This is a genomic window from Algibacter agarivorans (genome assembly GCF_039543245.1).
Classification (GTDB): domain Bacteria; phylum Bacteroidota; class Bacteroidia; order Flavobacteriales; family Flavobacteriaceae; genus Algibacter_G; species Algibacter_G agarivorans.
In genome coordinates this window covers 57,672-115,342 of the sequence record NZ_BAABJJ010000037.1, presented here as the reverse complement: position 1 = coordinate 115,342, position 57,671 = coordinate 57,672, and the positions used below count along the sequence as shown (strand labels likewise).

Sequence of the window (57,671 nt, the reverse complement as noted above, 5' to 3'; positions counted from 1 at the left end):
TTAGTTATCATTTCAGTATCGTTAATGCCCTTGCCAAAGGCTCTGCTCAACTTTTTATTATCATGACCAAAACCATGAACCATATATACAGAATCCCAGCGTATACGTTCGGTAACTCTAACTTTTATTGAGAATGTTGAGGTAATTTTATCCTGATTTCTTAACCAAACGGATTGTCCCGTTTTTAAACCAATTATTCTAGCAACTTTAGGGTTTACCCATAGATTGTTTTCACTTTTTAAGTCATTTAAATTCGGGTTATTGGCAGTTCTGCTAAATGTATGCATGGGTGCTCTGCCATAATTCAACCTATAAAAACCTTGAGGCGGTTCGGGATGTTTAGTATATACTGGTAGAGGGTCAAATCCTAAATCTTTCAATTCTTTTGAATACAATTCAATTTTACCGCTTGCCGTAGGGAACTCATGATTTTCATTTTCTTTTAAGTATAATGGACCAGATTTACGAGGGAAATGTTTCACGCCAATCTTATTCATTTCTTCTAAAGAAGTCCCCATTTCTTGCAATTGCCATTCAATGACTTCTTTGTAATCATTATATTTAAAATACTCGCCTAAGCCGATGCGTTCACCAATTTGTTTGGCAATCCACCAACCTGGTTTAGAATCATATTTTGGTTTTACAGCAGGAACTCTAACAGCAATTGAAGGTGCTCTATTTGTAGCAGAACGAATACCATCATAGCGTTCTAAATAGGTGCATTCTGGAAGTACAACATCTGCATATCCAGTAACGTCCATTGGCATTGTATCCATTACTACCATGAACTCAAGATTGTCCATTGCTTCTTCCAATAATTTTTTATTAGGAATGGATTTCGTAATGTTTGTACCTGCAACCATCATAGCCTTTACAGGATATTTATTATCCTCACTAGGGATGGCACATTTAATAACTTCGGTTGTGATTCCCATTTGTGCTAACGGGAATTTTTCACCAATATCTTTCCAATCCCATTTAGGATGTGGATAATCGGGATGAGGGAATTTAGGAACACTAATTTTTTCTTTGAAGTAGAATCCACCGCGGCGTCCCCAAGAACCTAATAAGCCATTTAAAATTGCCATGGCTCTTGCGCGTTGGGTATCATCCCCATACCAACTTACATGACGTCCAGGATGGATGATCACAGAAGGAGCGGCATTTGCCATTTTTCTGGCTGTTTTTCTAATCTCTTCTGGTTTAATAGTTGTTATTCCATAAGCCCATTCTGGAGTAAAATTCAAGACATGGTCTTTTAATTCATCAAACCCATTGGTGTATTTTTTTATATACGCTTTATCGTATAATCCTTCTTCAATCAATACATTCATCCAAGCCAACATTAAAGCAATATCAGTAGCAGGTTTAATCGCTAACCAATGTTGCGATTTGCTTGCTGCTGTTGAGAATCTTGGGTCAACAGTAATGATTGTTGCACCATTATCTATAGCATCGGACATTTCCTGTACTTGCGAATTGTGCATGTTTTCGCCAATATGAGAACCTATTAATACCAAACATTTAGTATCACGAATATCAGTAGGTTCGGGAGAGCCAACCCATGAACCGTAAGTTAAAGCAAAACCAGCTTCTCTTGCGCCTCTACATTGCGCGTATGCAGGTTCAGCAATGGTGTCAGAGCCATAAGCTTTAAACAAATGCTCTAAGTGTTTTCCAGGAGAACCATGCTTTAATAAAGCAAAGGATTCTGCTCCATAAATTTCTTTAACATGTTTGAATTTTGAAGCAATTAAATCTAATGCTTCATCCCAACTAGCTTCTCTAAAGGTTTCTTCGCCATCAATAGTAGTTCTAATTAATGGTGTTTTTAATCTGTCCTCATCTGCATACATTCCAACTCCACCCGTTCCTCTTGGACATAGTCGTCCATAACAGTGAGGATCTGTTTCGTTTCCTATAATTTTTTTTATGTTATTGTTGTCATCTGTATAGGCCCAAGCAGCACATTTCCAGAAGCAGACTTCGCAATATGTAGCGGATCTAACAAATTTTTTTGTAATATTTTCTTTTATAGTGTCACCTAATATAGGGTTGGATGCAAATAGTTTATATGCTGTTGAAGTTGCTGCTAAACCTCCTAAGCCTAATGCGGAAATTTTTATAAATTTTCGTCGAGAAGAGACCATAAATCTGTATATTTTTCTGGTATAAATGTATTTGTAATTTTGCTTTGTAATTATGATAAATGTCATGTAATCAACGCTTTATGTGTAACAAATGTTACATAAGCTTTAATTTGTTATTAGGTGTTAAATAATATTTATTATTGTAAATTTGACCAATTGATTGGTAATGAGGAACAAGACGTTTTCGGTATGGGTTATTACAATAGCTGCTTTGCTTTTTGCACTACTATTTTTAATAAGAAATAATGCTTTTTTTAAATCTCCTGTTTATATTAATGCTGAGCATTCAAATATTGAATTAGCTACAGCAGAATCTTGTTTGCAATGCCATAAAAACACAAAAGGATATTCAAATTATCACAATCCAGAACTTATTGGCTGTGCTAGTTGTCATTTAGGAAATGCCGATTCGCTTAAGAAAGATGATGCACATGAGGGAATGATTTTAGTGCCAGGTAATTTATCTGATGCTAAGGAAACTTGTGGAACATGTCATGCCAGTGAGTTACATAAAATAGAAAACTCGTTAATGACCACCAATAGTGGTATTGTTGCGGTAGATAAATTTATTTTTGGTGAGGCTGATAGTTTGGACTATCATTATCATATTAAGGATATACAATATTCAGCCGCTGATAAACACTTAAGAGATTTATGTGCCAATTGTCATTTAGGAGCGGAAAAAACATCATATGGTGAGATAACTCAATTGAGTCGGGGTGGAGGATGTAATGCTTGTCATTTAAATTATTCTGGTGAAGCTAAAAATGATCTGAAACGTTATTTAGCTTCCAATAAAACGGAATTGCCTCAATTTCATCCTTCAACAGATATTTTTGTTAATGATACCCACTGTTTTGGCTGCCATAGTCGTTCTAGCAGAATTTCTACAAATTATATGGGTTTGCAAGAAACCTTATTAGATCAAGATGAGGTTATTCATATGGAAAACTATTCTGTATTAGAAGATAAAAGGGTTTATAAGCATTTGGAAGAAGATGTGCATCATGCAAGGGGCTTACTATGTATTGATTGTCATTCATCGCATGAAGTCATGGGAAATGGCAATCGTTATGCGCATGAAGAAGATGCAGTTACTTTACAATGTAGTGATTGTCATTTTAAAGAAAAACCAAATACGATGCCCTATGATGCTTTGGATAGAGAAAGTATGTTAGTATTCTTGCACAGAGATTATAAGCATACAGATAGGCAAATTATAGCAGTTGAAAAAGATGGCCATCCTTTGGTGAATACATTTGTTGACTCAGTTGGGAATGCTTTTTTAATTGGTAAAAAAGATGGTGCTTTACATCAATTAACGCCACAATCATCAGTCTGTTCTAGAGATCATGCGCATAAAAATGTGAGTTGTAGTGCTTGCCATTCGTCTTGGACTTCACGTTGTATTGGTTGCCATAATCAATATGACGGTAATGAGCCAAGCGCTTACGATTTGTTAGATAAAAAATATGTAAAAGGAGAGTGGAAAGAATATGTAGCTGAATTTTCATCATCACAACCAGCTTTGGGCGTAAGAGAACTTGATGATAAAAATGTAATTGAGCCTGCCATACCAGGTATGGTTTTAACCATTGATAAGGGTAGTTATGTTGGTAACCCAGAAAACGATATTTCCTTTCATAGATTGTATGCGCCAAATTCACCTCATACTACAACAAAAGCGGTGCGCGATTGTAAATCTTGTCATGCTAATGCTGCCACTTTAGGTTATGGAAATGGCACATTAGTTTATGATATTAATAACCATAAAGGAAAATGGATTTTTACTCCAGAATATGCCTTAAACGTTTATGATAACTTGCCTGAAGATGCTTGGATTCCGTTTCTAAAAAAGGTAGATAAAGGTGATGTTAGTTCTACAAGAGCGGATTTTAGACCGTTTAATGTGGAAGAACAAAAAAAGCTCCTTTTTGTTGGCGCATGCTTACAATGTCACGACGATAATTCTAACGTGATGCGACAAACCTTAGACTTGGGATTAAAATTTTTACTACAAAACCTAAGTGATTCTTGTGTATTGCCAGATTAAAAACGAAAAAATAATTCGTTAAGTGATCCAAATTTTCTTTTTAATAGATAATATTTTATAAAACAAATATATTATGAAAATCATAGTCAATACTGTTTTTAGTACTTGATAATCAGTTATTTGTGTGGTGTCTAGATACTTGTAGATTGTTAAGTCTATGCAGATGTAATAAAACTATTTTTTTAACAACATGACATTTGTTAGTTTATTTTATATATATTTCAGATATGTTTGTCTTTTTTAAAAACAAACCAATTTCCTATGCCAATAAAAAGTTATTTAGCACATCCTCATGATGGTAAAAAACAACATCTTATAGATGCTTTATCCGCAATAAAAGAATGTGAAGTTTTGCCAGCCAAGAATGAAGATATTTTGGTTGTAGTAACAGATACTTTAGACGACGCTTCTGAAGAGATACTCAAAGAGAAAATAGAAAAAATTGATAGCTTAAAACTATTAGCAATGGTTTCAGGTTTTAATAGTCCACAAAATTAGCAAGCTTATGTACAACTCATTATCAACCAGAAGAAGTTTTATAAAAAAAATGGCAAAGCTATCAGCTATAACAGCTGCTGCATCCATGTTTCCGGGAATATTATTCGCAAGTGAACAAGAAGAAGGGATACCCAATGGTGCAAACTTAGACTGGAAAAAAGGGCCGTGTAGATTCTGTGGCGTAGGCTGTGGTATCTTGGTAGGTACAGAAAATGGAAAAGCAGTTGCGGTAAAAGGCGACCCTAACAGTTCTGTAAACAAAGGATTGCTTTGTGTAAAAGGGTATCATCAAACCATGTGTATTCAATCTAAAGATAGATTAACACATGCCTTGGTGAAGAAAAACGGCAAATATGTTAAAACGCCCATTAGTGAGGCTTTAGACATTGTTGCCAATAAAATGAAAGATACTATTGCAGCGCATGGCAAAGATTCTGTAGCGATGTACACCTCAGGGCAATCTACAATTCCTGAAGGGTATGTGGCGTCAAAATTAATGAAGGGCGCTATTGGTACCAACAATTTAGATTGTAATGCCCGTTTGTGTATGGCAAGTGCGGTAACTGGTTTTTTAACCACGTTTGGCGCTGATGAACCTATGGGTTGTTATGAAGATATAGACCATGCAGATTATTTCATCACTTGGGGAAATAATATGGCAGAAATGCATCCTGTTTTATTTTCTAGAATGTTAGAGCAAAAAACAAGACGAGGTGCTAAAATTATTGATTTTGCTACACGTACAACACGTTCTAGTACAGCATCAAATAGGTCTATATTATTTGAACCCCAAACAGATTTAGCTGTTGCTAATGCCATTTGTTATGAGATTATTAATAATGGTTGGGTAAATAAATCTTTTGTTGAAAAGCATTGTAATTTCAGTAAAGGGTTAACTAATATTGGATATGGTGTTGAAGACAAATTTAAATTTACAGACAAACCTGAGAAAATAGATTTTGCTGCTTATAAAGAATTTTTAAAAGATTACACACCTGAAAAAGTTGCTAAATACTCCAAAGTATCAGCAAAGGATATTAAGTATTTGGCTTCTATATACGGAGATCCAAATAAAAAGGTCGTTTCATATTGGTGTATGGGCATGAACCAACACACAAGAGGAACATGGATGAATAACTTAATGTATAACATTCATTTACTAACAGGGAAAATTTCGCAACCTGGAAACGGACCATTTTCGTTAACGGGTCAACCATCGGCTTGTGGAACAGCAAGAGAAGTAGGGACATTTACCCATAAGCTCCCTAAGGGCGTGGTAATGAATGAAAAACATAGACGTTTAGCGGCGAAAATATGGAAAGTGCCTTATGAGCGTATTCCAGCAAAACCAACATACCATGCTACAGAAATGTTTAGAGCTGTAGACCGTGGTGATATTAAATTTATTTGGACACAGGCTGTAAACCCATTAGTATCGTTGCCTAAAACAAGCCGTTATCGTCCTGCAATGGAGAAAGAATCATGTTTCGTTGTTGTGTCTGATGTGTTTCCAACACCAACATCAGATGTTGCCGATGTTATTTTACCTGCATCATGGCATATTGAAAAAAGTGGATTATATGGAAATTCAGAACGCAGAACACAGCATTGGGATAAAATGGTAGAAGGACCAGGAGATACCACACCAGATGCGTGGATGTTTATTGAGGTTGCAAAACGCATGGGTTATGGTGATTTGTTCCCTTATAGTGAAGAAAATCACGTTGAAGAAATTTATAATGAATACCGACAGTTCCATGAAGGCGCAAAACACGGTATGGCCCCTTTAGAAGTTTTAAAGAAAGAATCAGGAGCTATATGGCCATATGTAAATGGGAAATCTACACAATGGCGTTTCAATGAAAAATATGACCCAGCTTGTAAAGAAGGTTCAGATTTTGATTTTTATGGAAAACCAGATGGGAAAGCGGTTATTTGGCAACGTCCTTATGAACCAGCAGCTGAGTCGCCTGACAAAGAATATCCATTTTGGTTGAATACAGGACGCGTTATAGAACACTGGCACACAGGGTCTATGACACGTAGAATCCCAGTATTACATAAAGCCATGCCGAATGCCTATGTAGAGTTTCATCCAGATGATGCCAAAGTATTAGGTATTAGAAATGGCGAAAATATAAAAGTAACATCACGAAGAGGGTCGTGTGTATTGCCAGCATCTATAAACGAAAGAGGCTTGCCTACTAAAGGTCAGGTTTTTGTGCCTTTCTTTGATGAAAACATGCTAATTAACGATGTTACCCTCGATGCTTTTTGTCCAATTTCTAAAGAGCCAGATTATAAAAAATGTGCTGTTAAAGTTGAAAAAGCATAGGTTATGAAAAAGAGACTCGGAATCATATCACTTTTTGTATTGTTATTTATAGCCTTTATTATTATCTGGAATTTCAGTTATCAAACAGGAAAAGAAGAAGCTTATATTCCTATAATAGAAGAAAGTCAGTATAAAACATACATTCCTTCGGAGCGTGGTGTTTTTGAACGTTCAGAATTTGCTTTAGAATATGCAAATATGCCTGTAGATAAAAACCATCAAAGAACACTGGATTCTTATTATGATAATAGAGCATATCACGGTGCGCCACCTAGTATCCCTCATGCTATTAAGGATGAGAAAAATTTAGGAGGTAATACCTGTTTGCAATGCCATCAAAATGGAGGGTTTGTAGAAAAATTTAATGCTTATGCGCCAGTTACGCCGCATCCCGAAATGATTAATTGTCGGCAATGTCATGTCGCTCAAAATAGTAATACACTTTTTAAGCCTTCTAATTTAGCTAAAGTTCATGCCCCAAAAGTGGGTGTAAATAATGCTTTAATTGGAACGCCACCAATGATTCCGCACCAAATACAAATGCGCGAGAATTGTTTGTCTTGTCATGCAGGACCAGCAGCACCAGAAGAAATTAGGGTAACACATCCTGAGCGTATTAATTGTCGCCAGTGTCATGTGCCTACAGATAGGGTGGTTAGAGAAATAAAGCCTTTTACAAGAACCAATAGCAGTAATGATGAATAGAAAGCACTATATATATATTCTAAGTTGTACACTTCTGGTTGTACTTTTTTCATGTAAACATGGAGAAGGTGAATATCATAGTTTACATGATAAAATAGAAGGTGAAAGTAAAAATTACCACGGTACTTCATTGTCTTCCGAAACATATATAGATGATATTAAAACTATAGAGGTTACAGAAGGGGGGCATACTTTTTTAATTCCTGAACGAAAGAGTCAGATTAAATCATTTGCATGTATCGAATGTCATACAAAACCTGTTGGTGAGTTAAAAAGTAAAGATGCTAAGAAAGCACATTGGGATATTAATTTGGCACACGCTGATGGCAATACCATGAATTGTGCAACTTGCCATAATGGTAATGATATGAATAACCTGAATACCCTTACAGGTAATACGGTGGATTTTAATTCAAGTTATAAATTATGTTCACAATGTCACTCCACACAATTTGAAGATTGGAAGGGTGGCGCACACGGAAAAAGAATTGGTGGATGGGCACCTCCAAGAGCGTCTTTTACCTGTGTAAATTGTCATAATCCACATAGTCCAAGCTTTGAGACGAGATGGCCTTCTCGATTTAACACAGAACAAATTGATGAGGCACACGAAGGTTTAGAGCATTAAAAATTAAGGTATGAGCGAAAATAAAAAATGGTATTCATTAGATTTAGGTTTCAATAAGAAAAAAGAAGCGTCAGGATCTTGTGGGTGTGGAAAAACATCTGGAGGTTGTGGTAGTCACAGTTCAGAAATGAGTGATGAAGCTTTTTTAGAAGCTGCAGTAGATGCCTCAATTGGAGGTGAAGTCAAAAAAGATGGTTTTGAACAAGTTTTTGATGTTAAGATGGATAGGCGGACAGCTTTTAAAAAGCTAACGGCTAGTTTATTAATAGGTGCAGGAGCAGTAACTACATCGTGTAGTGTGACTACAGGTGATGATACCAAAGAAAAAGCACAGATAGATTGGGAAGAACAGTTTAAAGGGAACTATAAACTGATGACCGATGAAGAAAAAAGTGGCACTGTTGAACGATTGATGCGTTCTTATGAGCTAAGAACTGGTAAAAATATTAGTATGACTGCCGAAAACGCCAAAGAAGATGTACTTTTTGGTTATGCTTTTAATATCTCGAAGTGTCAAGGATACATGGATTGTGTTAATGCTTGTATTGAGGAGAATAATCAAGATAGAGATTCTCAAATGCAGTATATCCGAATCCACGAAATGAAAGATGGTAATGGCTTTAAGTTTAATGAAGCTGATGATAATTACTATCATGAAGTACCGGCCGAAGGTCATTTTTATATGGGAACGCAGTGTTTCCATTGTGATAATCCGCCTTGTGTAGAAGTTTGTCCAGTACAAGCTACTTGGAGAGAAGATGATGGACTGGTGGTTATTGACTATGATTGGTGTGTAGGTTGTAGATATTGTATGGCAGCTTGCCCGTATGATGGTAGACGATTTAATTGGAGTAAACCAGAAGTTCCTGAAAACGAAATAAATAAAAATCAACATTATTTAGGGAATAGAATGCGTAAAAAAGGCGTGATGGAAAAATGTACGTTTTGTGTGCAACGCTCTAGAAAGGGACAGAACCCTGCATGCGTTGAAGCGTGCCCTACTGGTGCTAGAATATTCGGGAATTTATTAGACCCTAATAGTACGATTCGTTGGGTATTAGAAAATAAAAAAGTGTTTAGGCTTAAAGAAGATTTGGGTACAGAGCCTAAGTTCTGGTATTTTATGGACTAGATATATGTTTATGCGTTGAATTGTTGAGATGGTTAAACGAATAAACTAGGAAGAAAAGGAATTGGTGGATGCAACCGCGTTAGGCCTGCCTGCCGGCAGGTAGGGATTGCAGAAGAAGGCCCACGGCCCAACGAATGAGGTGCGAGGACTTGTAACGGAAAGCCCGACCTCCCGATAGCTATCGGGAGTGGGACGCCAAAAAAATAAAAACTAAGAGTTATAAAATAGTTAACATGCGACGATTAAAAGTTTTTAAAAGTTTAGTTAGAGATAGTTTCGATACTATTACTTCGGGTTCTCGTAAGTATAATCTTTGGATGGGATTTTTAACATTTGTCATGCTAGTTGGCATGTATTGTTATTCTGTGCAATTGGAACATGGTTTGAGTGTTACGGGCATGTCGGATCGTGTAAGTTGGGGGTTATATATTTCCAATTTCACTTTTTTAGTTGGTGTTGCAGCAGCGGCGGTTATGCTCGTTATGCCTACCTACGTACTTAAAGATATAGATTTTAAACAAGCCGTACTTATTGGTGAAGGGCTAGCTGTGGCTGCACTTATCATGTGTTTGGCATTTGTGGTAGCCGATATGGGAGGGCCTTCTGTACTTTGGCATATGATACCTGGTATAGGGGTGTTTAATTTCCCGAACTCTATGCTAACTTGGGATGTTATTGTTTTAAACGGCTATCTGTTTTTAAATATTAGTATTCCTTTTTATATTCTTTTTAGACGTTATCAGGGCAAAGTGCCAAATCCGAAAATATATGTACCTGGTGCTGTTCTTTCCGTGTTATGGGCTGTGGCTATTCATTTAGTAACTGCATTTTTATATCAGGGTTTACAAGCGCGTCCTTTTTGGAATAATGCCTTATTAGGGCCTCGTTTTTTAGCATCAGCATTTGCTGCAGGTCCTGCTTTAATAATTTTAGTTTTAGCGATTATAAGAACCTACACGGAATTTAAAATAAAAACTAAAACCATCAACAAGATAGCAATGATTGTTGCAGTTGCGGCGCAAATTAATATCATCATGCTAATTTCTGAATTATTCAAAGAGTTTTATGCACCAACACATCATAGTGAAAGTGCTTATTATTTATTCTTTGGGCTTGATGGTAAGTCTGCACTTTTGCCATGGATTTGGACAGCCATTTCAATGAATGTTATTGCTACTTTAATTCTAACTTTTAAGAAACTAAGGGAGAACATGAGAGTATTGTTCTTTGCATGTATATTGCTCTTTGTTGCGATATGGATAGAAAAAGGTTTTGGGCTCATTGTACCTGGGTTTATTCCAGGACCTTATGGTAAAATAGTTGAATATTTACCAACCAAGATAGAAGTTGGAGTTACCATAGGTATTTGGGCCATGGGAGCCTTTATATTTACCATTTTAGCAAAAACCGCAATTAGAATAGAATCAGGAAGACTACGCTATAAAAAATAGCAGTACTTTATAATTTTATTATTTAAAGCACAAAAAAACAGCAATCGATTAATTTCGGTTGCTGTTTTTTGTTAGACTCATAAAAATACCTAGAGAAGTTTATAAACTAAGTATTATTACTTAATTTTGAGTTTAATGTAACTCATAATGCACCAAACATCTACATCTAAAAATTTTGAAATCAAGCCATCTCCAGATGCGACTTGTAAGGTTTGTAGAAGTACAAATTGTCTCATTCATAATAACTCAGAAGCTCTTTTTAACTCAAAACTACCACAAAGTAATGCCATACTTAACTGTAAAAAGGGTCAGCAATTCATTATGGAAGGCGCTCCAGTAAACGGATTGTTTTTTATAAAAAGTGGTACCGTAAAGGTGTTTAGAACAGGCATTAACGGTCGTGAGCAAATTGTACGTTTTGCCAAACCTTGCGAAATTGTAGGACACCGTGGTTTTGGTACACAAGAGTATTATTCCATTGGAGCCATTGCACTGCAAGACACAGAGTTGCATTATTTTTCAAAGGAACATCTTCAAGAAGCGTTACTTAAAAACCCAAATTTTGCATACGAAATGATGTTGTTTTATGCCAACGAGCTCAACAAGAGCGAAAACAAAGTAAAATCCATTTCTCAAATGACGGTTCGCGAACGTGTCATCGATAGCTTATTGTATATACACCGGAAATTCGGCGACCTCCGAGGTTACATCAATTTACTTCTAAGTAGAAAAGAATATGCCGATTATGCTGGCACTACAGAAGAGCAAGTTATACGTGTTTTCTCTGTGCTTAAAAAAGAAGGGTTGATCACAACTCAAGGCAAAAAAATTGGCATTGTAAATGTGCAATTGCTAAAAAACGAAATTTCCGAACATCACTATTTCTTAGATGCTTAAATGCTTTAGCAATATTTTTTTTATTTCCTTGAAGAAGGAAATCTATTGTGGTTTGGGCGTTACCCCGAAAAGGGGTCGGGCTTTTCGCTATATCTTTTTGAACCGTCATTGCGAGGAGTAAGCGACGTGGCAATCTGCAATTTATAGTTCTACATTAAATTACACCTTCAAAGGTTTAAAAAGGATGTCGCTACAATCCCTAACGCACTTATTTGCTCGTTTATAGTTTTATCTTAATGTTGTTTTGTTTTCTTGAAAGTTCGTTTAACGTTTAGTTCTGTTTCGGATTTGTTTTGATTTATTAATATTACTTTTGTAGTCTCAAAATATTTTATCTTCAATCCTTAGTTTATGCCGTACCAAGATGTGTTTGTTCTTTTCTGGGAACAAGTAAAACAAAGTATCCAAGAAGGGCGTTTTGCCAAATTAACTATGGCAAAGACCATTGGTAAGCCAGACTTGAAAAACATATTTGTTAGACCATTGTCTTCTGAAGGTGGCTTTAAAGTCTTAGTGAAATTACGCTACCAATCAAGAGAGACCGAGGATGAGGAAAATGAGCTTACATTAGAAGAGGCTTTTGTGTTTTTGAAATCACATCTCAGAACATCGTTTACATCTGTGCTTTTATTTACCACAACAAAAGATGTTACCTTCAAAATCAATAAAAAGGGAGCAGGAAGAATTACCGAAAATTCGCCAACATTTCGTGACGTTATACAGCCTAAACCTGATTTAGAATAGCTGGAGCGAAGTCGAAGTATAGCAATCTGTTATTTTTAGTTTTAAATGATCGATGTTGTTGCAATGGTTTAAAAAAGGATGTCCTCTGCAATTCCTGCCTGCCAGCAGGCCAGACTAACGCGGGTGTTTGCTGGATTTCGTTTTTAAACCGAATGATGATTTATTTTTGGAGAGGTTTGTTTAAAGTTGTGGCAATAGTGTTTTATTTCACGTATGCAAATGATTGAGGTGGATGTAAATTAAAATCTGCTTTCAAACATTTAGGTTCTTTATATTTTTTCTTATTCTTAATTTGAATGGCGAAACCTTTTTCTCTCTCTGAAAAATATTCATAAAAAAAATCTTCTGTAATTCCCGAATGTTCTTTTGTTAAGTTCCAGAGTGTTTCGAGGTCATTATTGAAGATTTTACCGATTTCAAATTCGCCAATTACTTTTTGTACTGGCGATGAAGCATAAACAATTATAGATTTTACATCATTGTTTTTAAAAATAGCTTTTCTAAATTCAAATTTTTTAGTGCCATCAAATATTTTAAAAGCATATTCTGGTTTAATTGATAAAACTACTTTCATATCTTATTTTCGTTGGTAAGCAAATTTAACTAATTTATTGAACTGATTATTGTCTATTTCTATAAATCCACGAGGCATATTCATTATGTCAGGAATTACACCGATTTTATTTAAATCATTTAGTGTAGGCTTTGGTGTTGGAAAAGAGTGAGCGTATAGAAATTTTATAACAAAAGGTTTATATTTTTTCTTGTTCCACCAATTCTTTTCAAGTTCTTCTTTTTTTATCATAGTTCGTCTGTAACAAGCTTTGTAAAATTCGTCAAACGACTTAATATCTTTAATTACTTGCTCTACAATGCAAATTGAAGTTACGGTACTTGAATATTTTTTCGGTTTGGTTTCTCCCATTCTATAAATGATAATAATATCTCCAGGTTGAAGATGTCTGTCAAATGAATGTGAGATATATACTTTTCCTATTCTATTTCTATGAGGTTCGTTCTCTGTGTATTTTGATTTATCTTCTCTAGTATTAATACTGTCAGGAAATAATTCCGTGTGGTATTGTGGTTCGATTTTGATGATGTATTTTCTAGTTTTTCTAGAGAAAAAAGGAAAAGAGAGTTTAGGTTTATTAATGTCAATTGGCAAAGCTTTTCCAAAAGGTCTCGTTAAAACAATTTCATCTCCGTTTTTGGTCGATTTTATTCCGTGTTCTACAAAACCCCAACCTTTAAGCATATCTATTAATTGTCCTTGCTCTGGTCTTTTATCAAATACAGTAACATATATTTCATCAACTTTATATTGAATTGCGTTATCAAATACAATTTTTAAGAATCTTTCCCCAATTTTATATCCATTACTAATTACTTTTAGGGTTCCAATTTTTAGTCTTTTTTTCTTTTCGAATATTGGTTTTATTTCAGAGTAATTTTCCGTTTTTTCTTCAACTTTTATGTAAAGAAATGCTGTTAGGCAATTGTCGCTGTAGCATACATAACAAACCTTGTCGAATTTTGATTTAAACCAATTATCAAATTCATTATAGTCTTCTCGGAAACTATCAAAAAAGTTATCATTAATGTCAACTTCTGCAAAGTCAGCTTTTTTAACTGCAAGGATATTGTATTGAACTAATTCAGGGTTTTCAGATGTGACTTTTTCGAGAAATGATTGAATTTTAAATACTTTGTCCGAAAGTCCAAGTTTAGAGGCTTTAGTGTGTATTTTTTTGTCTTGTGTAATTAATAAATCTATTCGGCCTTCATAGATTTCGTTTAATAGATGAGTGTCATTAATATCATTATCATTTACATCAAATTCATCACTTACACTTTGTGTGTTTTCCGAAAAAGGAAGTTGATGTTTAATTTTATTATAACTATCTAATTTTATTGAAAAAGTGGCAACTACTTGTTTATTTTGATAAGAATCAATTTCAGAAATTGTAATTGGATGAATATATTTTTCGTAATGTAACTTATCTATCCAATTAAATAGTTGTCCAATGTCGTGCTCTACAACTCTGTTCGCTTCTCTGTGAATAATTATGTTAGTATCTAAAAGTACTTTCATTCAATGATTGTTCTTGGATTTATTCACATTATTGCCAACAGTTCTCTAATAAAAACTATTTTAATGTTTTTTATCAAGAATTAAACGAAGAACGATATTTTTTCTTACAATGCCAAGGAAAAGCACTTCATTATCTAGAGTTAATGTATTTCCTAAAACACATTATTAGGTATTCAATTTCAAAAATTAGATTAAAAAATTATATGCTACGTAGGCTTACTTAATTGTAAGTATAGGTTTTAATGTTTTGAAATTTAGTTGATTGGAATTTAAACCTGTTTTTTGGCAGGTTTTTTCATGTTTTAAAAAGAGGTTTTAACATGGGTATAACCATAAAATAGAAGTTAGTCTACGTATATATTTGCACCGAATAAGTATTAATACTTAGATTAATTTAAAAACATAAAAATGAAACCGACTGGATTAAAAGAATCTTTTAAACATAGTTTAAAAATGAGATTAATCCACAAAGGTTACATAAGACAATTAAAAATCAATAAAAACAAACTTATGAAATCTCTACTAAAACGTACAACTTGGATTTTACCCGTAGCAGCCTTACTGCTTGCTTGCGGTGGTAAAGAGAAGAAAACAACCTTAGCTGAAAACACAGCAACGGCAACTACAAAAACAAAAACATTAGACATTGAAAAGCCACAATTAACATTTGGTTTTATCAAATTAACAGATATGGCACCTTTAGCCATTGCTAAAGAAAAAGGTTTCTTCGAAGATGAAGGATTATTTGTGTCTGTTGAAGCACAATCAAATTGGAAAAACGTATTAGATCGTGTCATTGATGGTCAGTTAGATGGTTCGCATATGTTAGCGGGTCAGCCTATTGCTGCAGGTGCAGGGTTTGGACGTCAAGCAAAATTAGTAACAGCATTTTCAATGGATTTAAATGGTAACGGAATTACTGTTTCAAACGATGTTTGGTCTAAAATGAAACCAAATGTACCAAAAGGAGCGGATGGAAAACCAGTTCATCCCATTAAAGCAGAAGCTTTAAAGCCGGTAATTGATGAATACAAAACAAACGGTAAAGCTTTTAAAATGGGTATGGTATTCCCAGTGTCTACACATAACTACGAAATTAGATATTGGTTAGCAGCAGCAGGCATCCACCCAGGCATGTACACAGCAGATAACGTACAAGGACAAATTGATGCAGAGGTTTTATTATCTGTAACGCCTCCGCCACAAATGCCAGCTACTCTTGAAGCAGGAACAATTTATGGCTATTGTGTTGGCGAACCTTGGAATCAACAAGCGGTATTTAAAGGTATTGGTGTGCCAGTTGTAACAAATTATGATATCTGGAAAAACAACCCAGAAAAAGTATTTGTAATGACCGAGAAGTTTGTTGAAGACTATCCTAACACGGCCATTGCTGTAACTAAAGCATTAATTAGAGCAGGGAAGTGGTTAGATGAACCAGCAAACAGGCCAGAAGCTGTAAAAATATTATCAATGTCTCAATATGTTGGTGCGCCAGAGGCTGTATTAGCTAATTCAATGACGGGTACTTTTGAATTTGAAAAAGGAGACAAACGTGATATGCCAGATTTTAATGTATTCTATAAGTATAATGCAACATATCCTTTCTATTCTGATGGTATTTGGTTCTTAACGCAAATGCGTAGATGGGGACAAATTCCAGAGGCTAAACCAGCAGATTGGTATGCAAATACGATTAAAGATATATACAGACCAGGTATCTGGACAAAAGCAGCAAAACTTTTAGTTGAAGAAGGACATATTCCTGCAGTAGATATCCCAACAACAGATGGATACAAACCAGTAACAGCTGATTTTATAGATGGAACATCTTACGATGCTAAAGATCCAATTGCATACATAAACAGTTTTAAAATTGGTAACAAGGATAAGGCTGTACAGTAGAAAACAAGGTTTTCGTCATGCTGAACTTGTTTCAGCATGACGAACATCAATATTAAGTAAGAGTAACACTAAAACAAAGCACTGATGAAGCAAAGTTTAACATTAGGAAAAGTAACCAAATTTATGGGCTTAGGTTTTTTTAGCACATTAAAAGACCTATTTACTGGGAAGCTAGAAAAGGAAGATTTTAAAAATTTCCTACGTAAAGTTGTCGTACCGCTTGCTTCCATATTACTATTTATTGGACTGTGGCACTCGGGCGCAAAGTCTTTATATAACATAGAAGCAGAATTTAAAATAGAAAAAGCACTTAACGATCAAGGGCTAGAAGCTGCCGATGCATTACGTGCATGTATGGCTTCGGGAGAGTCTAGTTGTCAACCAAATACATTGCCATCACCTATTCAGGTTTGGGGATCTTATAAATCCTTACTAAGAGACCATAACATTATTAGCGCTGATAAAGCGGCATTTATAGAAAAAACAGCTGCTTTAAATGAAAAGCGGGTTGCAGATGGTTTGGACGCAATTACCTATACAGGACGACCATCATTTGTTGATCAAATATTTAGAAGTTTAAAAACAGTTTTTGCTGGATTTTTATTGGCCTTATTTATTGCTGTACCACTTGGAATATTTATAGGGTTAAGCCCAACTATAAAAAGTTCGTTTAACTGGTTTATTCAAATTTTTAAACCTGTATCTCCCGTAGTTTGGTATTTACTGGTTTTTATGATTGTTAAAACATTGCTTATAGATTCTAATGAAGATAGCTCGTTTACTATTTCATTTATTAGTGTTGGTTTATGTTCTATGTGGGCAACCTTGGTAAATACGGCAATGGGTGTTTCTAGTGTGGATAAAGACTATATCAACGTTGCAAAAGTATTAAAATTAGGGCCTTTTCAAAAAATATTTAAAGTGGTGTTGCCATCATCTTTACCATTAATATTTACAGGTTTGAAAATTACTTTATCTGTTGCGTGGATGGTTTTAATTGCCATTGAATTATTAGCACAGAGTCCTGGTTTAGGATTGTTTGTTTGGGAGGAATTCCAAAATGGTGCAAACGACTCGAATGCAAAAATAATTGTTGCCATGTTTGTTATTGGTATTATAGGGTTTTTATTAGACCGATTAATGTTAACGATACAAAACTGGGTGTCTTTTGATAAAACAGACGCGATTTAAAAAAGACGGAAGACGGTTGACGGAAGACGGAAGTTTGGCTTGTTCTCTGATAAAAGAATAAACCATATGAGTGAGAGTTCCCCTCCTTTGGAGGGGCTAGGGGTGGGTTTAAATTAAAGAAGTTAGAAGATAGTTTTCTGACTGCTTACTGAAAACTGACACCTGCGGACTAACCCGCGTTAGGGATTGCAGAGGAAAGCCCACAGCCCGACGTAGGAGGTGCGAGGACTTGGAACGGAAAGCCCGACCCTTGTGGTAACGCCCAAATAAAAAACAGAAAAAATGGCATACTTAGAATTAAATAATATTTATAAGTCTTACGGACAAGGCGAGAACGAAACGGAAGTGCTTTCGAACATTAATTTGTCGATTGAGGAAGGTGAGTTTGTTGCGATTGTTGGTTTTACTGGGAGTGGAAAAACGACTTTGGTTAATTTGATTAATGGTTTGATCGAGCCAACCAAAGGGGAGGTTTTGTTTAAAGGAGAACCTATACAAGGGACAAGTCATGAGCGTGGTGTGATTTTTCAGAATTACTCCTTGTTACCATGGTTAACGGTAGGACAAAATGTATATATGGCCGTTAAAGAAGCGTTTCCTAAGAAAAGTAAAAAGGAGTTAAACGATATTGTTGCGGATTACGTGGATATGGTGAGTTTAACACCAGCGATTAGTAAACGTCCGAATGAATTATCTGGTGGGATGAGACAGCGTGTTGCGGTTGCCAGAGCTTTAGCCATGAAACCAGAGATGATCATTATGGATGAACCTCTTGGTGCGTTGGATGCGCTAACTCGCGGAAATCTTCAAGATGAAATTTTGAACATCTGGGGGAAAGATAAGCGTACAGCTTTATTAATTACCAACGATGTAGACGAAGGGATTTATATGGCAGATCGTATTATTCCGTTACGTCCAGGACCAAATGCAACTTTGGGACCTGAGTTTAAAATTGATATTGACCGCCCTCGTGATAAGACTGAGATGAATGATAATGCTAATTTCAAGGAAACAAGAAATGCGATTATTGAATACTTGATGGATATAGGGGATGAGAGAAAATCGGAAGCAAATGAAGAATTTGTGCTGCCGGAATTGAGTCCGAAAGATTTTGTGAATCAGTTTAAATAAGGAATAATATGAGTACTATAATAGAAAATAAAACAACAAGTAGTTTTACTGATAATGGTCTTTTTCCTTCGAATGAAGTGATGTTGGATTTGAAAAACCTTAAGAAAGTATATCCAACACCAAAAGGAGATTACATAGTTCTGGAAGATTTAAATCTTCAAATACGAAAAGAGGAATTTGTGACCATTATTGGGCATTCCGGTTGTGGTAAAACGACCATGCTTTCAATGATTGCAGGATTAAATCCTATTTCAGGAGGAAATATTGCGGTTTTAGGAAAACATATTAAAGGCCCAGGCCCAGATAGGGGCGTTATTTTTCAATCACCAAGTTTAATGCCTTGGATGACTTCGTTACAGAATGTATTATTAGGTGTCAATCAGGTTTTTCCTCATGCAACAAAAGCACAACGCAATGATATTGCGAAATATTACTTGCAAAAAGTAGGTTTGGAAGATGCTTTTAATAAAAAAGCAAGTGATTTATCTCAAGGGATGCAACAACGTGTTGGGATTGCTAGAGCATTCGCTATAAAACCTAAGGTATTATTGTTGGATGAACCTTTCGGTATGTTAGATTCTTTAACAAGAGGCGAACTTCAAGATATACTTATAGAAATCTGGAATAAAGAAAAAATTACAGCGGTGATGATTACCCACGATGTCGATGAGGCTATCTTTTTAGCAGACAGAGTAGTGATGATGACTAGCGGGCCTAAAGCTAAAATAGGTGATATTTTAGATATTGATTTTGAAAGACCAAGAACTCGTAAATCAGTATTAGAACACGATGATTATTACAAATACCGAAAGCATTTAATAGACTTTCTAGAACATTAATTGAAGAAAATAATAAGTTGCAAAAGTAATTTAGACATTGGTAAACATGAGATATGTCATAATTAAGACTTTTATATCTTTTTATATTTGCGACGATTTAAATAAAAAAAAACAATAACTCAAAACAATCAGAAATTAAAAACAAGTAACAATGAAAAAACAATACGTAATTTTAGGATTATTGCTAGCGTGCATGCAATTTGCACAAGCGCAATTTACATTAGAAGGAGAATTTAGACCGCGTTCAGAATACTTCGGTAACGGTGGTAATTTCACAGGAGGAAGTTTTCCTGCACAAACCGCTACGGATGCTGATGAAGGTTTTATCAGAACAACAGTAAGAGCAGCAATTAAAGCGAAATATAAAGCCGAAACTTACACGGTATTTACTAGCTTTCAAGAAGTATTTGCATTTGGAGATAGAACACAAATTGCTACTAATGGCAATGGTAATTTTAGAGTTCAAGAAGCTTGGGCTGATTTAAAATTAGGTGCTAATTCAAGTTTGAAACTTGGTCGCCAGCCATTATCTTATGATGACCAAAGAATTCTTGGTGGACTAGGATGGGCGCAACAAGCAAGAACGCATGATGCTGCAGTTTACAAATTCAGTAAAAACGGATATAATTTAGACATTGGTGGTGCTTTGAATACAACAATGGATGAAATTTATAATAACTCAACACTATTTTCTTATAGAGATATGGCATTCGTAAGAGCGAATAAAAAATCTGGCGATTTTAATATATCTTTCTTAGGGTTAGTAAATACGTTTCAAAATTCTACTGTAGATGGCGCAAACAAGTCTAGTTTAATTACAGCTGGTTTACATGCCGATTATAAATTAGGTGATTTATCATTAACCTCAAACTTATTCATCCAAGATGGAGAAAGAATTGGAGGAGCAGATGTTAAAGGTGCTTTTTTAGCGAGTTTAGGTGGTACTTATAAGGTGGATGATAAAAACTCTCTTGGTTTAACATATGAAGTGATTTCAGGAAGAAACAGTGAATCGGCAGCATTCTTTCCACTATACGGGACAAACCATGCGTTTAATGGTTTAATCGATAGATTCTATGTTGGTAATCACGCAAATGCTGGCGGTTTAAAAGACTTACAGTTAACATACAAAACTAAAATTTCTGGAGTTGCCGTAACAGTAGCAGGACACTACTTTACTGAGCATTCTGATTTCAATGCCTTTGATAGTAAAGATTTAGGCACAGAAATAGACTTGATTTTGGCTAAAAAATTCAAAGAATTTAAGTTAGTAGGAGGTTATTCTCACTTCTTCGAGCCTGGAGATATATCAGATATACCGGGGGTAAAAGCTACTCAAAACTGGGCATGGGCTATGATAATTATCCAGCCTAAGTTTATCAATTAAAATATAAAAATTTTTCATCAGTGAATTGGATATAATTTTCATAATTTAAAGTGTTAATTAGTTTGATAGTCCAATTTATGAATCCCGCTTCGGCGGGATTTTTTTTATAGAATATTTTGAGAATTATAGAATTAGTAATTTGTTAAATGTTTTTACTGCTTTCATCAAAATTAAATTACATTTCTTACATTTAAGCGATAAATAAAAAATATGCTTAAAAAAGTTTTTGCAAGTGCCGTATTTGGTGTAGAAGCTTCAACAGTAGTAGTTGAGGTAAATGTAGATAAGGGGGTGGGTTATCACTTGGTTGGTTTGCCTGATAATGCCATTAAAGAGAGTAATTTTAGAATTGCGGCCGCACTTCAAAATAATGGATACAGAATTCCAGGAAAAAAGATTATTATTAATATGTCGCCTGCTGACTTACGAAAAGAGGGTTCTGCATATGATCTGACATTAGCTGTTGGTATTTTAGCATCAACAGACCAAATTAAAGCCGAAGATTTAGATAAATATGTAATAATGGGCGAGCTTTCTTTAGATGGCAGTTTGCAACCCATAAAAGGCGCTTTACCAATTGCCGTTAAAGCTAGGGAGGAAGGTTTTAAAGGGTTTATTCTTCCTTCGCAAAATGCAAAAGAAGCCGCCATAGTTGATAATCTTGAAGTTTATGGTGTAGATAATATTGAGCAAGTCATTAACTATTTTGATAAAGGAGAACCTTTAGAGCAAACCATAATTAATACACGGGAAGAGTTTGAAAAGAATCTAAACTTCCCTGAGTTTGATTTTTCAGATGTTAAAGGACAGGAAGGTATTAAACGTTGTATGGAAATAGCAGCAGCTGGTGGGCACAATATTATTTTAATAGGACCTCCAGGAGCTGGAAAAACAATGCTTGCAAAACGATTGCCCAGTATTTTACCGCCCATGACGCTTCATGAAGCTTTAGAAACAACTAAAATACATTCTGTAGTTGGGCGTGTAAAAGATACCGGGTTGATGGCGCAACGTCCGTTTAGAAGTCCACACCATACCATTTCAAACGTGGCATTAGTCGGCGGTGGTAGTTACCCGCAACCCGGAGAAATTTCCATGTCCCACAATGGTGTTTTGTTTTTGGATGAATTACCCGAATTTAAGCGTGAAGTATTGGAGGTTATGCGTCAGCCGTTAGAAGATAGAGAGGTTACAATTTCCAGAGCCAAGTTTACGGTAACGTATCCATCATCGTTTATGTTGGTGGCGAGTATGAACCCGAGCCCGAGTGGTTATTTTAATGATCCAGATTCCCCTGTAACATCAAGTCCTGCTGAAATGCAACGGTATTTAAGTAAAGTTTCTGGCCCATTGTTGGATAGAATTGATATTCATATTGAAGTAACACCCGTACCTTTTGAAAAATTATCGGATAATAGAAAAGGGGAGACCTCTGTAGAAATTAGAAAACGTGTTACTAAAGCCAGGCAAATTCAAACGCAACGTTTTGATGATTCTGATAAAGTGCATTATAATGCCCAAATGAATGTTAAGCAAATTAGAAAACATTGTGTTTTAGATGAAGAATCCATGCAACTTTTGAAGACCGCCATGGAACGTTTGAATTTATCGGCTCGTGCTTACGACAGGATTTTGAAAGTATCAAGAACGATTGCTGATTTGGAAGGTGTTGAGGATGTAAATGGTTCGCATATCAGTGAAGCTATTCAATATAGAAGTTTGGATAGAGAGGGCTGGTTGGGCTAATTCCTGCGGAGGCAGGAATCTGTATAATAATTAAGAAACCATCTTTGACGCCGCTACCGCACGAATCGCCGCTACCGCACGAATCCTTTCGTGTGGTATCTATTCATCAAATCTATAATGTAAACTATAAAAAAACATGTATGAGTAGGAACTATAAATTTCATAATCCCGCTCCGCAAAGTCTCCCGACTTTGAGTATAAGCAAGAAACCATAAACGTATAAACATACTACCTTTAACCATTTCCATAAAACACTTTTTCTTTTATAGATTTAATACTAAATTTATAACATGAAAAACACACGCATTCTACTGCTTTCACTTCTCATTTTTAACTGCAACCATTCCGAAAATAAAAAAGAAACAGAGCCCATACCAGAAGTCAAACAAGAGGTAACTCCAGTTTTAAACTTAAAACAAGCAAACACCTTGGCTGATTTACCACTGCACTGCATAAACACGGAATACCCAAACCGTTTATCGCAGACTTTGGGAGGCGATGAAGATTTAAAACCCCCAACCCAATTGCACCCCGCATTTTATGGTTGTTTCGATTGGCATTCGGCAGTACACGGGCATTGGAGTTTGGTGAGTTTACTAAAATCATTTCCAGATATTCATAATGCAGAAGCTATTAAACAAAAATTGCTTAATAATATTTCAAAGGAAAATATAGATGCTGAGGTTCAATACTTCTATGGAAAACACAACAAATCTTACGAACGCACCTATGGTTGGGCGTGGCTATTAAAACTAGCTGAGACAATACATACTTGGGATGATGAAACCGCACGACAATTAGAAACAAATCTGCAACCGTTAACCGATTTGATTATTGAAAAATACATGGAGTTTCTGCCCAAATTAAATTATCCGCTTCGTGTGGGAACGCACGCTAATACGGCTTTCGGATTATCGTTTGCCTATGATTATGCAGAAACTATAAACCATGACCCATTAAAATCTGCAATTAAAGACCGTGCTATGTTTTTCTATCTAAAAGACGAAAATTGCCCGATGTCTTGGGAACCGAGCGGAAGTGATTTTTTATCGCCCTGTTTAGAGGAGGCTGCACTAATGAAACGTTTATTGCCAATTGGGGAATTCAAACCTTGGTTAGAAGCTTTCTTACCGCAGTTAAAAGATAAAAACTTCAAATTAGAAGTTGGTGTGGTATCCGATAGAACCGATGGGCATTTAGTGCATTTAGATGGTGTCAATTTTTCAAGAGCATGGAGTTTAAATAAAATTGTTGATGGATTGCCAGAATATGCTCACTTAAAAAACATTGCAAATCAACATATAAACTACTCTTTACCGAGTATTGTTGGCGATAGTTATGAAGGTGGACATTGGTTAGGAAGTTTTGCTATTTATGCTTTAAATTCTACCGTAGAATAGCTAAATTAGTTAGGTGGAAAATCGAATTATAGATATTAACGTTGATACAGGCGAGGGGGTAGGTAATGAATCTCAACTCATGCCTTATATTTCGTCGTGCAATATAGCTTGTGGTGGCCATGCAGGAGATTCTGAAACCATGCAACATGTGGTTAAACTCGCAAAACAGCATAGTGTTAAGATAGGTGCCCATCCGTCGTTTCCAGATAAAGCAAATTTTGGGCGACAGGTTATGGATATGCCTTGTGTTGTACTCTATACGTCAATAAAAAATCAAATTAAAGATTTAATAACGATTCTAGATGAAGAGCATGTTGCCCTTCACCATATAAAACCTCATGGTGCTTTGTATAATTTGGCCGCAGTTGATGAAAAAGCGGCTAACGTTATTGTTGAGGTCGTAAAAGCTTTAGCACTGCCTTTAAAATTGTATGTGCCTTTTAATTCTGTTATTGCAGATGTTGCTGTTCAGAATAATATACAAATTATGTATGAAGCCTTTGCGGATAGAAACTATAATGACGATTTAACTTTGGTTTCAAGAAATGAAGACAACGCCATAATTCATGATGCAGAAGCCGTGTTTAATCATGTTTATAGTATGATTATAGATAAAAAAGTCAAGACTATTTCAGGTGAATTAATAACGCTTAAAGCGGAAACGTTTTGCGTTCATGGCGATCATCCCGATGCTGTGAATGTAATCACTAATTTAGTCAGTCGTTTAAAAAATAAAGGTATTAAAATCAGATAAGTATCAATGGCTTTTTTGCTTACATATAAACGCTTCGGAGAACGCTCAATTTTGGTGGAATGGCCAGCTAAGATTGATAGCGAAATTTTAGAAGATATTCTTTGTCTTAAAGAAAAAATATTAAATAATAGTGTTAAAGAGTTGGTTGAAGTAAAAACTGCATATAATTCATTATTAATTATATATAAAGAATTTATAGAAAGTGAAAGTACTGAAATTAGTTATATAGATAAAATCTATAGTTTAAATGAGTTTGCAATAACTTCGAACAAAATTTTATGGAAAATCCCAGTATGTTATGATGTTAGTTTTGGGATAGATTTAGAGATGATTTCAGAAGAAAAAAACATGTTGAAAGCAGACATTATTACATGTCATTCTAAATCACTTTACACGATTTATTTTATTGGTTTTTTACCCGGATTTTTATATTTAGGAGGTTTAGATGAAACATTATTTACGCCAAGAAAAGCAACACCAAGATTAAAAATTGAAAAAGGAGCGGTTGCCATAGGCGGGAATCAAACCGGAATATACCCTCAAGAAAGTCCAGGAGGCTGGAACGTAATTGGGAATTCACCAATTAATTTTTTTGATAGTTCAAAAAAGAAACCGTGTTTTGCTAAAGCAGGAGATCAACTTCAGTTTTATCCCATATCGTTAAAAGAACACCAACATATTAAAACATTGGTGGATGCTAATGTGTATCAATTAGAAAGCGAGGTCCTGAATGGTTAAAGTTCTAAAATCTGGTTTTTATTCGAGCATCCAAGATTTTGGACGCATAGGTTTTCAAGATTATGGTGTGCCGTATTCTGGGGTTATGGATAGATATGCAGCATCAATGGTTAATGCGTTGCTTGGTAATAATGAAAATGAAGCTGTAATTGAAATGACCATGACAGGGGTAACTTTGCAATTTGATTGCGAGACACTAATTTGTTTGTCTGGAGCATATATGAGTCCGAAGTTGAATGATTTGCTAATCCAAAATAATAAGGTTACAAAGGTTAATAAAAATGATGTGTTATCATTTGGGAAATTAGAATCAGGGTTTCGCTGTTACCTAGCCATATTAGGAGGTTTTGAAACTGAAATGATAATGAACAGCAGGAGTATGTATAAGGGTATTACACCTAAATATTATCTGCAAAAAGGGGGTAAATTATCTGTGAAGCGGTGTTCTTTTAGTAAAACGAAACATCACGCTAGACTTAAAATTGATAATTCTTATTTAAAAGCATCGATTATACACGTTTTTAAAGGGCCGGAATTCGATTTACTTTCAGGTGAGCAACAAGAAAGATTACTTTCAAATACATTTACTATTTCTAAGGAAAACAATAGAATGGCATATCAATTAAAAGAGCCTTTAGGAAACAATTTAGATGCCATTATAACATCTGCGGTACTTCCGGGAACAGTTCAGTTAACGCCTTCTGGAAAATTGATTATTTTAATGCGAGATTGTCAGACAACAGGTGGTTATCCTAGAGTATTGCAGCTAAAGGAGTCAGCCATTGATGTGTTGGCTCAGAAGTTTACAGATAATACAATTACATTTAGTCTTAATTCTTAATATTAATTAAAGTTTGACCAACATAAATTAAGTAATGACATCGTTTTACGACAGACTTTTAAAACTTTAGTTATGATAAAAAAGATCATGTTGCTTTTTGTATTAACAGGGCTTATTTATAGTTGTGAAAAGGAACTTCAAGATGCAGATGCCGTTATCGTAAAGTCGATTGAAGTTTCAGGTGGAACGCTTTTGGATAACTCAAATATTGAGTTTGATTTCAGAGATAAGCACTACAATGCCACAAGAAATAATGGGAAATTCAATTATCAGAGAGGTTTTAGTGATTCTTTAGGGGAAATTAAAGATGTTTTAAATAATAAAGGGTTTCAGCGCTATATTAATAATACCATTTTTGAAGTATCTGAAGGAAAAGCACAAGCGTATGCAGGTTCGGTAAATTCTGTGCATTATTTTTCGGTCTTGCCTTATGGTTTAAATGGAGCTGCGGTAAATAAATCTTATATCGGTAAAGTAGAGATTAAAAGTAACGGTTACCATAAAATCAAGGTTACTTTTAACCAAGAAGGAGGCGGTGAAGATTTTGATGATGTTTTTATCTATTGGATAAATACCGAAACGTTTAAGGCTGATTATTTAGCATATTCTTATGAAGAAAATCATGGTTTAGGTCTGCGTTTCCGCGAAGCTTATAATGAGCGTTTTATAGAAGGTATTCGGTTTGTTGATTATAATAATTACAAGCCAATTGAAAGTCAAGCTAAATTGGAAGATTTAGATAGTCTATTTGAAAACGATGCGTTAGAATTACTTTCAAAAATAGAATTGGAACATGTGGTTGTGGTATTATAACTATGGCAACCCGCTTCTCGCAAAGTCTCCCGACTTTGAGGAATATTGTAAAATACGATAACAACAAAAATTAACAAAAGAACCAAACTCTATTGATTTAAAAACGAATTTCGCAGACAAGTGAGCGTTAGGGATAGAACGGCATGTTTGAGCTCCCCGACTTTTTAGGAGGGAGCGAGTAGTGAAAGCCCGACCCTTTTTCGGGGTAACGCCCAAAAATTTATGATTAATTTACGCCAATTCTAAAGCTATTGCGATCATATCTTTAAATGTAGTTTCTCGTTCTTTGCTTGTGGTACGTTCGCCAGTTACTAAAGAGTCAGAAATGGTAAGAATTGACAAAGCATTTACACCATGCTTGGCAGCAATAGTATATAGTCCAGCAGTTTCCATTTCAACACAAAGCACTCCAAATTTGGACCACTTTTTATAAGATTCGAAATCGTCCGCATAAAACTCATCCGAAGTAAATACATTGCCAGCTTTTATAAATATGTTTTTTGTTTTGGCTGCATCCACAGCTTTTTGAAACAATTCGAAGTTTGCCGTAGGCGCGTAGTCTGCACCTCCAAAACGAAGTTCATTGACCCCCGAATTAGATGATGCCGCCATTGCAAATACAACATCTCTAAGTTTTACATGTTTTTGATAAGAACCAGCACTACCCACGCGAATTAAGTTTTTTACCTTGTATTCGGCAATAAGCTCGTGTGCATAAATAGAGATTGAAGGCACGCCCATACCTGTTCCCATTACGGAAACACGTTTACCATCATAGGTGCCTGTGTATCCTAGCATACCTCTTACCTTATTAAAGCAAAACGGATTTTCTAAGAAGGTTTCTGCAATCCATTTGGCTCTTAAAGGGTCGCCTGGCAGTAAAATAGTTTCTGCGATATCTCCTTTTTTTGCTTCAATATGTATGCTCATTTATTAGTAGTTTGAATTTGATGATTTGCCAGAAATAATTGCGATACCAGATGATGTGCCTAACCGTTCAACGCCCAAATGAATATAATCTAAGGCTGTTTTAGTATCCTTTATTCCTCCAGATGCTTTTATTTTGATAACGTTTTTAGCAACACGTTTCATAAGTTTTACATCGTGAATTGTTGCGCCTGCAGTTCCAAAACCAGTAGATGTTTTTATATAGTCGGCACCACTTTGTATGGCAAGTTCACTAGCTTTAATTATTTCTATGTCTTCAAGATAACAGGTTTCTAAAATAACTTTTAAAGTGTTATTTGGCATGATGCTTTTTACAGCTTCAATATCTTTCCAAACCCCATCAAAATCTTTGCTTTTTAGTAGGCCAACGTTAATAACCATATCTATTTCATCTGCACCATCGTGTAATGCATATTTTGCTTCCAAAGTTTTAGCTTGTGTACTCATGGCGCCAAGCGGAAATCCAACGACTGCACAGATTTTTACTTCGCTGTTTTTTAATTGTTGTTTAGCTAAACTGACAAAAGCGCTGTTTACACAAACAGAAAAGAAATTGTGTTCTTTTGCTTCGTCACATAACTGGGTAATGTCTTCTTTTGTTGCGGTTGCTTTTAAAAGTGTATGGTCTATATAGCTATTTAATAATTTCATATCCTTGCTAAAGTTAAGTCTATTTTTTGATTTAAGATGGCTTTTTAAAGCACTAAATCGTTAACGGTAAGATGCGGAATTTTATTATTTATAAACAATGATTTTAATCAGTTTTGAGAGGTTTTTGAAGTTTGATTTTTGTTTTAATTAAAATAAGTTATCAAACAAAATGCGGCGTAAAATCAAATGATTTTACGCCGCATTTTGTTTTTGTCAACTTTAATGTTTTTAACCGTGAAGTATTAAACTTCTTTAGTGATTTTATTGGTTTTAGAACTATCCGTTTTTTGTAAAGTCTCTATATATTGTTTGTAAATTCTGGTATTTCTAATTTGATGGGCATTGGTGGTTGCTTTTATAAGAGAAGACGTTCCGATTCTGTCTGCGCCGGCATCAATATATTTTAAGGCTGTTTCGTAATCTGCTATACCGCCAGAAGCTTTTATCTTAGCGCGATTTCTTACCGTTTTTTTAATGATTTTTACAGCGGTAAGTGTTGCTCCACCTTTAGAAAAACCTGTTGAGGTTTTAATAAAATCGGCATTGGCATCTAAACAGATTTCACAAGCTCTAATAATCTCGTTTTTGTTTAATTCAGATATTTCTAAAATAACTTTTAGAGGGGTGTCTCCAATAGCGGATTTTACATCGGTAATGTCTCTTAAAACAGAAACGTAGTTTCTGCTTTTAAGAAGCCCAATATTGATTACCATATCAATTTCATCTGCGCCATTTGCTATTGCTAATTCCGCTTCGTAAACTTTAGCTTTTGTTGCCATAGCGCCTAGAGGAAATCCAACTACGGAACATATTTTAACATCCGTTTCATCTAACAACTGATTGGCTACTGCCACATAACAACTGTTTATGCAGACAGCATGAAAATTATTTTCTTTTGCATTATGGCAAAGTTCAATAATATCGTGTTCAGTAGTAGTTGGGTTTAAAAGTGTATAGTCTATGTAATTGGAGATATTCATTATAATTATAACGTGTTTTTAATCTGTATTTACTATGATAGCAAAACGGAATCTTTAATAGGCTTATTTGTCGTTTTGGAACGGAAATTCTAGCTAATTTATCAATTTTAATTCGTAAAACGTTACAAAAGATACAATTTTTAGATAAACGGCATTCATTATTAATTAATAACAACTTAGCTTGATAAATAGTATGTTTTTAAATTTGTTTTTATATACAATAGGACTTTAGTTTGCTTGATTTTTGAAAAATATATTGATTTTCAGTTAGTTACGGGGTGTTTTAATCGATTTCATGAAATCTTCTGTTTATGTTTGTATTTTAGGTATTAATAAATTCGAATGAACAAATCAGCACCATACTTCCGATTTTAAGTGGCTTTTACCTTTATTGTGCATGGCATTTAATTTTGAAAGTGCATTTATATTTTATATGCTCTAATTTTCAGGAAAAAAGAAAAGCAACAATCATCTCATTACAAGATTCATGTTGCTTTCCAACTAACCAACCAAACTAATAGACTATTTGTGTAAGAATTTGTTACAAATAGGATCTATTAAATTTTAAAATTCTTCTTTAACCAAGTCGCCTTGATTTCTAAAAACTAACTTATCATCAAAAGCATCTAGTAAAATAATGCTATCTGTAGTTATTTTTCCTGCTAAGATTTCTTTACTCAAAGCATTCAGTACTTCTTTTTGAATCACACGTTTTACAGGTCTTGCTCCATATTCTGGATTATAGCCTTTTTTAGCTAAATAGGCTATGGCTTCAGGTGTTGCATCAAAAGTAATGCCTTGCTCGGCAATCATTTTCGTGACACCTTTTAGCTGTAAACCAACAATTTTAACAATGTTTTCTTTACTTAACGGTGTAAACATTACGGTGTCATCTATCCTATTTAAGAATTCTGGACGAACCGTTTGTTTTAAGAGTGCCAACACATCAACTTTTGCAGCTTCAATGGCAGAATTTATATCTTTTGTGGCTTCAAAACGTTCATGGATAAGCATGCTTCCCATATTAGAGGTCATGATGATGATTGTGTTTTTAAAATCAGCCACACGCCCTTTGTTATCGGTTAAATGCCCCTCGTCTAAGACTTGTAATAAGATATTAAACGTATCTGGGTGTGCTTTTTCAATTTCGTCTAGAAGTACTACAGAATATGGTTTTCTTCTAACCGCTTCCGTTAGCTGTCCGCCTTCATCATAGCCAACATAACCCGGAGGTGCGCCAATCAATCTACTTACAGCATGACGCTCTTGGTATTCACTCATATCAATTCTAGTCATCGCGTTTTCATCATCAAACAAATATTCAGCTAATGCTTTTGCAAGTTCCGTTTTACCAACCCCCGTAGTTCCTAAAAATAAGAAGGTTCCGATTGGCTTTTTGGGATTTTGTAAACCTGCGCGACTTCTTCTAACGGCATCACTAACCGCTTCAATAGCTTCATTTTGACCCACTACGCGCTTATGTAATTCGTCCTCTAATTTTAAAAGCTTTTCGCGTTCGCTTTGTATCATTTTGGTAACGGGAATTCCTGTCCATTTTGCAACAACTTCAGCGATGTCATCATAAGTAACTTCCTCTTTTATTAATGAGGTTTCAGATTGCTCATCTAGATTCTTCTGAAAGATTTCAAGCTGTTCTTGCGCTTCTTTAATTTTCCCATAACGTAATTCAGCAACTTTACCATAATCGCCTTCGCGTTCTGCTTTTTCAGCTTCTAATTTGAAGTTTTCAATATCTTGTTTTGTATTTTGAATATTGTCAACCACCTCTTTTTCAGACTTCCATTTCGCATTAAGTGCGTTTCTGGTTTCTTTTATATTAGCTAAATCTGAGCGCAACGATTTTAATTTGCTTTCATCTTTTTCTCTTTTAATAGCTTCAATCTCAATTTCTAACTGCATAATTTTGCGGTCCAAAACATCCAGTTCTTCTGGCTTAGAATTGATTTCCATGCGTAATTTAGAAGCGGCTTCATCCATTAAATCGATGGCCTTATCTGGTAAAAAACGATTTGTAATGTATCGTGTTGAAAGCTCTACAGCGCCAATAATAGCCTCATCCTTAATACGTACTTTATGATGGGTTTCATATTTTTCCTTAATCCCTCTAAGGATTGAAATGGCGCTTTCGGTATCTGGTTCATCAACCATAACTTTTTGAAAACGACGTTCTAAAGCTTTATCCTTTTCAAAGTATTTTTGATATTCATCTAAAGTCGTTGCTCCAATGGCACGCAGTTCGCCGCGAGCCAATGCGGGTTTTAGGATGTTTGCAGCATCCATGGCACCTTGGCCACCACCAGCACCAACAAGGGTGTGTATTTCGTCAATAAATAGTACGATATCGCCATCACTAGTGGTAACTTCTTTAATCACGGCTTTTAATCGCTCTTCGAATTCGCCCTTATATTTTGCACCTGCTATTAGCGAACCCATATCCAAAGCGAAAATTTGCTTGTCTTTTAGGTTTTCAGGAATGTCGCCATCAATAATTCTATGTGCTAAACCTTCTGCAATAGCGGTTTTCCCTGTTCCAGGCTCTCCAACTAAAATCGGGTTGTTTTTTGTTCTTCTTGATAAAATTTGAAGAATTCTACGTATTTCTTCATCACGACCAATTACGGGGTCTAATTTCCCGTCTTTGGCTAACTGATTTAAGTTTTTTGCGTATTTGTTTAAGGCATTATAAGTTTCCTCTTGACTTTGTGAAGTCACGTTTTCGCCTTTTCGTAATTCATCAATAGCAGCTTTTAAAGTTTTTTCAGTAACACCTTGGTCTTTTAACATTTGTGCTATTTTACTATTCGATTTAAAAACGGCAAGAATCAAATGCTCTATAGAAACAAAATCATCTTTCATTTTTTTAGCAATAATAGACGCTTCGTTAAGGCTTTTTCCAGCTTCACGAGATAGCATCAATTCGCTACCTGTTACTTTTGAAAAACTTTCCAATTGTTTATCCAAAGCTTGTTCTAAAATGGAAACGTTTACATTCAATTTCTTCAAAATGAAAGGCAATACGTTTTCATCAACTTCAAAAATGCCTTTAAAAATATGTTCATTTTCTATTTGTTGATGTCCGAAGCCTTGAGCAATTTGTTGCGCTTGCTGTATGGCTTCTTGCGATTTTATTGTATAATTATTTAAGTTCATAACTCTAATTTTATTTTCTTTACAATCTATAGGTCAATTATCCTACCAACTCATTGTAAGGGACAAAATGTCTGTTTAAGCCTTGTTTTTAGTGACTTTTTGTCGGTTTGTAAGGTTGGGAGAATGATTCGACTTATTATTATTATTATTATTATTATTATGAATAAATAAAAATAAGTACATTTTATTTGTACGGAACGAAAAAAAAACAGAATTCAATTTATGGGATTAATAAAGAAATTATTTGGTTCATCTGAACCAAAGGAAGAAAAACTATTGCCTTGGATTACATTAAGTGAATTATCTCAATTAGATACTATAAACGAAAAATCGGCTACTAAAACACAAGTGGTTTTTAAACACTCTACACGCTGTGGTATTAGCAGAATGGTGATGAATCAGTTTGTTGATGCCTACGATTTGAATGCGAACAACTTAGATTTATACTATTTAGATTTGCTGAATTATAGAGACGTTTCCAACGAAGTCGGCTATAAGTTTCAAGTGATGCACCAATCGCCGCAACTTATTGTTATTAAAAATGGGGTAGTGGTAGCTCATGAATCTCATGGTGCTATTAGTGATATTGATTTAAGTCGATTTGTTAATTAACTATAATGCCCTTGCATTCTAACTACTTATTTGTTTACGGTACATTGCTTAAAGACTTGGATAATGATATGTCTAAGTTTTTAAATGTTCATGCACGATTAGTTGGAAAAGGTTATTTTTATGGACAGCTTTTTCAAGTGTCTTGGTTTCCTGGTGCCATTGAAAGCACAAACACTTCTGAAAAGGTTTACGGTTCAATTTTTAATGTGAAGGATTTTGAGACCCTTTTTAAGGTTTTAGATGACTATGAAGGTGTTGGAGAAAATCAGCCCAAACCTAATTTATATACCAGAGAATTAGTTACTGCTTTTCTTCAAGATGGTTCTGAGCTTGAAACTTGGGTATATCTTTATAACCTGCCTACGGAACATTTAAAACAGATTATTTCTGGCGATTTTTTGAAGTTTTCTGTTGATAAGTTTTAATGGCTTCTGTGATTATCTATTGATTTTTTGGTAAGAAAATTGTAATTCCCATATTGAACGATATAGTTCGTTGAAACGGAACGATATCTTAGTCGATAAGCGTAACTAAAAAATTCCATAAATAAACCTCCCATAATCAAATTTGGGAGGTTTTTTCATTTACCGTCTAACAGCATAAGAATTAATAATATCCTTTAACTGCAATTTTAAATCCTCACCGGTATCAAACACCATTTGTTCATTACTTGGAAAGGGTAGTTGTCTGTTATTTAATAATGGTCTGTCGTCTTTGACTAATGCGCGTTTATCTCCTTTGTATCTTGCAAAAATATGTTCGAAAACAAAACCACTATCTATGGTAAAAGTATCTACAGATTGGTTGCTATGGGTATCAATATAAACTACATCGGCAATAACTTGCGCAGATTTGGTTTGTATGGTTTCATATAAACGTCCTCTTACTTTTATGATTTTTTCAAATTTAATATCGTTGCCTAAACTGTCTTTTAACACATTACCATTACGGTCTTTTTCGTATTCCCAACCATCGGCAACTTCTTTTTCTCGTAAAAACTCACGTTGGTTAATACGTTCTGGAGACACATCAATTTGCTTTAAATTAAGATGCATGGCGTAATCGTAGTTAAGATTAGGAACTTTATTAGCATGATATTCGTTCCAAAATTTATTTAAGCCATAGGTGTCAAAGTTTAATAACTCAGTTTCTAAACGTTGCGGAATTACTTGTTGTGTATCGTTATGTATAGATACTAGAATATGGTCTTTTCCGCGCTCGTGGGCTTCTGCTAGAAGGTCTCTAGTATTCTCGTAATTTGGACTAATACGTTCTAAATATGATAACTCACTATGTGCTTGTCTAATAATATGTTTATCATCAGATTCTAAAAGGTCTATGCCTTTTTCATATAAATAATCTGCGAGTTGTGTTTTAGAGCTAATAATGTCATTGCTATAATCGTTAAACGTAAACGGAATGTTTTTACCATTAACGTTTAAAGGCAAAATAGGTTTTATAGCTTCCTGTCTCGCATTTAAATCTAAATAGCGTTCGTAGATGTTTCTAAAGGTTTCAGGGTTATTGTCTTTTTTTAGGTGCGCAATGTTTTCTAAATCGCGCTCCACTACTTTGTAATAAGCATCTTGAAGCATAACTATATAATCGTAATTACGCTTTTTGTCTTTATTCTTTCTCAGCTTATCTAGTGCTGTGTTTATGGCGCGGTCGTAATTACCAGAATTAACGGCAATTTCGACTTGTTTTCTGGTGTTACAAGCTATAAGTAATAATACAAGGGGTAGGAGTAGTAATTTTTTCATAGGTTAAAAATTTTGGTTATTTGGGAAACCAATTCAATAGTGGTGCCAAAATACGAACGATACTTATTAAATACTAATAAATCCGATAAAGTGTGTAATTTTTAGTTATTTTATAAAATTAATCTTACTTTTTTTATAAAGAAACTCATTTTTTTATTGATTAGAATAGACATGTGTAGATAATATAAAAGATATGCTTTATAAATGACTTTGGCTGGGTTGCCCGCGTATTTTATGGTTTAAGCAAGTGAATATTCATGATTTTTTATAGATTCTCTGCTACGGCAAGTTTGTAACTTGTGGTATAAGAGAATAATTAATTTTTTTACACCTCCCTTATCCCGATAGTTATTGGAACCTTCTTATTAGGATGGAAACTCAAACGTATGAGTTTCCCCATTTTGGAGGGGATTAAGGGGTGGGTTATTATAAAGTTCATTAATATCTGTTTTAATCTATTATTTATTTAGCTGATTATATTGAACTCAGCTTTCAAGTACACTAAATATCTGCAGGCTTATTATTGAAAACTGCGGACTAGAACGCGCTAGGGATTGTAGCGGCATCCTTTTTTGTGCTAAACTATAAGTTTGTGTTGAAACTGATTTTAGTATATATAGAAAACACTTGATGAGATACTAAAACAAGTTCAGCACAAAAAAGATATAGCGGAAAGCCCGACCCGATAGGGGAGCGCCCAAATAACAGAAAAAACGTTTAATTTATTTCTTTTTATAAACAGGTAGTAATTTAGTAGAAACCTCGCCAAAACCAATTCTAGTGCCCTCTTTTTCGCAGTAACCTCGCATGATTACGGTATCATTATCATTGATGAATTTGCGTTCGGTGCCATCTCTCATTTTTAGTGGTTTTTCGCCTTTCCAGGTTAATTCTAACATGGAGCCATAACTATCTTCGGTAGAACCAGAAATGGTGCCACTTCCCATCATATCTCCAGAATTTACAGGGCAACCATTTACCGTATGATGTGCTAATTGCTGTGCCATATTCCAATACATATATTTAAAGTTAGATTTACTCACCACGGTTTCATTGGCGCCTTTTGGTTGTATGGATACTTCTAAATTTATATCGTAACTCTTTTTGCCTATATATTGCAAATACTCCAATTGTGGCTTAATAGGTTTCGGCCCTTCAACTTTGTAAGGCTCTAAAGCATCTAAAGTTACAATCCATGGCGAAATGGATGATGCAAAGTTTTTAGCTAAGAAAGGGCCTAAAGGTACGTATTCCCATTTTTGAATATCGCGAGCACTCCAATCATTCAGCAACACCAATCCAAAAATATATTCTTCAGCTTCTGCAATAGGAATGGGTTCTCCTAAATCGTTAGCATCAGTTGTTATAAAAGCCATTTCTAATTCAAAATCCACTAATTTACTTGGTCCAAAAATAGGTTCTGTAGCATTGTCTGGAAGTGTTTGTCCTTGCGGTCTGTGGATAGGAATTCCTGAAGGGATAATAGACGAACTTCTGCCATGATACCCCACTGGAATATGTAACCAGTTTGGCAGTAGCGCATTATCGGGGTCTCTAAACATTGTGCCAACATTGGTTGCATGCTCTATGCTTGAGTAGAAATCGGTGTAATCACCAACGTGAACTGGTAATTTCATTTCAATTTCATCTAAACGAAATAATACGATTTCTTTATGCTTGTTGTTATCTTTTAAAGTTTTGTTTTCGGCATCAAAAATTTCTGCAATTCTATTTCTAACGGCACGCCATGTTTTTCGACCATCTGCAATAAAATCATTCAAGGTGTCCTGAAGAAAGATATCATCAGTTAACGGGATGCCTTCAAAATATCCTAATTGGTGTAATGCTCCTAAGTCTATAGCGGTATCGCCAATACGCGTGCCAATGGTAATAATGTCATCGCGAGTTAAAAATACTCCAAAAGGAATGTTCTGAATTGGGAAATCGGAGTTTTTATCGACGTGTAACCACGATTTTCTATCTGGATTATTAGCTGATAATGGCATACTTATATTTGTTTAAGGGTTATCGTATTCTTATCAAACGTACATATTTTTTTTATTTTAATTGAAAAAAACATAAAAAATATGCATTAACATGAATCGTTGATAAACCGTTGAAAACTTAAAAGTAAATCTGAATTTTTTAATACTAATAACTAATCTATTTGCTATTTTTGCACATTATTTAACTAGAACACTATTTTATGCAACGCGACGAACAAATTTTTGAACTTATTGAAGCTGAAAAAGAACGCCAATTACATGGCATAGAACTTATTGCATCAGAGAATTTTGTAAGCAACCAAGTTATGGAAGCTGCAGGCTCTGTGTTAACCAATAAATATGCAGAGGGCTATCCAGGAAAGCGTTATTATGGCGGTTGCGAAGTGGTTGATGAGGTAGAACAAATAGCTATTGATAGAGCTAAAGCTTTGTTTGGAGCGGCTTATGTAAACGTGCAGCCTCACTCAGGAAGTCAGGCAAATACAGCTGTGTATCATGCGTGTTTAACACCTGGTGATAAAATTTTAGGTTTCGATTTGTCTCATGGTGGACATTTAACACATGGGTCGCCAGTAAATTTTTCTGGTAAACTTTACAACCCAGTATTTTACGGTGTAGAGCAGGAAACAGGAGTTTTAAATTATGATAAAATTCAAGAGATTGCTACAAAAGAGCAACCTAAATTAATTATTGCTGGAGCTTCTGCATATTCTCGCGATATCGATTTTAAACGCTTTAGAGTTATAGCTGATAGCGTTGGTGCAATTTTAATGGCAGATATTTCGCATCCTGCTGGATTAATTGCAAAAGGTATTTTAAACGATCCCCTTCCACACTGTCATATAGTAACCACAACCACTCACAAAACATTGAGAGGGCCAAGAGGTGGTATGATTATGATGGGGCAAGATTTTGATAATCCATTCGGCATCACATTAAAGAACGGAAACTTACGTAAAATGTCTTCTTTATTAGACTCAGCGGTTTTTCCAGGAAATCAAGGTGGACCTTTAGAGCATATTATAGCTGCTAAAGCCATTGCTTTTGGAGAAGCGTTGACGGATAATTTTTTACACTATCAATTACAAGTAAAACAGAATGCAACAACTATGGCAGATGCCTTGGTTGAAAAAGGTTATAATATTATTTCTAACGGTACAGATAACCACTGTATGTTAATTGATTTGCGTAATAAAAACCTTTCTGGTAAAGATGCAGAAAATGCACTTGTAAAGGCAGATATTACTGTAAACAAAAATATGGTGCCTTTTGATGATAAATCACCATTTGTAACTTCTGGAATTCGTTTAGGCGTTTCTGCGGTTACCACACGTGGTTTAAAAGAAGACGATATGGTTGCTATTGTTGATTTGGTTGATGAGGTTATTACAAATTTTGAGGATGAAGCCGTTTTAGAAACAGTAAAAACTAAGGTAAATGCAATGATGAAGGATAAGCCCCTTTTCGTATAAGCATTATATCAAATCAAATGTTGATTAAAAAAAGCTCTGAGGTTTTCCTTTGAGCTTTTTGTTTTTTTTTGCGTTACCACTCCCGATAGCTATCGGGAGGTCGGGCTTTATGTTGCAAGTCCTCGGTTTTCCTTTTAAAAATAGTTTTTGAGTTTTCAACTCAATTATTTTTCAAATCCGCTCGCGAAATATTAGGGTCTTTACCTTTAAAAATCCGCCAACTCCTTTTGGTGAAAATTCAACTTTTTTGGCTATCGAGTTTAGGACCAAATAAACTCCCATTTCGTTAGGTAGAATATTCGGGTCAGCTATTAATTCCGATACGCTTTTAAATCCAGCAAAACCCAATTTTTTGAGTTTTTCAATATCGTTGAATTCTATGTCTGCCGTTTTTTTTTCAAATATGTGGCAACGTATTAAATAGTAACCTTCATTACTCCAATCACGTAAATAAGTAAGGATATGGTAAGTTTTTCTACTGTTATCTAGTAAAGGTGATTAATTTTTATCATAGAGTGTTGTTTAAAATCTGATAACCACAAAGTTTTTTTTGTTCTAATTACATAACAATTTTTTTTTTGTTAAAATAATACCAATTCCGCATTGAAATGACCGCAATAAAACGCCCTTTGTTCATTTCTACATCAATATAAAAAGAAACCGTTCCCGATAGCTATCGGGATAGGGCTATGCTTTGTTTTTCTATTTCGTGTAAAGAAAAAAATCATCATTTTCTTTTACACTAATTTCAATGCAGAATTGGTATAAACAAGTAGCAGTTCAGTTTCCGGGATAACAAAAATCTCAGGCTTTAAAACCGGTGAGGTCTAAGTAACAAATAAGGTGTAAAAACGCTAAAAACAAGATGTTTATATATACTAAATTTTTGTCATGCATAGAATTTTAGTAATAATAACGGAATTAGTTTAATGTATCCGTTTTACTAACCATGCCTTAAACTCATAAAAATTTTGAGGGGCTACACCGTGTCCTACAGGAAATTCGGAATATTTGTGTTTGATATTTAGGCTACTTAAAAAAGGGGCGTTTTGTCTCGCCCAATCTATGGGGATTACTTGGTCTACACTGCCGTGGGAACAATAAAAGTCTAAGTTTGAGTAATCGCGACTTTCTATATCTTCTGGAAAAATAGCTTTGTTTACATAGCCACTTAAAGCCACAACGTTTTTAATCTTTTCAGGATATGTTAAAGCCACAGCGTAACTTAAAATAGAACCTTGGCTAAACCCTAAAAGCGAAACATTATTTTTATTAACAGGATAAGCTGCAACAGCTTCATCAATAAACTTGGCTATTAAATCACGAGATACTTTAGCCTGCTCGTTATCATTCCATTTTCCTTTTTCGGCATCAAAATTGATAGCATACCAAGCATTACCATAAGGTTGCATAGGGTAGGGAGCTCTAACAGAAATGACAAAAAGTTCTTCAGGTAACTCGGTTGCAAATGAAAATAAATCGTTTTCATCGCTGCCATAGCCATGTAGCATAATCAATAACGGTGCGTTTTCTGTTAAAGTAGATTTACGAATAACGTGATGTAAAGCGAGTGACGTATTTACCATTTAATTTCCAAGATTAGCAAATATTTTTTGATAGAATAGACCAACTAAAGGTACTGCTTGCGCTTTTCTTCCTATAGCATTTGATAATCCATAAACAAAGAGTACCGCAAAAAACAAATAAAAACTAGAGGTTACTAACCAACTATCAAAACTTCCTATAATATAACCTAAAGCCCAAAATGTAAGCCATAATCCTAAGGATTGTCTAATATGGAAACTTGCAAAAGTACTCTTGTTCTTATCTTCATTATTCATAAAATAAGCAACTATAACGCCAATGATTGTTATATAACTTATGATGGCATTTTTGCGCCCACGTTCAATATCTTGTTCATTCATAATTAAGAGTTTAAAGCAATTTTATTGTTTGAAATAATGCCATAGACTTTTCCTTTTAGAGTTTCATTTTCAAATATGGCATTTTTGGACTTTGAAACGATATCACTTTTTGAAAACGTATATTTTATGTCTGGATTAAAAAGCGTGATATTTATGGTGCTACCAACGTTTATGGGGGTGTTTTCTAAACCAAACCTAGATTTTCCTTTGGTTAAAAGGTCTATTGTTTTCTTTATAGTAAATATGGATTGAAGTGCTCCAAAAGCACTTTCCAAACCAATGGTGCCATAGTCAGCAAAGTCAAATTCTATTTTCTTTTTCTCAACATCTATGGGGTTATGGTCGGTTGTTACCATATCAATGGTGCTATCTTTTATGCCTTCAATTAAAGCATCCACATCAGTCTGGGTGCGTAATGGAGGTAGTACTTTATAGCGTGTGTTAAAGTCTGTAAGTACGTCGTCAGTAAAATACAGATTATGGATGGCCACACTACAGGTTACATCCAGTTTTTTCTTTTTTGCTTCTCTAACCAGTGCTACAGAAGTGGCGGTAGATAGAGTTGGAATATGTAATTTCCCGCCAGTGTATTCTAATAAAAATAAATCACGGGCTACTTGTAATTCTTCCGCCAAAGCAGGGATTCCTTTTAAACCAAGCGTTGTACTTGTTATGTTTTCATTCATAACCCCATGACCAGAAATTTTATTTTCTTGTGGGAAAGAGCAAACCAATCCATTAAAATTACTGGCATATTGCAGGGCAATTTTCATTAAATTAGGATTAGAAATAGGTTGCTTGTAATCGTAAAAGGCTACCGCACCTGCCGTATTCATATCGTAAAGTTCCGCCAAATGTTCACCTTTACTTCCCACAGTTAGTGCACCAATAGGTAATAAAGTAACCGCATTATTGCTTGCTCTAGAATTGATAAAAGTAATGTCTGAATTAGAATCTATTACAGGGTTAGTATTTGCATTTACAGCAACCGTTGTAAAACCTGAAGCAGCAGCTGTTTTAAGGCCGTTTTTAATGGTTTCTCGCTCTTCAAAACCAGGTTCACCAAAACTTACGCTACTATCAAACCAACCTTGCGAAATATGCAGATTATCTAATTTAATGACTTGATAATTATTGGGGTTTTTAATCGTGGTAGCAATTTTAACAATCACACCATTTTCAATTAATAAATCTTGAGTAGTATTATGAAACTCGCTTTTTGAATCTATTATGGTGGCAGATTTTATAAGTATGTTCATTTAAAGAATTTTAATATGAGCATTTCAATAATCAATAACGCTAACGCAAAAATAACAAACCATTTCCATAGCGCATTAACTTTTGTGTCACTTTTTATGGTATCGAAAATTTCGGTAATAGAATTGCTAACGATTATGTTGTTTGAATTTGAAAGATTTCTGTAAGTTAAATCACTTTCATCCCTACTATAATTGTAGCTCACATTTTTAACGGTTTCATTTTTAATATTAATTGAATATGTTGCTGCAATAGAAGGGGTTTCAGAAGTGCTTACCACAACCTTATTATTAAAATATTGTTGTTTTGGAATGATGTTTATATCATTATTCACAAGCGATAAAACAGCATCTTGCTGCAATTGGGTTTCTACAGCAAAACTGTTTTCTTTACCAATTGTGTAATAGAGCTCAGGGATTTTAAAACTTTGTTTTGCGATATTATAAAAAGTGGGTACAATTAACGGAGAATTTTTAAAACTAGAATTTTCAGTATTTAAGGCCGAAGTAAAAACAAAAGCATTTTTGCTTTGTCCCAAGAATAGTTTGCCATCTTCAAATTGTAAAACGGATGACATCATATTGGAAGTGATGCCATAAAAAGTATTGACTTTTGGATATTGAAAATTTTTAACCTGCTTTTCAAAAACCCCATTACTATAAATAGGATGTGAATAATTTATAGTGGTAATACGTTTTTCAGATGCCACTAAATCACTGAAATTAGTACTGTAATTTGCTAATAACTGATTATAGGATGCTTTATTGATGTCTTCTGAAGGGATAATAATTAACGAACCACCTTGACTGGTAAATTGATTTAAAGCAGATGTTAATGCAATGGGAATCGTTTTTAATTCATTTAAAATAATAAGGTGCTGTTTCTCAATGCTACTATAATTTAATTGACTGTTTTGTGCTGAAGTATAATTGAATTCCTTGTTCGTGTAAATACGTTTTAAAAATGAATCGTCTGTCGCATTAATGGCTAAAACGTTGGTTTTTGATGCATTATTTATGTTAAAGTATAAGCTATTGTCAAACTGTAAATTTGAATCGTCTATGGTGATTTTTCCCTTTATAATTTGGTTTGCAGGAAGCGAAAAAGTAGTTTCAGCATCTTTATCAATGACTACAGATGTTTTAGCAATAAGATTGTCATCATTATAAAGTGAAACTGGTAAGTTTTCAACAGCAACACCACTATTTCTTAAGCGTACTTTTAGCGCGATTGATGTTGCAGTAGTTTCAGAAATAAATGCGCTGTCAATGGAAATGTTATTTGTGTTTACCGGGTTTAGTTTTACAAAATGTAAGCTGGTTAACGAATCTGTTTTGGGATTAAAATCGGATTCATCTTGCTGAAAATCAGAAATAAAAACTAAATTTTTTAAGCTTCCTTTTTCATTCTTAAAAACCGTTTTGCTTTTTAAAAAAGCAGCCTCTGTAGTTAATTTGTTTGAGGAATATTCGAGCTGTAACAAATCATTTTTAATGGCTTTAATGCTCGTGTTTTTATAAATGGTATTGTTAGTGAATACTGATATGTTCTCACCTTCAGGCACATTATTAATAACATCTTGTACGGCACGTTTTAAAAGTTCACCTTGATTCCCTTTAGCCTGCATGCTAAACGAATTGTCTACATAAATTACCGTTTCTTTTTTTGCTTTAAACGTATTTGATTTTGAAGTAAACGGTTGTGCAAAAGCTAAAACAAGGGAGGTTAAAAGTAATAATCTAGTGCATAGAATTAACCACTTTTTTATGACCGAACTTTTACGGGTTTGCATGGTTGCTTCTTTTAAAAAAGCAACATTGGTAAAATCAACTTTTTGAAATTTCCGTAATTGAAATAAGTGAACAATAATGGGAATGAGCAGTAAAAATAATGCGTAAAGAAGTTCTGGGTGTTTAAACTGCATATCTTTTTTAGATTGAACAAATATAGAAAATGCAAATGAATATATAAAGATTTCTTTATTTGGATTCTAGGGCAAATGCATTCCAAATAATAAGCCACTAATTTCACAAATTAGTAAGAATAAATGAGTTTAACTCATTTAAAATTCGTGAAGCCTGCCAGCCGGCAGGCTGGTGATTATCCAAAAATTATTATCCGAATATAAAAATCTAAAGATTTTTCAAATATTAGTGAAAATTAGTGAAATTCGAGGCTAAAAATAAGAATATTGATTTCATTGTATTATTCTGATTTGGATTCTCGATTTCATGTTAATGACAATTTCAAGGGAAACCTCGATATAAAGTATCTTGAAACTCTTTTTTTGATTAACAAAAGAAAATATAATCGTCAATAGACCTCATTTTTAACGTATCCAAATAGTTTTTAATCTCTTTTTGAGCCGTTTTATTTGCTACGGTAATAATACTTTGCGGATTTTTTAGGTCTTTTAAAAAGCTAAAAGGTTTTAATGTTTTTCCATAAATGTCTCGACCGATTTTGTTAGGGTTATCACAAATCCATTCAAAATGAACATCTTTTTTGATAAGTGCTTTTGCTATGGTTTTTCCTTTATTTCCAGCACCCCAAACCACAAGGGTTTTATTCGGATTATGGTCTAATTCTAAAAAGTAATGTAATTTTAAATCTATAAAATGGTTTTCTGCATAATGTACATGTGTTCTAGAGGTGCGATGGCTATAATCTCTCCAATCATGTAAAACGGTATCGCATGGAATACATTTAAATTGGTGTTTGTAAAATCTAAAGGCTAAATCGTAATCCTCAGGATATCTTTTAGGGTTAAAGGCTTCACAAGCTATTAAATCATCGCGATGAATCATCCAACACGGCGACGGTATTACGCATTCTTTATAAATTTCAGAATAATTAATTCCAGTTTTAGTTAAGTTGTTCAACCAAACCTCATAACTTTTATAACCTGCTTTTATGCCTTCCTCAGAAAAATAATGAACCAAACCAATAGCTACATGCCGATTTCCGTATTCTAATAAATTAGCGACTAAAACATCTAACTTGTTTGGACGCATCAAATCATCACTGTCCATTCTTGTAATAAATTCACCTTCACTTTTTGAAAAAGCCAATTGTAAGGCATCAATAATACCACTACCAGAATTTTTTATGAGTTTTATTCTGTTATCGTTTTCGGCAAATTGCTTTACAATATTATAACTATTATCTGCTGAAGCGTCATCAACTATAAGCAACTCCCAATTTGTGTAGGTCTGATTTAGTATAGACTGCAAACAATCACCTATAAATTGGGCGGTGTTTTTAAAAGGAATTAATATACTTACCAATGGCTTCTGCATCTTGCGAATTTAACAAAACCTTAAGAACAAAACATGTAACATAATAGTAATTTCGACGTCATTTAAAAAGATATAAAATAAAGACTTATATGAATACAAGAATTCTTTCCGCATTATTGATGGTTGGTGTTTTGCTGGCTAGTTGTAATCCAACAAAAAATGCCACAAATGATTTAGCGACAAGCTTACCTATTGAAACTTCAATAGATTTTGCAAATATCAATAACGACAGAGCACCAGTAACCATTAATCCGGGGCGTTTTACTGTTAAAACCGTAACTTACAGATTGCCAAGAGTAATTCCAGGTACCTATTCTGTGAGCGATTTTGGAAAGTATGTTGATGATTTTAAAGCCATTGATTACAAGGGCAATGAAATGGAAGTTAGTAAGGTAGATATCAATTCGTGGACCATTACTAATGCAAAACAGCTTGATAAGATTACTTATTTAGTTAATGATACTTTCGATATTGAAATTATTGGTGGAATTGGACAAGACGAACCTTTTTCGCCAGGGGGCACAAATATCGAGCCTAATAACTATGTATTGAATTTGCATGGGTTTATTGGGTATTTTGATTCCCTTAAAAACAATCAATACAAATTGGATGTTACCGCTCCAGCTGATTTTGTACGTACATCTGCTCTGCAAAAAATGAGTTCGAAAACGAGTGAAGATGGTAAAAACATTACCGCAAGTTATTTTGCTCCAAGATATTTTGATATTACAGATAATCCTATGATGTACGGAAATTTAGATGTTGAAGAGTTTCATGTTGGCGATATCAAAATTGTTTTAAGCGTGTATTCACCAAATAAAGTACATACCGCTGCATCACTTAAGGAAACCATTTTTAAAATGATGCAGGCACAGAAACAGTTTTTGGGCGATATAAATGCAACACCGCGCTATGATATTTATCTGTATTTATCTGATGGAAAAGAAGAGTCTCCAAAAGGTTTTGGTGCTTTAGAGCATCATACATCTACGGTTGTTGTTTTACAAGAAGCTATGGACGAAGCCGCTTTAGCATCAAGTATGATTGATGTCGTGTCCCATGAGTTTTTCCACATTGTTACACCATTGAGTGTACATTCTGAAGACATACATTACTTCGATTATAACAACCCAACGTTCTCAAAGCATTTATGGATGTATGAAGGTGTTACTGAATATTTCGCATCCTTATTTCAATTAAATCAAGGGTTGGTTGAAGAAGCCGAGTTCTTCAATAAAATTATGAGTAAAATAGAGCGCTCAAAGAGTTTAAATGATGCCATGAGTTTTACTATAATGAGCGAAAATGTTTTAAAACCACCTTACAAAGACCAGTATTTAAACGTTTACCAAAAAGGTGCGTTAATAGGGATGTGTATAGATATTTTAATGCGAGAAGAAAGTAACGGTAACAGAGGTATTCTGTCTTTAATGAAGGAGCTTTCGAATAAATACGGAAAAAACAAACCCTTTGAAGATGATAAACTGATAGACGAAATTGTGTCGATGACCTACCCATCATTAGCAGACTTTTTCAATACACACGTTATAGGGGATATTCCAATAAATTATAATGATTTTTTTGCAAAAGTAGGTTTAGAAATAGCCGAAGGCGAAATAGAAACCAACTATATATTAATGAATGGTGTTCCTATCGTTAGCGGCGACGGACAAAAAGGAACCATCTTTTTTACAGAAGCTGTTTTAGAAAATAGCTTTTGGGCAGAACAAGGGGCACAACCTAATGATGTTATTAAAACCATTGATGGAACAAATGTATCCATACAAAATGCTAACCAAGTTTTACAACAAGTGTTTCACTGGAAATCTGGAAAAGATGTTGAAGTGATACTTGAAAGAGATGGAGAGGAAATCATTATAAAAACAGCCACTACTAAAACCTACACCACAGGTAAGGGTATTTTTGAAAAAGCAGATACTACAGATGCTCAAAAAGCATTGCGTAAGGCTTGGTTAAAAGGCTAATTCTATTTTCAAGTTACGATTTAAGATTAACGATTGATGAATTATAGGTTTATCAATCGTTTTTTTTATGGCGCTATATCTTTCTAAAACGTCATTGCGAGGACGAAGAACGTGGCAATCTGTTGATTTTTAGTTCTATTAAATTTAATTTATCACAATTTTTTTAAAAAAGAATGCCGCTTCATTCCCTGCTTGCTGGCAGGCGGTCCTAACGCAACTCAGAACCCTTCAAAAACGCCTAAGCCAAATAATGCAAAATCGTATTTCACAGGGTCGTTTTTGTCTAGTTTTCTTAAATTGGTATCGAGTTCAAATAAAGCTTTGCCGTCGTTTTGTTTACGTGTTAATAGCCCTAATTTTCTAGCCACATTACCAGAATGGACATCAAGCGGGCAAGATAGTTGACTAGGTGATAGGCTTTTCCAAATACCAAAATCCACACCTGCTTTATCATTTCGGATCATCCAACGTAAAAACATATTAATCCGTTTTGCAGCCGAATTTTTTAATGGATCACTCACGTGTTTTTGAGTTCTTGGTAAATGTTCAATTTCAAAAAAAGTGGTTTTAAAGTTTGAAATAGATTTTTGAAGTGAGTCTTTTTTAGCATGTTTTGAAAATGCGGATTCTAAGCCACCATGATTTTTGTAAATATGTTGAAGCGAATTTATAAACTGTATAAAATCTTTGCCATTAAAAGTGCGATGTACAAAAGGCAGTAGCTTTTCTAGATCGGTTTCTTCATGATTCATAACAAAATCAAAAGGCGCGTTTTCAAGTAACAGTATCATCCGCTTTGCATTATTAATAATACTTTTTCGGTTTCCCCAAGCAATGGTTGCAGTTAAAAAACCAGCAATTTCAATGTCTTCTTTCTTAGTAAATAGATGCGGGATTTGAATAGGGTCGCTTTCAATAAACTTAAAGTTGTTGTATTGTACAACTTTAGAGTCAAGAAATTCTTTTAGGTCTTTTTTAGTCAACCTTTTTGATATTTGTTTCATGGTTAACAAAAATATTGTAATTAGTTGAATTTAAGCACGTCTTAATCCTTGAACTTATATTAATCTTATCATTACTTCAGTAATTTCTAGAATCCTCACTATAGGGAAAAATAAGAAGCTAAGATTATTAATAAAATACTAAATTCGTTTATTATTTATTAAAATGAATCACCAAAAATATATTTTACCCATTATTGTTTTTTCACAGTTTTGTTGCACATCATTATGGTTTGCTGGAAATGCAGTTATGAAAGATTTAATAAGTAATTTTAATTTAAGTACATCTGCTCTTGGAGATTTAACATCTGCTGTTCAGTTTGGATTTATTTTTGGAACATTTATTTTTGCTCTTTTAACGATAACCGATCGATTTTCTCCATCAAAAGTGTTCTTTTTTAGTGCCGTAACCGCTGCAATTTTTAACCTTATAATGGCTATTGGGGTTCATTGTATTTCCAGCTTAATATTAATTAGGTTTTTAACGGGTTTTTTCTTGGCAGGTATCTATCCTGTAGGTATGAAAATCGCTTCCGATTATTATGAATCTGGCTTAGGGAAGTCACTTGGGTTTCTAGTAGGGGCATTAGTGTTAGGGACAGGGTTTCCTCATTTATTAAAAGGTTTTGGCACGGTATTCCCCTGGAAAATAGTTATTGGTATGACTTCAGCTTGTGCTATTTTAGGAGGTGCTCTTATGTTGGTTTTTGTACCAAATGGTCCTTACAGAAAACTTGCTTCAAAATTGGATTTTTCAATACTTTATAAAGTTTTTAAGCAACGTGGTTTTAGGCAGGCGGCTTTTGGTTATTTTGGCCATATGTGGGAGTTATATGCGTTTTGGGCGTTTGTCCCTATAGTATTGGCAACTTATGCAAAAACACACGTTAATGTAAATTATAATATACCTGTATTAAGCTTTATAATTATAAGTTCTGGAAGTTTTTCTTGTGTAGTTTCAGGGTATTTATCTCAAATATATGGAGCTAAACGAATAGCAACTATAGCCTTAGCATTATCGTGTGCATGCTGTTTGGTATCACCACTATTCTTTGTAACAAATTCTGAAGTGCTTTTTATAGGTTTTCTTGTCTTTTGGGGTATGGTTGTTATAGCGGATTCGCCTTTGCTTTCATCTCTTGTGGCACAAAATGTAGTTTCGGAAAATAGAGGTACAGCACTTACTATTGTAAATTCAATAGGTTTTGCAATTACCATTATTAGTATTCAACTTATAAATGTTTTATTGGATATTGTTAACCCTAAGAACCTTTTGATTTTACTAAGTTTTGGCCCGATTCTTGGGCTTTTTGCTTTATACAGAGGAGGAAAAAAGATTAGTTTGTAATTTTACCATCAACCATAGTTAATTTTCTATCTGCCATATCAGCCAATTCCTGATTGTGAGTTACAATTACAAAAGTTTGTCCAAATTGATCACGAAGTTTGAAAAACAGGTTGTGCAAATTTTCAGCAGATTCACTGTCTAAATTACCAGAAGGTTCATCGGCAAAAATTAAATCAGGATTATTAATTAAAGCACGTGCAACAGCAACACGTTGTTGTTCGCCACCAGAAAGTTCATTCGGTTTATGGTCGTAACGATGCGATAACCCTAAGAAATCCAGCAGTTCCTTAGCGCGTTTTTCGGCTTCAGTCTTTTTTGTGCCTTTTATAAAAGCTGGTAAGCATATGTTTTCTAAAGCTGTAAATTCAGGTAGTAATTGATGAAACTGAAATATAAAACCAATATGTTCATTCCTGAATTTGGCTAAAGCCTTATCATTAAGCGAATTGATTTTAGTGTCGTTTATGTTTAACTCATAATCTTCATTCGAAGATGCTTTGTCTAAGGTTCCTAATATTTGCAATAAGGTAGTTTTTCCAGCACCAGAAGCCCCAACTATGGATACGATTTCACCTTTTTTAATATGAATGTCTACGCCCTTTAAAACCTGTAAATCGCCGTAATATTTATGAATGTTTTTTGCTTGAATCATCTATAAAAAAATAATAGTCGTGAAATTACTACTTTAACCTGTTATGTACAATTAAGATTGCTTTTTATTCAGGGCAAACTCATACGTTTATTTGAAAGTCATTTTTGCCACGAATGCACGAATTAAACTGAGAATAGGGCTAAAAATAATTATCTCGAATAAAAAATCTATAGATTTTTTTTAAATTAGTGTAGATTCTTTTTGTGTAAACTCATAATGAAGAAAAAATTAGTGTATTCGTGGGGTTTTTCATAAAGTATGATTTTGCCTTAGCTTTTTATTGTTAAGTCCGTTTTAAGCTTTATATTTATTAAAAAAAAGCTATGCCATATAAGAGTTTTGAGGAGTATAACATGAAAGTCACAGACGATGTTAAAAACAGATACGAAAGTATTATTAAAGATTTAGGAGAAGATACCCAACGAGAAGGTCTTGTAAAAACTCCAGAACGAGCTGCAAAAGCCATGCAGTTTTTAACACAAGGGTATGACCAAGATCCGGTTGAAATTCTTAAGACAGCCATGTTTAAAGAATCTTATAACGAAATGGTTATTGTAAAGGATATCGAGCTCTATTCGCTTTGCGAACACCATATTTTACCATTTTTCGGTAAAGCACATATCGCTTATATTCCTGATGGTCAAATTGTTGGATTGAGTAAATTACCTAGAATTGTAGATGTTTTTGCAAGACGACTTCAAGTTCAAGAACGTTTAACGGAACAAATTTTAGATTGCATTAACGACACTTTAAAACCTCAAGGCGTAGCTGTGGTTATTGAAGCCTCTCACATGTGTATGATGATGCGAGGCGTACAAAAACAAAATTCTATTACGACAACTTCTGGATTTAGAGGGCAGTTTGAAAAAATTGAAACTAGAAATGAGTTTTTAAAGTTAATAGGTAAGTGATACTAAATAAACTTCAAAATTCATTTGGTGTCATTTGGTATTTTTCTTGATTCTATAAAGGGGATAGATTTCCTCCCGATAGCTATCGGAATTAGTGGAAACCAAAAAACTTCTTTTAATGAATAAATACATAAAATTAGTACTCGGCATTGCTTTAGATGCTGTAGGATATGTGTCTTTTTTTATTCCTGGTATTGGCGAGTTTACCGATATTGTTTGGGCACCAGTATCGGGTTGGCTAATGACAAAACTTTATAAAGGAAAACCTGGAAAAATTGCAGGTGTTGTAACCTTTATAGAAGAAGCTCTACCTGGATTTGATGTGATACCAACATTTACTTTAATGTGGATTTACACTCATGTTTTTAAGAAGGATTGATGTTTGTATGAATACAATTTGAAAAACAAGTAACTGCTCCACTAAAAATATATCAATTTAAACAAAAATTAGTTTTTTCTTAAAAAAGTACTAACTTCAATAGCAACATCTTCCCAAGTTTTGCTAACGCCATCGGCACCTTTATGCAAATCAAAACATACTTTGTTTAATGCTGCTAATGCATCTAAAGCATCCCAATCTTTAAGATTCATTGTGCCAGTCATGGTAACCCGTCTTTCGTCTGTTATGTTTATATCTAGCGGTAAATTATGAGTAACGCCATTCATGGTAATAGAGGCAGTACATTTGTTATCAACATAACTAATAGAGCCTTTTAAAAATTCAGTATTTAGCATACTCCCGAAAAAGGAGTTTTTTATTTTTGCATCTCGTGTATTGGTCGCGTCATTCGTAAATAAACTACTAATTGGAATAGAAAAATTCAAATTGTTTAAAGCTTCCTGTGGTGATATTCCAGATTTAGTTTCAAAATTTACAGTAGTAAATTCACCACCAACTCCTTTTTTTTCAGTAGTTTTATATGCAGTCCATTTTACAGATGTTGCTTCGGGTTTTACAACAAAATTTTCTTTGGCTGCTATTTTAATATTTGAATCTGTTTTAGCCTCTTTTTTTTCATTTTTACAAGATATTGTACTTATGGCTAAGGCAAATAATAAGAAGCTTATTTTTTTCATTTTTCTTGAATTTTATTTATGCGAAAGTTAAGATATTAATAAATGGATTGCAAGAGTTAGTATGACATAAATCATGTTTTTTGAAAATGAACAGTTATACTTTTGAGCTTTAATAGTTGGGTATGTTAAAATCATTAGTCAATAAATATAATATTGCGGGTCCTCGTTATACGAGTTATCCAACGGTTCCGTATTGGAATCAAGAATCATTTTCTCTAAAAAAATGGAAGTCTTCTTTGGTGCAATCCTTTAAAGAAAGTAATTCAAAAGAAGGCATTAGTCTTTATATTCATTTGCCGTTTTGCGAAAGCCTCTGTACATTTTGTGGATGCAATAAACGTATTACCAAACAGCATAATGTAGAATCGCCCTACATAAATGCCGTGTTAAAAGAATGGAACTTGTATTTAGAATTGTTTGATGAAAAACCTATTATTAAGGAATTGCATCTTGGTGGAGGAACCCCAACTTTTTTTAGTCCAGAAAATTTAAAACACCTAATTAATGAAATTTTTAGGCATGCAGAACGTGCTGAAAATTACGAATTTAGTTTTGAAGGACATCCAAATAACACGACTCGTGAGCACTTGCAAGCCCTGTATGATGTAGGTTTTAGACGCGTAAGCTACGGAGTTCAAGATTATAATGAAACCGTGCAAAAAGCGATTCATAGAATTCAGCCTTTTGAGAATGTAAAACGCGCTACGGAGTTAGCTAGAGAAATAGGATATACTTCGGTAGGCCACGATATTATTTTTGGTTTACCATTCCAAACCTTAAAACACGTAGAAGAAACTATTTTAAAAACTAAAGCATTACTGCCCGATAGATTAGCGTTTTACAGTTACGCACACGTGCCTTGGATAAAAGGAAACGGGCAACGCGGATTCAGTGATTCCGATTTGCCATCGGCAGAATTAAAAAGAAATCAGTATGAATTAGGAAAACGATTACTTGCCGAAGTTGGATATGAAGAGATCGGTATGGATCATTTTGCGCTCACTACAGATTCACTTTACCAATCTATGGAACAAGGCAATCTACACAGGAATTTTATGGGTTACACCGCTTCAAAAACTCAAGCCATGATAGGTCTTGGAGTGTCTTCCATCAGTGATAGTTGGTACGGATTTGCTCAAAATGTAAAAGATATTGAGAGCTACTATAACCTGTTAAACGATAATGTTATACCAGTGTACAGAGGGCATATTTTAAATCAAGAAGATTTAGTTGTCAGAAGACATATATTAAATTTAATGTGTAAATTTAAAACATCTTGGGAGCAGGGTTCTCTTTATTTTGATGCGTTGCCAGATACTTTAATTCGATTGAAAGAAATGGAAAAGGACGGATTAGTTGAAGTCCGTTCTAATGCCATTAAAGTTACAGCAAAAGGACAACCATTTGTTAGAAATATATGTATGGCGTTTGATGTGCTGCTACAAAGAAAACAACCAGATACCCAGTTGTTTTCTATGACTGTTTAGTTGAAGGTTATTTTCTTCAATATGCCAATTTAATTCACATCCTGAGCTAGTTTCGGGGTCTTAAAAAAAACGAAATCATGAAAAAAATTATCGTACCCATAGATTTTTCTGAACACTCTGAATATGCATTAAAAACAGCCGCAAAACTTGCTAAAAAGTATGATGCTGAGTTGTTGGTGTTGCACATGTTAGAGATGTCTGAAATTATGTTGTCTGCATCAGATGGGCTTCAAAATCAGAAAACAGCGTTTTTTCTTCAACTGGCTCAACAGAAATTTGAAGATTTTTTAAAAAAGGATTATTTAAATGATATCAAAGTAACACCAATTATTAAGCATTTTAAAGTGTTTAGCGAGGTTAATGATGTCGCGCTTAAGCACGATGCAGATTTAATAGTCATGGGGTCTCAAGGCACAAGTGGTATTGCGGAATTTTTTGTTGGATCTAATACCGAGCGTGTGGTGCGTCATTCAAAAATTCCCGTATTAGTTGTAAAGAATGATGTGCAAGATGTCAGTTTTGATGTGGTTGCTTTTGCTTGCAATTTCTCAGAGGATGCAATAAAGCCTTATTTGGATGCAAAGAAAATGTTCGATAAAACAGGAACCAAACTCTATTTAGTGCATGTTAATTTGCCCAATGATAAATTTAAGAGTTCTTTAGAAATTGAAAAACGTGTTGTTAACTTTTTTTCAAAAGCAGAAGGTAATTTAGATAAAATGAAAGATGTTCATTACGTATCTGATTATACGGTTGAAGAGGGGGTTTTAAACTGCGCAAATAAAATTGGAGCAGATTTAATAATTGTCCCCACACATGGCAGAAAAGGATTGGCGCATTTCTTTGAAGGCAGCATAGGTGAAGATGTGGCAAATCATTCCACATTACCAGTTATGACGTTTAAGATTTAAAATAACAAAATAATTCCTCCCATTTTTTAAGGGAGGTGCCTTTAGGCGGAGAGGTAACTCTTAATTATTTAGAATTTAATTACAAGTCAATATTTTTGGGCTGCTGCCTGCCCGCCTAACGCAGGTGTTTGCTAGTTTATGTTTTTAAATTGAAAGTTGTTTTTGTTTTTGGAGAGGTTAGTTTAATGTGTTAGGTTATGGTTTCGTTGTATGAAAATCCCCGAGGATTTTCCGCCGTAACCCAAAGACAGTAAACATGCAAGGGATTTCCGAGATGAAAGACGGAAGCAATGAGCTATAGCGGTTGTTGGCATTTCGTTTTTGTTAAAGGAAAAAATATTAATCTGGTAAAGTTCTACCCGAAATTTCCACTTTTCCATTATTAATAGTTGAATCGGGAGTATTATTCCCAAGTGTATCAGTTTCTGATTGGGAATCTCCTCCTTCTGGCAACCAAACAGCAGTAATACTTAATGAGCCTTGATAAGGAATGTCTCCATATGCTGCTGCTTCTAATCCAAGACCTGCTCTAACTTTAAGGTTTATGATCCAAGGTGAAGTAACATTGGTTAGTTCAATAAGGTCCCCTTGACTATTTCTATAGTCTACCTTGTTAATGGTTGCTCCATTTGATGCAATTACCGTATATGTAATATCATACATGGTTCTAGCTGGTTTGTCATCTTTTGAGCATGAAACTAAAATTGCAATTGCTGTAATAAATAATAGTTTTTTCATTATCTGTAATATTAAATTATTCCTACTCTTAAGGTTTTTCTGAACCCACCTTATTTAGTGCATTCAAATGAATGCCAACAGACGTTAAACGAAGATAGCCGAAATTTTTTACAAAGTCAAGTTAGCTGAATAATATCTAATTAGATTTCAACTTCAAATCTTAATTCACCTGAGCTTCAGAAAGCGCCAACACATTAAACAAGCTGGCTTTAGTTTTAAAGAAATTATTCTCAATGTCTATAGCTTTTAGTTTCGCGTCAATTAGTTTTGATTCCCGAGAATTTACTAAAAACAATGAGCTTTCTCCTAAAAAGAATTTGCGTTCTTCCGCAGATAGCATTTTTGAATAATCATTTACTATCGTATCTGTAAAATCGTTTTGTAAGATGTATGAGTCCAATTCCTGATTAATCGCATCAATCTTGTTTTTTAAACTAACTCTAGTATTTTGAATGTCGAACTTAGTGTTCTGAAGTTTTATTTTTGCTAATTTCAAATCGCCACGTTCTTTTCTTAAAAACAAAGGAAAACTAATGTTAACACCACTTTTATAAGCCGATGTACTAAATGAACGCGCCACTTCTGGAGTTTGAGATAAAAAATTGTACTGCAAATCTATTTGAGGCAATAAGTTATTTAGCTTTAATCGTTTTTCAATACTTAAACTTTTAAACTTATAATCTAAAGATTGCAATTTTGGGTGACTTTCAATATCAAAACTCTCCATGTCCAATCCTGATGTGTTTAGGGTTAAATCAATACTGTTAAAGGTCAGTACATCTGGAATCATACCATTTTTAATTTCAATAGGTGTGTTGTCATTCAGCCATAAATAGTTGGATAATTCTAATGACGATTTAACAAATTTGATTCTTGATTTTTCTAAATTAAGTCTTCTGTTATTCAGCGCAATTCTAGCTTCTAAAGTATCAATGGCGGGTTTGTCTCCTACTTCAAAACTCTTTTTAATGCCATTAAAACGCATTTCTGCATTCGTTAAGAAATCTTCGTAAACCCGTTTTTCATTATAGGTTTTTAACCAATTAAAATAGGTGATCGTGGCATCGAATAAAATACTGTTAACCAATAATTGTCTATCTGCTTGGGCTTGTTTTACATACAATCTTGACTGCCTTAACATTGCCATTCTACTGTTAGTAAGTAAGCCTCTGGCAACGGGAACAGAAACACCTGCACTGTATAGACCATCTTCTGGAACAAAAGCTTGTGGGTTTAAAAAATCCCCTGTGTTTTCTTCAAAATTTCCTTTTAATTCCACACCAAACCAAGTTGGGATTTTAAAGGAAGCATTTAGCCTGTCGTAATATTCCGTGTTTTTAAATGTCTTTCTATCGTAATCTACTTCCAGTTTTGGGTCAAAAGCGCCACGAGCTTTCATTAGTTTTGCTTCACTTTCATTAATCATCAAATTGGCTTGCTTAACAATAGGGTGAAACGACTTAACATAGCCTAAATATTCAGATAGCGATATGACCGAAGTACTATCTTGAGCCGAAACTAGATTGCTAAAGCATAATAAAATACTTAATATGAATGCTCTCATTTTTTATCTTTTTTAGATCCAGATTTTATACCATCAGGTTGATAATAGTTAGGAGGGAAGCTGTTAATTTGACGCCACAATTCAAACCAAATAGGCACATCTTCTAATAAGGCTATAGTTCTTGCCCCAGAACCTACTCGTATAGCTTCTGGCCATTCGTGGTCTGTTTCATCTGGTGCTAGTAGTACTCTGTATTTGCCGTTGCTACTTATAAAACGTTCAATAGCAACAACTTTTGCACCATAAGTTCCATAAGATACATTTGGCCATCCGCTAAATACTATGGCAGGCCATCCGTCAAATTGAACACGTACTTTTTCGCCTTTATGAAGTAAGGGTAAGTCTATTGGTTTAACAAAAGTTTCAACTGCTAAATCGTATTTTGAAGGCATTATGCCAACTAATTCTGAGCCTTCTTTAAAGGTTACACCAATACCGCCAGTAAGCACTTTGTTTATGAATCCATTTTGTGGCGCAGTT

General features: G+C 34.4%; 49 protein-coding genes (2 of these 49 cut by a window edge). 29 read left to right on the top strand and 20 right to left on the bottom strand.

The window, feature by feature from the left end; genetic code table 11:
- Window positions 1-2,216, bottom strand: the 5' portion of a protein-coding gene (locus tag ABD935_RS13195) for a molybdopterin-containing oxidoreductase family protein (RefSeq protein ID WP_345192646.1). Its footprint begins 94 nt before the window's first position; only the first 2,216 of its 2,310 coding nucleotides appear in the window; its start codon is at window positions 2,214-2,216; its stop codon lies beyond the left edge, outside the window.
- A gap of 100 nt (window positions 2,217-2,316) precedes the next feature.
- On the opposite strand from ABD935_RS13195, the gene ABD935_RS13190 reads away from it, so the two are divergent.
- From ABD935_RS13190 to ABD935_RS13150, 9 genes are all read left to right on the top strand, one after another.
- On the top strand, window positions 2,317-4,203 hold the full coding sequence (locus tag ABD935_RS13190; RefSeq protein ID WP_345192644.1) for a hypothetical protein: 1,887 nt from the start codon (window positions 2,317-2,319) through the stop codon (window positions 4,201-4,203).
- A 261-nt stretch (window positions 4,204-4,464) separates the two neighbouring features.
- Window positions 4,465-4,701, top strand: a complete 237-nt coding sequence (locus tag ABD935_RS13185) for a hypothetical protein (protein ID WP_345192642.1) — start codon at window positions 4,465-4,467, stop codon at window positions 4,699-4,701.
- Window positions 4,702-4,750: 49 nt separating this feature from the next.
- Window positions 4,751-7,036 carry a molybdopterin-dependent oxidoreductase gene (locus ABD935_RS13180; protein ID WP_345192640.1) on the top strand — a complete coding sequence of 762 codons (2,286 nt, stop codon included), beginning with the start codon at window positions 4,751-4,753 and terminating at the stop codon, window positions 7,034-7,036.
- 3 nt (window positions 7,037-7,039) lie between these two features.
- Window positions 7,040-7,741 carry a nitrate reductase cytochrome c-type subunit gene (locus ABD935_RS13175; protein WP_345192638.1) on the top strand — a complete coding sequence of 234 codons (702 nt, stop codon included), beginning with the start codon at window positions 7,040-7,042 and terminating at the stop codon, window positions 7,739-7,741.
- Window positions 7,731-8,369 carry a cytochrome C gene (locus ABD935_RS13170; RefSeq protein ID WP_345192636.1) on the top strand — a complete coding sequence of 213 codons (639 nt, stop codon included), beginning with the start codon at window positions 7,731-7,733 and terminating at the stop codon, window positions 8,367-8,369. Before ABD935_RS13175 ends, ABD935_RS13170 begins: the two co-directional genes overlap by 11 nt.
- Window positions 8,370-8,379: 10 nt before the next feature.
- Window positions 8,380-9,501 (top strand): 4Fe-4S dicluster domain-containing protein, encoded by a 1,122-nt coding sequence (locus ABD935_RS13165; RefSeq protein ID WP_345192634.1) that lies wholly within the window; start codon window positions 8,380-8,382, stop codon window positions 9,499-9,501.
- 233 nt (window positions 9,502-9,734) lie between these two features.
- Entirely contained in the window at window positions 9,735-10,952 is a 1,218-nt protein-coding gene (gene dsrP, locus ABD935_RS13160; RefSeq protein ID WP_345192632.1) for a sulfate reduction electron transfer complex DsrMKJOP subunit DsrP, read from the top strand.
- Window positions 10,953-11,099: 147 nt separating this feature from the next.
- Window positions 11,100-11,849 (top strand): Crp/Fnr family transcriptional regulator, encoded by a 750-nt coding sequence (locus ABD935_RS13155; RefSeq protein ID WP_345192630.1) that lies wholly within the window; start codon window positions 11,100-11,102, stop codon window positions 11,847-11,849.
- Between the two features lie 351 nt (window positions 11,850-12,200).
- Window positions 12,201-12,593, top strand: a complete 393-nt coding sequence (locus ABD935_RS13150; protein WP_345192628.1) for a hypothetical protein — start codon at window positions 12,201-12,203, stop codon at window positions 12,591-12,593.
- A 202-nt stretch (window positions 12,594-12,795) separates the two neighbouring features.
- On the opposite strand, the gene ABD935_RS13145 is transcribed toward ABD935_RS13150, so the two are convergent.
- Window positions 12,796-13,167, bottom strand: coding sequence for an ASCH domain-containing protein (locus ABD935_RS13145; RefSeq protein ID WP_345192626.1), 372 nt, complete (start codon window positions 13,165-13,167; stop codon window positions 12,796-12,798).
- Between the two features lie 3 nt (window positions 13,168-13,170).
- Window positions 13,171-14,688 carry a PIN domain-containing protein gene (locus ABD935_RS13140; RefSeq protein WP_345192624.1) on the bottom strand — a complete coding sequence of 506 codons (1,518 nt, stop codon included), beginning with the start codon at window positions 14,686-14,688 and terminating at the stop codon, window positions 13,171-13,173.
- 510 nt (window positions 14,689-15,198) lie between these two features.
- Between ABD935_RS13140 and ABD935_RS13135 the strand changes: the two genes are divergently transcribed.
- The 11 genes from ABD935_RS13135 to ABD935_RS13085 all read left to right on the top strand — a co-directional run bounded on the left by ABD935_RS13135 (window position 15,199) and on the right by ABD935_RS13085 (window position 27,433).
- Window positions 15,199-16,593, top strand: a complete 1,395-nt coding sequence (locus ABD935_RS13135) for a CmpA/NrtA family ABC transporter substrate-binding protein (protein ID WP_345192622.1) — start codon at window positions 15,199-15,201, stop codon at window positions 16,591-16,593.
- 84 nt (window positions 16,594-16,677) lie between these two features.
- The gene (locus ABD935_RS13130; protein ID WP_345192620.1) at window positions 16,678-17,784 is read left to right on the top strand and encodes an ABC transporter permease; all 1,107 of its coding nucleotides are present in this window, start codon (window positions 16,678-16,680) and stop codon (window positions 17,782-17,784) included.
- Window positions 17,785-18,066: 282 nt separating this feature from the next.
- Window positions 18,067-18,915, top strand: a complete 849-nt coding sequence (locus ABD935_RS13125) for an ABC transporter ATP-binding protein (RefSeq protein WP_345192618.1) — start codon at window positions 18,067-18,069, stop codon at window positions 18,913-18,915.
- Between the two features lie 8 nt (window positions 18,916-18,923).
- Complete coding sequence (locus ABD935_RS13120) at window positions 18,924-19,754, top strand: ABC transporter ATP-binding protein (protein ID WP_345192616.1); 831 nt, start codon at window positions 18,924-18,926, stop codon at window positions 19,752-19,754.
- Between the two features lie 151 nt (window positions 19,755-19,905).
- On the top strand, window positions 19,906-21,141 hold the full coding sequence (locus ABD935_RS13115; RefSeq protein ID WP_345192614.1) for an alginate export family protein: 1,236 nt from the start codon (window positions 19,906-19,908) through the stop codon (window positions 21,139-21,141).
- Window positions 21,142-21,351: 210 nt separating this feature from the next.
- Window positions 21,352-22,887: a YifB family Mg chelatase-like AAA ATPase gene (locus tag ABD935_RS13110; RefSeq protein WP_345192612.1), complete on the top strand. Its 1,536-nt coding sequence runs from the start codon at window positions 21,352-21,354 to the stop codon at window positions 22,885-22,887.
- A gap of 290 nt (window positions 22,888-23,177) precedes the next feature.
- Window positions 23,178-24,287, top strand: a complete 1,110-nt coding sequence (locus tag ABD935_RS13105; RefSeq protein ID WP_345192611.1) for a DUF2891 domain-containing protein — start codon at window positions 23,178-23,180, stop codon at window positions 24,285-24,287.
- A 13-nt stretch (window positions 24,288-24,300) separates the two neighbouring features.
- Window positions 24,301-25,041 (top strand): 5-oxoprolinase subunit PxpA, encoded by a 741-nt coding sequence (gene pxpA / locus ABD935_RS13100; protein ID WP_345192609.1) that lies wholly within the window; start codon window positions 24,301-24,303, stop codon window positions 25,039-25,041.
- Between the two features lie 6 nt (window positions 25,042-25,047).
- The gene (gene pxpB / locus ABD935_RS13095; RefSeq protein ID WP_345192607.1) at window positions 25,048-25,779 is read left to right on the top strand and encodes a 5-oxoprolinase subunit PxpB; all 732 of its coding nucleotides are present in this window, start codon (window positions 25,048-25,050) and stop codon (window positions 25,777-25,779) included.
- Window positions 25,772-26,620, top strand: coding sequence for a 5-oxoprolinase subunit C family protein (locus ABD935_RS13090; protein ID WP_345192605.1), 849 nt, complete (start codon window positions 25,772-25,774; stop codon window positions 26,618-26,620). The genes pxpB and ABD935_RS13090 overlap by 8 nt, the downstream gene beginning before the upstream one ends.
- A 72-nt stretch (window positions 26,621-26,692) precedes the next feature.
- Window positions 26,693-27,433: a DUF6503 family protein gene (locus tag ABD935_RS13085; RefSeq protein WP_345192603.1), complete on the top strand. Its 741-nt coding sequence runs from the start codon at window positions 26,693-26,695 to the stop codon at window positions 27,431-27,433.
- 231 nt (window positions 27,434-27,664) lie between these two features.
- Here ABD935_RS13085 and deoD read toward each other — a convergent pair whose 3' ends face one another.
- From deoD to clpB, 4 genes are all read right to left on the bottom strand, one after another.
- Window positions 27,665-28,363 carry a purine-nucleoside phosphorylase gene (gene deoD / locus ABD935_RS13080; protein WP_345192601.1) on the bottom strand — a complete coding sequence of 233 codons (699 nt, stop codon included), beginning with the start codon at window positions 28,361-28,363 and terminating at the stop codon, window positions 27,665-27,667.
- A gap of 3 nt (window positions 28,364-28,366) precedes the next feature.
- Window positions 28,367-29,032, bottom strand: coding sequence for a deoxyribose-phosphate aldolase (gene deoC / locus ABD935_RS13075; RefSeq protein ID WP_345192599.1), 666 nt, complete (start codon window positions 29,030-29,032; stop codon window positions 28,367-28,369).
- A 242-nt stretch (window positions 29,033-29,274) separates the two neighbouring features.
- Entirely contained in the window at window positions 29,275-30,012 is a 738-nt protein-coding gene (gene deoC / locus ABD935_RS13070) for a deoxyribose-phosphate aldolase (RefSeq protein WP_345192597.1), read from the bottom strand.
- Between the two features lie 564 nt (window positions 30,013-30,576).
- A complete protein-coding gene (gene clpB, locus ABD935_RS13065; RefSeq protein ID WP_345192595.1) occupies window positions 30,577-33,183 on the bottom strand; it encodes an ATP-dependent chaperone ClpB in 2,607 nt (868 codons plus the stop codon).
- 222 nt (window positions 33,184-33,405) lie between these two features.
- On the opposite strand from clpB, the gene ytxJ reads away from it, so the two are divergent.
- Window positions 33,406-33,795 (top strand): bacillithiol system redox-active protein YtxJ, encoded by a 390-nt coding sequence (gene ytxJ / locus ABD935_RS13060; protein WP_345192593.1) that lies wholly within the window; start codon window positions 33,406-33,408, stop codon window positions 33,793-33,795.
- Window positions 33,796-33,806: 11 nt separating this feature from the next.
- A complete protein-coding gene (locus ABD935_RS13055; RefSeq protein WP_345192591.1) occupies window positions 33,807-34,220 on the top strand; it encodes a gamma-glutamylcyclotransferase family protein in 414 nt (137 codons plus the stop codon).
- A gap of 159 nt (window positions 34,221-34,379) precedes the next feature.
- Here ABD935_RS13055 and ABD935_RS13050 read toward each other — a convergent pair whose 3' ends face one another.
- Window positions 34,380-35,558 (bottom strand): hypothetical protein, encoded by a 1,179-nt coding sequence (locus tag ABD935_RS13050; RefSeq protein ID WP_345192589.1) that lies wholly within the window; start codon window positions 35,556-35,558, stop codon window positions 34,380-34,382.
- 722 nt (window positions 35,559-36,280) lie between these two features.
- Window positions 36,281-37,564 (bottom strand): fumarylacetoacetase, encoded by a 1,284-nt coding sequence (gene fahA / locus ABD935_RS13045; protein WP_345192588.1) that lies wholly within the window; start codon window positions 37,562-37,564, stop codon window positions 36,281-36,283.
- 200 nt (window positions 37,565-37,764) lie between these two features.
- Here fahA and glyA point away from each other — a divergent pair, with 200 nt between their 5' ends.
- Window positions 37,765-39,036, top strand: a complete 1,272-nt coding sequence (gene glyA / locus ABD935_RS13040; RefSeq protein ID WP_345192586.1) for a serine hydroxymethyltransferase — start codon at window positions 37,765-37,767, stop codon at window positions 39,034-39,036.
- A gap of 926 nt (window positions 39,037-39,962) precedes the next feature.
- Here the strand turns inward: glyA and ABD935_RS13035 are convergent.
- The 5 genes from ABD935_RS13035 to ABD935_RS13015 form a co-directional block, all read right to left on the bottom strand.
- Entirely contained in the window at window positions 39,963-40,622 is a 660-nt protein-coding gene (locus ABD935_RS13035; protein WP_345192584.1) for an alpha/beta hydrolase, read from the bottom strand.
- Window positions 40,623-40,961, bottom strand: coding sequence for a hypothetical protein (locus ABD935_RS13030; protein ID WP_345192581.1), 339 nt, complete (start codon window positions 40,959-40,961; stop codon window positions 40,623-40,625). It abuts the gene before it with no gap.
- 2 nt (window positions 40,962-40,963) lie between these two features.
- Window positions 40,964-42,220: a dihydroorotase gene (locus ABD935_RS13025; RefSeq protein WP_345192579.1), complete on the bottom strand. Its 1,257-nt coding sequence runs from the start codon at window positions 42,218-42,220 to the stop codon at window positions 40,964-40,966.
- Window positions 42,217-44,142, bottom strand: a complete 1,926-nt coding sequence (locus ABD935_RS13020) for a BatA domain-containing protein (RefSeq protein ID WP_345192576.1) — start codon at window positions 44,140-44,142, stop codon at window positions 42,217-42,219. The genes ABD935_RS13025 and ABD935_RS13020 overlap by 4 nt, the downstream gene beginning before the upstream one ends.
- Window positions 44,143-44,509: 367 nt before the next feature.
- Window positions 44,510-45,517 (bottom strand): glycosyltransferase family 2 protein, encoded by a 1,008-nt coding sequence (locus ABD935_RS13015; protein WP_345192574.1) that lies wholly within the window; start codon window positions 45,515-45,517, stop codon window positions 44,510-44,512.
- Window positions 45,518-45,606: 89 nt separating this feature from the next.
- Here ABD935_RS13015 and ABD935_RS13010 point away from each other — a divergent pair, with 89 nt between their 5' ends.
- Window positions 45,607-47,502, top strand: a complete 1,896-nt coding sequence (locus tag ABD935_RS13010) for a M61 family metallopeptidase (RefSeq protein WP_345192572.1) — start codon at window positions 45,607-45,609, stop codon at window positions 47,500-47,502.
- Window positions 47,503-47,720: 218 nt separating this feature from the next.
- On the opposite strand, the gene ABD935_RS13005 is transcribed toward ABD935_RS13010, so the two are convergent.
- On the bottom strand, window positions 47,721-48,485 hold the full coding sequence (locus tag ABD935_RS13005) for a TIGR02757 family protein (RefSeq protein WP_345192736.1): 765 nt from the start codon (window positions 48,483-48,485) through the stop codon (window positions 47,721-47,723).
- Between the two features lie 184 nt (window positions 48,486-48,669).
- Here ABD935_RS13005 and ABD935_RS13000 point away from each other — a divergent pair, with 184 nt between their 5' ends.
- A complete protein-coding gene (locus ABD935_RS13000) occupies window positions 48,670-49,851 on the top strand; it encodes an MFS transporter (protein WP_345192570.1) in 1,182 nt (393 codons plus the stop codon).
- Here ABD935_RS13000 and ABD935_RS12995 read toward each other — a convergent pair.
- Window positions 49,841-50,503 carry an ABC transporter ATP-binding protein gene (locus ABD935_RS12995; protein WP_345192568.1) on the bottom strand — a complete coding sequence of 221 codons (663 nt, stop codon included), beginning with the start codon at window positions 50,501-50,503 and terminating at the stop codon, window positions 49,841-49,843. The genes ABD935_RS13000 and ABD935_RS12995 overlap by 11 nt on opposite strands.
- Before the next feature lie 323 nt (window positions 50,504-50,826).
- Between ABD935_RS12995 and folE the strand changes: the two genes are divergently transcribed.
- Window positions 50,827-51,414, top strand: a complete 588-nt coding sequence (gene folE / locus ABD935_RS12990) for a GTP cyclohydrolase I FolE (RefSeq protein WP_345192566.1) — start codon at window positions 50,827-50,829, stop codon at window positions 51,412-51,414.
- A gap of 118 nt (window positions 51,415-51,532) precedes the next feature.
- Entirely contained in the window at window positions 51,533-51,793 is a 261-nt protein-coding gene (locus tag ABD935_RS12985; RefSeq protein ID WP_345192564.1) for a hypothetical protein, read from the top strand.
- Between the two features lie 68 nt (window positions 51,794-51,861).
- Here ABD935_RS12985 and ABD935_RS12980 read toward each other — a convergent pair whose 3' ends face one another.
- A complete protein-coding gene (locus ABD935_RS12980; RefSeq protein WP_345192562.1) occupies window positions 51,862-52,491 on the bottom strand; it encodes a YceI family protein in 630 nt (209 codons plus the stop codon).
- Window positions 52,492-52,613: 122 nt separating this feature from the next.
- On the opposite strand from ABD935_RS12980, the gene hemN reads away from it, so the two are divergent.
- Window positions 52,614-53,978: an oxygen-independent coproporphyrinogen III oxidase gene (gene hemN, locus ABD935_RS12975; protein WP_345192559.1), complete on the top strand. Its 1,365-nt coding sequence runs from the start codon at window positions 52,614-52,616 to the stop codon at window positions 53,976-53,978.
- A 77-nt stretch (window positions 53,979-54,055) separates the two neighbouring features.
- The gene (locus ABD935_RS12970; protein WP_345192557.1) at window positions 54,056-54,889 is read left to right on the top strand and encodes a universal stress protein; all 834 of its coding nucleotides are present in this window, start codon (window positions 54,056-54,058) and stop codon (window positions 54,887-54,889) included.
- A 339-nt stretch (window positions 54,890-55,228) separates the two neighbouring features.
- Here the strand turns inward: ABD935_RS12970 and ABD935_RS12965 are convergent, their stop codons facing one another.
- The 3 genes from ABD935_RS12965 to ABD935_RS12955 form a co-directional block, all read right to left on the bottom strand.
- Window positions 55,229-55,627 (bottom strand): hypothetical protein, encoded by a 399-nt coding sequence (locus ABD935_RS12965; protein ID WP_345192555.1) that lies wholly within the window; start codon window positions 55,625-55,627, stop codon window positions 55,229-55,231.
- Window positions 55,628-55,787: 160 nt separating this feature from the next.
- Entirely contained in the window at window positions 55,788-57,191 is a 1,404-nt protein-coding gene (locus ABD935_RS12960) for a TolC family protein (protein WP_345192554.1), read from the bottom strand.
- On the bottom strand, window positions 57,188-57,671 hold the 3' end of the coding sequence (locus ABD935_RS12955; protein WP_345192552.1) for an HlyD family secretion protein. The gene runs 875 nt beyond the window's last position; 484 of the gene's 1,359 nt are visible here — the last part of the coding sequence; its start codon lies beyond the right edge, outside the window — the gene reads right to left on this strand; the stop codon is at window positions 57,188-57,190. The genes ABD935_RS12960 and ABD935_RS12955 overlap by 4 nt, the downstream gene beginning before the upstream one ends.

What these genes read in the sequence shown, in the direction of transcription:
- ABD935_RS13150 (WP_345192628.1), top strand. Translation starts at nt 12,201, where the DNA reads ATGCCGTACCAAGATGTGTTTGTTCTTTTCTGGGAACAAGTAAAACAA.
- deoC (WP_345192597.1), bottom strand. Translation starts at nt 30,012, where the DNA reads ATGAATATCTCCAATTACATAGACTATACACTTTTAAACCCAACTACT.
- ABD935_RS12995 (WP_345192568.1), bottom strand. Translation starts at nt 50,503, where the DNA reads ATGATTCAAGCAAAAAACATTCATAAATATTACGGCGATTTACAGGTT.
- ABD935_RS13165 (WP_345192634.1), top strand. Translation starts at nt 8,380, where the DNA reads ATGAGCGAAAATAAAAAATGGTATTCATTAGATTTAGGTTTCAATAAG.
- ABD935_RS13035 (WP_345192584.1), bottom strand. Translation starts at nt 40,622, where the DNA reads ATGGTAAATACGTCACTCGCTTTACATCACGTTATTCGTAAATCTACT.
- ABD935_RS13145 (WP_345192626.1), bottom strand. Translation starts at nt 13,167, where the DNA reads ATGAAAGTAGTTTTATCAATTAAACCAGAATATGCTTTTAAAATATTT.
- hemN (WP_345192559.1), top strand. Translation starts at nt 52,614, where the DNA reads ATGTTAAAATCATTAGTCAATAAATATAATATTGCGGGTCCTCGTTAT.
- ABD935_RS13025 (WP_345192579.1), bottom strand. Translation starts at nt 42,220, where the DNA reads ATGAACATACTTATAAAATCTGCCACCATAATAGATTCAAAAAGCGAG.
- deoC (WP_345192599.1), bottom strand. Translation starts at nt 29,032, where the DNA reads ATGAAATTATTAAATAGCTATATAGACCATACACTTTTAAAAGCAACC.
- ABD935_RS12985 (WP_345192564.1), top strand. Translation starts at nt 51,533, where the DNA reads ATGAATAAATACATAAAATTAGTACTCGGCATTGCTTTAGATGCTGTA.
- ABD935_RS13125 (WP_345192618.1), top strand. Translation starts at nt 18,067, where the DNA reads ATGGCATACTTAGAATTAAATAATATTTATAAGTCTTACGGACAAGGC.
- ABD935_RS13010 (WP_345192572.1), top strand. Translation starts at nt 45,607, where the DNA reads ATGAATACAAGAATTCTTTCCGCATTATTGATGGTTGGTGTTTTGCTG.
- folE (WP_345192566.1), top strand. Translation starts at nt 50,827, where the DNA reads ATGCCATATAAGAGTTTTGAGGAGTATAACATGAAAGTCACAGACGAT.
- ABD935_RS13110 (WP_345192612.1), top strand. Translation starts at nt 21,352, where the DNA reads ATGCTTAAAAAAGTTTTTGCAAGTGCCGTATTTGGTGTAGAAGCTTCA.
- deoD (WP_345192601.1), bottom strand. Translation starts at nt 28,363, where the DNA reads ATGAGCATACATATTGAAGCAAAAAAAGGAGATATCGCAGAAACTATT.
- ABD935_RS12960 (WP_345192554.1), bottom strand. Translation starts at nt 57,191, where the DNA reads ATGAGAGCATTCATATTAAGTATTTTATTATGCTTTAGCAATCTAGTT.
- ABD935_RS13185 (WP_345192642.1), top strand. Translation starts at nt 4,465, where the DNA reads ATGCCAATAAAAAGTTATTTAGCACATCCTCATGATGGTAAAAAACAA.
- fahA (WP_345192588.1), bottom strand. Translation starts at nt 37,564, where the DNA reads ATGCCATTATCAGCTAATAATCCAGATAGAAAATCGTGGTTACACGTC.
- ABD935_RS13120 (WP_345192616.1), top strand. Translation starts at nt 18,924, where the DNA reads ATGAGTACTATAATAGAAAATAAAACAACAAGTAGTTTTACTGATAAT.
- ABD935_RS13085 (WP_345192603.1), top strand. Translation starts at nt 26,693, where the DNA reads ATGATAAAAAAGATCATGTTGCTTTTTGTATTAACAGGGCTTATTTAT.
- ABD935_RS13020 (WP_345192576.1), bottom strand. Translation starts at nt 44,142, where the DNA reads ATGCAGTTTAAACACCCAGAACTTCTTTACGCATTATTTTTACTGCTC.
- ABD935_RS12970 (WP_345192557.1), top strand. Translation starts at nt 54,056, where the DNA reads ATGAAAAAAATTATCGTACCCATAGATTTTTCTGAACACTCTGAATAT.
- ABD935_RS12980 (WP_345192562.1), bottom strand. Translation starts at nt 52,491, where the DNA reads ATGAAAAAAATAAGCTTCTTATTATTTGCCTTAGCCATAAGTACAATA.
- ABD935_RS13090 (WP_345192605.1), top strand. Translation starts at nt 25,772, where the DNA reads ATGGTTAAAGTTCTAAAATCTGGTTTTTATTCGAGCATCCAAGATTTT.
- dsrP (WP_345192632.1), top strand. Translation starts at nt 9,735, where the DNA reads ATGCGACGATTAAAAGTTTTTAAAAGTTTAGTTAGAGATAGTTTCGAT.
- glyA (WP_345192586.1), top strand. Translation starts at nt 37,765, where the DNA reads ATGCAACGCGACGAACAAATTTTTGAACTTATTGAAGCTGAAAAAGAA.
- ABD935_RS13130 (WP_345192620.1), top strand. Translation starts at nt 16,678, where the DNA reads ATGAAGCAAAGTTTAACATTAGGAAAAGTAACCAAATTTATGGGCTTA.
- ABD935_RS13190 (WP_345192644.1), top strand. Translation starts at nt 2,317, where the DNA reads ATGAGGAACAAGACGTTTTCGGTATGGGTTATTACAATAGCTGCTTTG.
- ABD935_RS13155 (WP_345192630.1), top strand. Translation starts at nt 11,100, where the DNA reads ATGCACCAAACATCTACATCTAAAAATTTTGAAATCAAGCCATCTCCA.
- ABD935_RS13140 (WP_345192624.1), bottom strand. Translation starts at nt 14,688, where the DNA reads ATGAAAGTACTTTTAGATACTAACATAATTATTCACAGAGAAGCGAAC.
- ABD935_RS13170 (WP_345192636.1), top strand. Translation starts at nt 7,731, where the DNA reads ATGATGAATAGAAAGCACTATATATATATTCTAAGTTGTACACTTCTG.
- clpB (WP_345192595.1), bottom strand. Translation starts at nt 33,183, where the DNA reads ATGAACTTAAATAATTATACAATAAAATCGCAAGAAGCCATACAGCAA.
- ytxJ (WP_345192593.1), top strand. Translation starts at nt 33,406, where the DNA reads ATGGGATTAATAAAGAAATTATTTGGTTCATCTGAACCAAAGGAAGAA.
- ABD935_RS13115 (WP_345192614.1), top strand. Translation starts at nt 19,906, where the DNA reads ATGAAAAAACAATACGTAATTTTAGGATTATTGCTAGCGTGCATGCAA.
- ABD935_RS13030 (WP_345192581.1), bottom strand. Translation starts at nt 40,961, where the DNA reads ATGAATGAACAAGATATTGAACGTGGGCGCAAAAATGCCATCATAAGT.
- ABD935_RS13015 (WP_345192574.1), bottom strand. Translation starts at nt 45,517, where the DNA reads ATGCAGAAGCCATTGGTAAGTATATTAATTCCTTTTAAAAACACCGCC.
- ABD935_RS13135 (WP_345192622.1), top strand. Translation starts at nt 15,199, where the DNA reads ATGAAATCTCTACTAAAACGTACAACTTGGATTTTACCCGTAGCAGCC.
- pxpB (WP_345192607.1), top strand. Translation starts at nt 25,048, where the DNA reads ATGGCTTTTTTGCTTACATATAAACGCTTCGGAGAACGCTCAATTTTG.
- ABD935_RS13175 (WP_345192638.1), top strand. Translation starts at nt 7,040, where the DNA reads ATGAAAAAGAGACTCGGAATCATATCACTTTTTGTATTGTTATTTATA.
- ABD935_RS13180 (WP_345192640.1), top strand. Translation starts at nt 4,751, where the DNA reads ATGGCAAAGCTATCAGCTATAACAGCTGCTGCATCCATGTTTCCGGGA.
- ABD935_RS13105 (WP_345192611.1), top strand. Translation starts at nt 23,178, where the DNA reads ATGAAAAACACACGCATTCTACTGCTTTCACTTCTCATTTTTAACTGC.
- ABD935_RS12965 (WP_345192555.1), bottom strand. Translation starts at nt 55,627, where the DNA reads ATGAAAAAACTATTATTTATTACAGCAATTGCAATTTTAGTTTCATGC.
- ABD935_RS13050 (WP_345192589.1), bottom strand. Translation starts at nt 35,558, where the DNA reads ATGAAAAAATTACTACTCCTACCCCTTGTATTATTACTTATAGCTTGT.
- ABD935_RS13000 (WP_345192570.1), top strand. Translation starts at nt 48,670, where the DNA reads ATGAATCACCAAAAATATATTTTACCCATTATTGTTTTTTCACAGTTT.